This window comes from Paraburkholderia sp. BL10I2N1 (assembly GCF_004361815.1).
Lineage (GTDB): Bacteria > Pseudomonadota > Gammaproteobacteria > Burkholderiales > Burkholderiaceae > Paraburkholderia.
Genome location: NZ_SNWA01000002.1, coordinates 2,576,319 through 2,632,456, shown reverse-complemented (window position 1 = coordinate 2,632,456; position 56,138 = coordinate 2,576,319). Strand labels below are relative to the sequence as shown.

Here is a 56,138-nt window from a genome sequence, read left to right as displayed (position 1 = left end):
CAAACAGGATCACAGCATTCAGTGTCCCGTTGGCAAGCAGATGCGCGAGCGCCCAAAGCCCGACGCCAAACACCATCGGATGATGGAGCAGCGACTTGAAGTGGTTACCCGGACTATGAGCAGCAGGAAAGAGGATAAATGCGAACGCGGTAAGCGGCGCAGCGAGATGAGGAGCCCACACCGGCGGCGTCCATAGCAGCACCGGGTCACGCCGTGCCAGTCCATAGCCCCAGATGATCAGCACGAGCCCGATCGCGGAGACGATGGAAAAAATCCCCTTCCAGCCCTTCTCGCCAAGCCTCGCAATTTGCGCCTCGCGCCATGGCCCGGCGAAGATCCGCACTGAATGACTGCCCAGAAAGATCACCAACCCGACTATCAGCACAACCATGGTATGCACCTCGCGGCGAAGTTTGAAGATCGCCGCGATTGTCGCCCAGCTTGCCGCTTATGCCAATCAGGATATGCCGCTCCGCCTGGCAATCGCCCCGCCCGCCCTGCTGTTGGTGCCTAACTGCAGTAATCGGATCGCGATGTATCGATCAGCCGCAACGCGGCTTCCCACGCCAGTTGTGCAATGCCTTCCGAGTCGTCGCGCTGGAACTGGCTTGCGGTCAACCTGCACACGGCCTGCGGCGGCACATTCAGCTCCGCATTGCCGGCCAGCGCCTGAACCTGAATCTGGCAGGCGCGCTCCAGAAAATAGATTTCCTGAAACGCCGTCGCCGCGGATACGCCTCCGGCCAGCAAACCGTGATTGCGCAGGATCATCGCATTGCATGTGCCCAGATCGGCGACGAGCCGTTCCCGTTCGCCGAGATCCAGCGCAATGCCTTCATAGTCATGGTAAGCAAGGCACTCGTAGAACTTGAGCGCATGCTGGCTGATCGGCAGCAATCCCTGCTTTTGCGCGGAAACCGCCGAGCCCGCCGCAGTGTGCGTGTGAATCACGTAGCGCAGGTCGGGACGCGCCGTGTGCACGGCCGAATGAATCGTGAAACCCGCGGCATTCACGCGATAGCGCGCCGGATCTCCGTCCGCCTCCGCTTCGACGACTCGCCCATCGCGATCGATTTTCACCAGATCCGATGCGCGCATTTCGTCGAACAGCACGCCATAACGGTTAATGAGGAAGTGATGCTCGGGCCCCGGCACACGCGCGGTAATGTGCGTGTCGATCAGGTCGGTCATGCGGAAATGCGCGACCAGGCGATAAAGCGCAGCGAGGTCGCAGCGAGTCACCCATTCGTCCGGACTGAAGGCGTGCGCCGACGCCGGTTGTGTGATGGACATCGGATATCTCCCTGAAAGGCAGGTTGCCGCCTCACGAAGCAACGCGGTGCGCCGCGGCGGCGAACGCATCGCGGGACGCATGGCTTAGTCTGGAAAATACGGCTCGACATGCCGCGATCAGCACCGGAAGTGCTCGATATCCTGCCCTGCGTGAATGGCGCGGGTCAGCCAGTCGGGCCTGTCGCCCGTGCCATCCCACGTGTTGCCGTATGCGTCGCGATACTTCGGCGCCTGCAGCGCGGCGGCATCGGCTTCGATGGCGGCCGCCAGATCGTCCAGCGTAATGCCGTACTCTTCCATGCGGCGGCGTATCCACACGAGCAGTCGTTCGCGCGCTTCTCCGTCGGGATCGAACATCCGTTGTTCCTCTCGCTTGACCATGGTGCACCATTTTCCTTGCAGAAAATGCATGCCTGAAAAGACAAAGGCTTCGCAATTGCCAGCGAAGCCTTTTTTTTGATGTTGACAGCGGCGCAGGTGAATCAGCGACTCACACTGCCGTCCCGGAGGTAAATGAAGACTCCGAAAACGACGCCCGGCATATCAACATATTAGAAAAAATCCGTTCCGCAAACCGGCCGAATATTACTCCGTGCCGCGATTGTAAATCAAGCGGCGGCCTGCCGTTCCGGTTTGCCATTACCGGGTGGTGGCGTTTCTGCATCCGCTTCGCGAAATCCGGGCCGGCGCGCCTCCGCGTTGAGCAGTCGAAGCATCCGCACGTTTCGATCGGACGCCCAAAGTGGTCGCTTACCAGCGGTTCCGCGGCGCCATTTCCCCTTGCTCAACCCGCCATCGGACAGCAGGCAGGCGGCAATGCTAGCGCCGCCGCTCTTCCAGCTTCCGGGCGACGTACCCGCGCGCTGCCCGCGCCATCTGTCCATAGCGCCAGCCTGGCACGGCAAACAGCACGAGCGCGCACAGGGCAAGCAGACCGCAGAACACGAAGGTGCCGCGATAGCTGAACGCCTGCACCAGCAAACCGGACAGCACGCCCGACAGGATCGATCCCACCCGCGCCGCGTTGAAGAACAGGGCCGTCGCCCGGCCCGGCGACGCGGGCATCAGATCCTGCACGTAGGTCATGCCGAGGCACGATGTGACGGAAACGACGAACGCATTGAGGATCTGCATCGGAATCAGCACGTTCACGTGGCCCGCGACCGACATGCCGACAAAATACACCGCATGCACCGCGGCGCACGCGGCCAGCCAGTTCGGCTTGTGCAGCGACGACGACCGCGCACCGAGCGCAAGCATCATCGGAATTTCGGTCAGCGCGCCGAGCCCCAGCATGATCGATACATCGAGCCGCGAGCCGTTGAGGCCATGCACGATGTATAACGGCAGCACGATCATCGTCGCGTTGGCGGCGAGGCCGATCAGCGTCAACGCCACCACGGCCCGCATGATGTCATTCGCCGATGCGGCCGCGCCGCCCGCTGCATGGCCGCCTTCGGAGGGCGAGCGCAGCGGTGGCACCGTGATCGACGAGGTCGGCTCGGACGCCGTGTCCTCGACGGTGTGATCGCCGAGATGCCCCTGCGGCTCTCTCATCCGCGCGACGATCGTCGCGCACGCCGCAAAGCTCGCCGCAGCGAACAGGAACAGCCCGTAGAAGCCGGTTGCCGCGAGCACCAGCGCGCCCACCGCCGGGCCGAATACCCACGCGCCCGAGAGGATCGTGCGCAGCGACGCGCTCGCAAACGCGCGTTCGTCGTCGTCTTTCACCGGTAATGCGGCGCGGCTGAACGAGAAGACCAGCGACAGCGCCGAGCCGCCCGCCCCGATGAAGGCCACGCCCACTACCAGCAGAAGCCGGTAGTCGCGCACCACGCACAGGCACAGATAACCCAGCGTCGCCGCCACGAGCGATGCAAGCAGCAAGGGCCGGTGACGCCCGCTCCTGTCGCTCCAGCGGCCGGCCAGCGTGCTGGCCAGCACGCCGCTGGCAGCGATCAGCGTCATGAAAAGGCCGAGCCTGAACGGCGTCATCCCCGCACGTTCGACGCCGAAGAGCGATAGATAGGGGGCAGTAAACGACATCGCCACACCGAGCATCAGGGTCGCGCCCGCGAGCGGCTTGAAGCCGGGAATGCGCAGCAGATCGAAAAAGCGTGAGGTCTTCAGCACGGGGCAACGATGGATGGAGGATGGCGACCCGGTGCACCCCAACCAGCCGTGATGCGTGTGGATCGACCGGCCATTATCAGGGCCAGGAACACTGACCGTAAAGCTGGAGATCGTCATCCCACATTCACGGGTGATCGGTGTTATGCGCAACGAATCATCTGCGGTCGCCGGTATTCCGGTGACGCCGCGCAAGTCCGCGCCTCGCCGCCTTCGGGCAGGCGGCGTCTGCCGGTTCGCTGGAAGAACAGGCTGAGCAGTGGCGCCACGCAGTTGCGACCTTCAGAATCGCGCGGATCGAACGCGCTGGCAGCCAACGCGTCATAATCCGCAGATTCGTTGCGCCAACCCCGAGGTGGCCTGGCGGGCGCAGATTCTGCGTGCGAGGCCGTTTCCCCGATCCTTTCGAGGGCTACTGTCATGCCAACTTCTTCTGTCAGCCGCCGTGCTGCCTTTCGCCGCAGCGTCAGTGAACGCCGGGGCCTGCTCGTGCCCGGCGCGTTCAACGCGATGAGCGCACGCGTCATCGAGGACGCCGGGTTCGAAGCGCTCTACCTGACGGGCGCGGGCGTCACGAACATGTCGCTCGGGCTGCCCGACCTCGGCTTCATCGGCCTGAACGAAATCGCCGAACACACTGCGCGCGTGCGCGATGCGGTCGAGCTGCCGCTTATCGTCGACGCGGACACCGGTTTCGGCAACGCGCTCAACGTACGGCATACGGTTCGCACGCTGGAGCGTTGCGGCGCCGATGCGATCCAGTTCGAAGACCAGGTGATGCCGAAGAAATGCGGCCATTTCGCGGGCAAGGAAGTGGTCTCGACCGGCGAGATGGTCGGCAAGATCCACGCGGCGGTCGACGCCCGGGAGGACGGCCACCTGCAGATCATTGCGCGCACCGACGCGGCCGCGGTGGAAGGCATCGAGGCGGCGATCGAACGCGGTCAGCGCTTCGTCGAGGCCGGCGCCGATATCCTCTTTATCGAAGCCACCGAATCCCTCGCTGATATTGAGCGTCTGCCAGGCCTCTTCCCGACCGCACCGCAGCTCATCAATATCGTGATCGGCGGCAAGACTCCCGTGCAGTCGCGCGACGCGCTCGCCAGCCTCGGCTACGGACTCGTCCTGTATGCGAACGCGGCCCTGCAGGGCGCGGTGCGCGGTATGCAGCAGGCGCTCGGCGCGCTGAAAGACAACGGACGCCTCGACGAAGACCCATCGCTAGTGGTGCCGTTCAGCGAGCGTCAGCGCCTCGTGAACAAGCCGCTGTACGACCAGCTCGACAAGCAATATGCCGCGCACGAGAAGTAGGCGCTCTAGCAGGCGCTTTGCCACTGCCTCGAAGGCCGCGCGCTTCGCCTGGCGGAAAAGTCAGCTGCCTTACGAGGCGTTTTGAGGCCCGCGGATACCTGAAATCTCGCCGGCACATCTTGAGGCATGGGGCGGTTCTTCAACCGCCCGCGGACTTCCCCGTGCCAGCATCAGGTTTTCACCCATACAGCCATTGCATGGACAGCCACCAACATGACAGAAAGCAGCGGCAGCCGCTCTCTCACGCCTGCCCGCTCAAAGCACCCGCCGAAGGCCATGCCATGACCGCGCGCCTGCCGGATCCCTCGCACGTTCGCTGGTTGCCGTATATCGTCGCGGCGACCTTCTTCATGGAGTATCTCGACACCACTGTCGTCGCGACGGCGCTGCCGCAGATGGCTCGCTCGTTCGGTGTCGGCCCGAACAGCCTCAGCCTCGGGATGACGGCCTACATGCTGGCGCTCGCGATCTTCATTCCGGTGAGCGGCTGGGTTGCCGACCGCTGCGGATCGCGCACGGTGTTCTTCGGCGCAATCGTCGTGTTCACGTTGGCGTCGGTGCTATGCGGCGTGTCGCAAAACGAGGTGGAGTTCACGGCGGCTCGCGTGTTGCAGGGCGTCGGCGGCGCGATGATGGTGCCCGTCGGCCGCCTGATCGTCGTGCGCAGCACGGAGAAAAGCCGCCTGATGCAGGCCATCTCCACCATCACGTGGCCGGCGATCGTCGCGCCTGTGGTTGGACCGCCGATCGGCGGCTTCATCACGACATACGCCTCGTGGCGCTGGATCTTTCTGCTGAATGTGCCAGTCGGCATTGCGGTGCTGGCAGTGGTTGCGGCGCTCGTGCCCAATCTGCGTGGCACTGACCGGCGTCCGCTTGATGTCGTCGGCCTCGTGCTGAGCGGCGCCACGCTGACCTCGACTCTTTACGGCGCCGAACTGGCCAGCCAGCCGGGCACGAAGCCGTGGGGCGCGTTGGGCTTCGTGGCCGCAGGTCTTGTCTTCGGGTTCATTGCGTTTCGACACGCGAGGCACCATCCGCATCCGCTCATCGACGTGTCGACACTGAAAGTCCCGACGTTCTCCGTCACCGTGGTGACGGGCTCGCTAACGCGCATCGGGATCGGCGCGGTGCCCTACCTGATGCCGCTGTTGTTCCAGATCGGCTTCGGGCTCTCCGCGTTCAAGTCCGGCCTGTTGCTGCTCGCGAGCGCGCTCGGCAATCTCGGGATGAAAGCGCTCACCACGCGCATCCTGCGGCGCTTCGGCTTCAGGATGGTCTCGATCGTCGACGTCGCCGTGGCCGGCGTCTTTATCATCGCCTGCGGGCTGTTGACGCCCGCCGCGCCGCTCGCGCTCGTGCTGATCGTCGTGTTTGTCTATGGCGTCGCGCGCTCCATGCAGTTTTCGTTGCTCGCCACGCTCGCCTATGCCGACGTGCCGCAGCCGCAGATGAATGCGGCGAGCACGCTCTGGAGCGCGGCCGCTCAGATGACCATCGGCCTCGGCATCGCCTTTGGCGCGGTGTCGCTGCGGTTGGGCGCCCTGGTCCACGGCGAGGAAGCAGGACGCCCCTTCACACTCGACGACTTCCGGCTGGCCTTCCTGTTTGCCGGCCTGCTGACCTTCGTTTCCGTTCTGGGCTACATGCGCATGGCACATGATGCGGGCCAGAGCGTCGGAGGCGGAGCACGCCGGCAGAACGCTTCCTGAACTACTGCGCCTGAACCTGAACCGGCGCACCCGGCTTGCCTGCCACTGACGGCGCAATCACCAGATAGCGGCGCTGGTCCTTCGCCGCTGCATCGCCCGTCGTCACCACCTGGCGGATCTGTCCAATCGCGTTGACGATGGCCGAGCCCGCCGGGTTCGTCATGAAGTTCGCCAGCGGCTCGACGTTGCCGCTGCCATCCGGCGCATCGGTGAGACCCAGCACGTAGGGCTGTTTGGGCTCGAGGCCGGTCACCGACGCCTGCAGCACCTGCAGCAGCCCCTGATCGAAAAGCGTCACGCTCGTCGGGGCATTTGCCGGGGCATTCGTCGTGCTGCCGGCTTTCGCCGCACCGGCAGGCACGAACACCAGATGCGCGGCCTGCCCTGCCACGCCAAGCGGCTGCAGGTTCTGCGTCCCGTCGCCTTCGGGCACGGCGTTCGGCACATAGGCGACCGCCTGCGGCGCCTGACCGATCGGCACCGTCGCGACGACCTTGTTGGTCAGCGTGTCGATCGCGGTCAATGCATCGGCGTTCTCGAGGCCCACGTAGACGCGGCTGCCATCGCCCGATGGCCAGATACCGTGCGGCAGACTGCCGACCGGAATGGCCGCGACCTGCGAGTAGTCATCGGTGCGGAATACCTTCACCATGTTCGAACCACCTACCGTCACATACGCGAACATGCCTTTGGCGTTGCGCACGATGTTCACGTGATTCGTGATCGGACCGGTGTCGATTGTCTTGAGCAACGCGAACGGCGGGCGGGCGTCGAAAACCTGCGTCTTGCCGACATCCTTGAGCGTGAACCACACCTGCTTGCCATCCGGCGTCGCGGCAATGTTCGGGCAGAAAGGACTCGCCTGCTTCACCTTGCCGACGATCTGATGGTCAGCCACGGAAATCACGTCGACTTCCGGATTGAACGACGAACACACGTAACCGTACTTGCCGTCAGGCGAGAATATCTGCATGCCCGGACCGGCCGGCACGATGATGCGCGTCTTCTCCTCGAAGGTCTTGCCGTCGATCACCGATAGGTAGTTTTCGCCACGCACGGTCACCCACACTTCGCTGCCGTCAGGCGTGAAGAAGGCCTCGTGCGGCGAACGGCCTACATACGTCGTATGTTTGACGGCGTTGGTCTGCGTATCGATGAACGTCACCGAGTTCGAGCCGATCGACACCACTGCAAGCGTGCGGTGATCCGGTGAAAAGCCCATGCCGTGCACGAGCACCTGGCCGCGATAGAGCGGGCTGAAGTTGCCCGGCGACGGATCGCCAAGACGAATGACACCGACGAGCCTGTTGTCGGCCGGATCGGTCACCGACACCGTGTTCGAAAACTGCTCGGCTGCGTAGACGCGATCGTGGTGACTCATCGGCACGTCGGGATCGGACGATGCGCCCGGCGCCTGGCCGGCCCATGCGAACTGCGCGACGGCCATCGCTGTAATCGACAGCATCGTGGCGAGAGTAGACATGTGTTTCATTGGGACTCCTTGGGCGGGTTCATGTTCATGTGCATGCTGTTCATGCCATGACCGGACATCGAAGGTGCGGCTTGAGACGCAGGGTGTGCCGCAGACGGCTGATCGGGTGCAGGTGCGGCCGGTGGCAACGGTTGACCCAGCGCCACGCGCATCGCGACGATTTCCTGTTGCTGTTCGACGATGATTTCCTGCGCGATGCGGCGCAGCTGTTCGTTGTGTCCGTAACGCAGTTCGGCCTTCGCCATGTCGATGGCGCCCTGGTGATGCGGCTCCATCATCGCGACGAAGTCCTTGTCGATGTCACCGGTCGGCTTGATGGACATGTCATCCATCATCTTCGTCATCGCGCGGTCGTTCTCCGATAGATAGGCCGCTTCGTCAGGGCTCGCCGCATGCGATCCGGCTGCAAACGCGGCCTGGCCGAGCGGGCCCGACATAGCACACGCAACCACGATGCTGACTATCGGGTGCATGCATGAACTCAGTGGGGATCGCATAAGACTCTTCTCCTCGATCTGAAGCGTCGGTGTCAGAGAGGTGAACACAGCTTCGAAGAGATTATTCCGCACTTCGGTTGCGTTTTCATGCCCGTTTAAGCCGGCTGTGCCGCTGGAAAACCGTTCAGTACACTCGAACGCTATACTCGAGAGAGCATGTATCGCGCTCAATGAATGCCGTGAGGTCATGAGTCGTAGAGGCATGGACTTCGCGCGCGATAGCATGGCAACCACTTGATCTGCGGCAAAGGCGACACCGATGGCTTTCGACGAACGCATGTTGAACGGAATGGGTGTATTGACGGCGATCGTCGACAGCGGCAGTTTCGTCGCGGCCGGAGAAGCGCTGGACATGTCGCAGTCAGGCGTAAGCCGGTCTGTTGCCCGGCTCGAAGCGCGGCTCGGCATCCGGCTTTTCGACCGGACCACGCGGTCGGTCACCCTCACCGACGAAGGCCGGCGCTTCTATGAGCAGATCCTGCCGCTACTGAGCGGCCTTGAAGAAGCGGCTGCGTCGGCAGCGGAAGGCCGCACTGCCGTACGCGGACGGCTTCGCGTCAATGTCGATATGTTCTTCTCGCGCATCTTTCTCGGGCCGCGTCTCGGCGCATTCGTGGAGGCTTATCCCGATCTTCAGCTCGATGTCGTCACACGCGATCACCTCGGCGACATGGTGGCGGATGGCTTCGATCTGGCCGTGCGTTTCGGCGAGCCGCGCGCCTCGACGCTGATCGCACGCAAGCTGCTCGACACACGCGTCATCACCGTCGCTTCACCCGCGTACATCAAGCGATCTGGACGCCCGCTCGCACCCACGGACCTCGAACGCGAGCCGCACGTGTGCCTCGATTTCCGCGAACCGGAGACGGGACGTGCCTATCCGTGGGAATTTCATCGGGGAAGGAAGAAGATCGTCATCAAGGCGCGCAGCCGCCTGATGGTCAATGACGTCGGCACGATGTACGCACAGTGTCTCGGTGGCCATGGCATCGCACAGATTCTCTCCCCTGGAGCCGAACAATGGCTCACGAGCGGCAAGCTGGTCGACCTCTTTCCCGACTGGCCCGACGAACGGTTTCCTCTCTACGCGCTCTACCCGTCGCGGCATCATCCGCCCGCCAAGGTCCGCGCTTTCTTCGATTTCGTCGTGCAGCTGACCGGCAGCCCTGTGCGCGATAGCGAGTCTTGAGCGCCTGGCGCACCGCTGAAACGCCTGCTTCAGCGGTGCGCTCTCCCTACGCGTACAGGTTCACCTGAGGATATTTCAATCCGTGGTCTTCGGCGTGGCGGAATCTGCCGGCACGGCGCCCTCCGCGGTCAACTGTGCATAGACATCGTGTGCGAGTTCGAGCAGCACCTTGCGGTCGATACCGCCCGACACCGCATACCCGAAATCGCCGTCGATCCAGTAGAACACGTTCACGGGACCGTCCTCATACAACTTGAACGCGGTCGTATCCGAACTCACCTTGCGGTGGGAGATGCACAGCGTGATGCGTTCGCCCTTCTCGTTGTGATACATGAACTGGGCGACCGGACCGTCGTCGCCCGGCAGCAGCCGACCGCCCATCAGTTCGAAGCCTGTGCGCGTGAGGATGGGCGGCCGGACGTTGGTGCCAAGACGGTTCGATACCCACTTCACGAGTTCCTGTTCCCTGTCCGCGCCCACTTCGACAGGCCGTGTCACTTCCGGCGCGTACATCACATGCGCGATCGCCGACTGTCGGGCGAACACCTCGGCGGCGTCCGCACTCACCCGACGGGCAGATACATCGCCGCCCGTGCCCGCGAACGTCGCATGGCGGCCCATGCCCATGTTGGTGCCGAAACCGATGCCGATGCCGAGTATCAGCGCCGCCGCCATTCCGGCGAACTGCGGCCAGTTCGCCGCGTCGAGCCAGCGCCTGCGCGCCGGCGGACGCAGACGGGGTGGCACCGGTTCGCTGAGGATCCGGTCGTAGCGTTCATGAAACATATTGTTCAGCGAGAAATAGTCGCTGACGCGCGCCGCCAGTTCGGGGTTGCTTTCCAGCAGCCGGTCGATTTCGTCGCGACGGTGCGCAGCCAGCGAACCGTCAACGTAGGCGTGCAGTTCTTCCTCGCTAACCGGCGTGCCCGGGGTTCCTTGTTCGTTCATCGCACCACCTTTAATTTCGCGCCCGGCTGCGTGCCCGCCATCAATGCGCGCAGCCGCTCGCGGCCACGCGAAAGACGCGACATCACGGTGCCGATCGGCACACCCAGGGCAAGCGCCACATCGGCATAGCTCATTTCTTCGAGGCCGACGAGCAGCACCACTTCACGCTGGTCATCAGGCAAACGCTGCAACGCGTAGTCGAGATCGCGCACTTCCAGCGATTGCGACTGGTTACCCGCCACGGCCCACTCGCCTTCCGGCAGGCCTTCGTCGTCGACTGACACGTGGACCGCGCGCGAACCGGCCTTGCGAACCTGATTGACGAACACGTTGTGCATGAGGGTGAACAGCCAGGCGCGAAGATCCGTCTCCGGCCTGAACTGTCCGGCATTGCGAAGCGCGCGCTCAAGGGTGTCCTGAACCAGGTCGTCTGCCAGGTCGCGGTTGTTGATCAGCGCGCGTGCGTAGCGCCGCAGCCGCGGCACGTGATCCATTAATCCGTCACGGACGTTCATCGTCCTTCCTTTCTCTGTCAGCCCCGGCGCCGCCTCACGCAGACGCATCATGAATAGATAGCGGGCAAACACCGTTTATGGCCGTTTATTCCCGCGTTCCGGATTTTTTGTTTCGCTTGGGTGCCGTGCTCAGTGCTGCGCCATCAGATCGGCACCGCGCATCAGCCCCCGCGTATCGGCACGGCCGGCGAGCACGAATCTGGTACGCACGGTGGTCCAGTTCAGCACCCGGGTTGCGCCGACCCGGCGCGCCTGCCAATGCGGTTGCACCGTCGCAGTCAGGTCCGGCACCGATAACAGGACCGCCAGCTCGCCGGCCGGATTGCGGTAGACGAATCCGCTGGCAAGCGCAAATGGACCGACCCTCTGCGAAATCGCGCCCATGGCGCGCAGACCGACACTGGAGAGATCCGGCGCGGCGGCAAGGGTGCGGCCATCTACACCGGGATCCGGCGGCGCTTTCATCGCCGTGGCGCGTTCGAGCGCCATGATCGCAGCCGCATCCAGTGCGTCGTCCGGGACGTGCGCCGCCCATACGAAGGCACCCGCCGCCAATAGCATCACCAGCAAGACCGCCGCGATGACCCGCGCACGGCGCCGCAGGCTGCCGGCCAACGACGCGCCATAGAGCCGGAGAGACGAGAACGGCGTACGCTCCTCATCGTCGGTATTTTGAAAGCTGGATTGCATCTGCCGGTTCAGCTTGCCATAGAAAGCGACGCGCCGTGCTTCGTCGGGCCGGTCGTGCAGATAGCGCCGCATCTGCGCGGCGCGCTCGGGCGCAAGCAGTCCGTCGACGAAAGCCTGAATGTCGGTTTCTGACAAGACGGATTCGGCGGTGGAGCGGGAAGGTCGCATGTCTGCTTTGCTGAAAAAATTGCTGTCACCCTGTGAACACGACGCGGGTCGATTTATTCCATTCCGCCGACATATTCTCGCGTTGATTTCCGTGCACGCGCAGTGCTTTACGACGCTCGCCCATCGTGGATGGTTGACTCAGGATCGCAGAGCTTTATTCCCGCTTATTCAAACTTACTTCGATATCCTCTTTAAATCAAATGCGCAATCGATCCCGTTTAATTCTTCATCCTTGAAACGGGAATTTATGGCGCTGAAGTCGTGTTCTACGGGTTGCATACCGCACAACACGCTCAGGAGCTGGAAATGAAGACTCTCGCCATGCTTACCCTTTCGCTCGCCGTTCTCGCCTCGTCAAGTGCATTTGCCCAGGGCAAGACGCGCGCACAGGTCTATCAGGAATTGATCGAAGCGCAACAGAACGGCCTCAACTACGTGACCGATACCTCCTATCCCGACGTGAACCCGATCTATGCACCGCTGGTTGCGCGGATGAAAGCGGAGCGCCTCGCCCAGCAGAACGCGGCCGCGCCCGCGAAAAGCGGTGCGGCGTCCGCGGGAAGCCACTGAGCTTGCGTGTCGGACTGGCCTGCGCCGCGGGCAGGCCAGTTCTTCCTTCGGTTGATTGTGCCGCTTGCGAGGGCAAGCAATCCGGATCGTATTATGGTCTGAAAGAAGCCCGACTATTACACCGTGGAAAGCGCGGCGTATTGAGGTGAGATGTCGAAGTTCCTTCTACAGCCGGCGGGCGTCAGTGTTTTCCGCCGGAGCCGTTGCGGAGATTTTCGCGTACGCGTTTAGCGACGAGCACATGGAGATAGTCACGTATCACAGCGCCCTCGTTGTACTGCGCCCATGTGTCGGCATACATTCTGGACACGGTTTCCTGAGGGGTATGGGTCTGTCGGGCAATTTCCTCTACGACTTCCTCAACGTTCGGCTTTGCCATGGGGCGCTCTCCGGGGGTTGGACAATCCAGGGAAACGACTGCGGATATTCATTAGAGGATGCGACACATCGGGATGCAAATTGAATCAAGCTATCAAGGGGCCGGTTGGAATATTCCTCAGGTTCTGAACGATTCGCGGCTGGAATTCGCAAGCTTCCCGCAAGCTTCCAGATTCCTCACATCTTTGCGGATTTCCAGACGCTAGTGGCTAGCGTGCTCGCGATCGTTCAGCACGTCTTTTGCCGCGAGGGCGGCGTTGATCGCACGAGGAAATCCGGCGTACGCAGCGATCTGCGTGACGATCTCGACCAGTTGTGCACGCGTGCCGCCGACGTTGAGGAAACCATGCATATGAACCTTGAGTTGCGGCGTAGCGCTACCCATAGCCGCCAGCGCGGCGACCGTTACCCGTTCGCGCGATACGAGGTCCAGAGCGGGACGCCGGTAAACTTCGCCGAAGCTGAATTCGATGATGAAACGTCCGAGGTCGGGCGCAATGTCCTTGAGCGACTCGATCACACGCTCGCCCACCGCGCCATCGATCGCACGCAGGCACGCAAGGCCGTCTGCGTACCGCGTTTGCCCCGAGGCGAACGGTTCTGCGCTTACCGTAACGCCCCGTTCGCCGAACACGGCCTTCGCGGCATACACGCCGTTCAGTGCTGCCGGAAAGCCCGCATACACGACAAGATGCGTCATCAGTTCGACGATTTCCTCAGGCGTACAGCCGACGTTCAACGCCCCGGCGATATGGAATTTCAGTTGCGGCTCAGCGCCGCCCATCGATGCGAGCGCGGCCACGGTTACCTGCTGACGTTCACGCAGATCGAGCCCCGGACGCGCATAGATCTCGCCATACGCGAAGCTGATGGCCATGCCGGCGAGATCCGGCGCAACGTCTTTCAGCGCGTCGACGATCGAAGGTTGATGGGTCTTTTCAATCGCAGCGAGATATTCGCGGCCGAGCGTCATGGTTGATTGAGCGTCGTTCATCGTGTCCTCTGGAAAGTCGTGCCGTGCGTCACTGCCGGCCCGTCGACAAGGAAGATAGCGATCCCGCCCAGGATGCGCCAATGCCTTCGGCGTGATACCTTTCGGGTATCAGATACTCCGCGGACACGTTCATGCAGGCTCGAGTCGAACTCTGGCAACTCAGGTATTTCGTCGCCGTCGCGGAGGAACTGAGTTTTCGCCGCGCCGCGGAGCGTCTTTCGATCACGCAGCCGCCTTTGACGCGACAGATCCAGGTCCTCGAAGAGATCGTCGGCGCACGGCTCTTCGATCGTGACCGGGCTCGCGTGTTGCTGACGTCGACGGGAACGCATCTTCTGAAGGAAGCCCGCCAGCTGCTCGGGGATGCCGACACGATGCTGGCGCGCGTGAGGCAGCGGGCGGAGCAGCGACTCGAACTCCGGCTCGGCATCACAACGGTTCTGGATCCGGCGTTGTTCACCTCGCTACAGCCCGCGCTGAAGGCGCGCGAGCCGTCGCTGCGACTGGTGCAGAAGCGTCAGTACTCGCAGGAGTCGGTCGCGGACATTCGCCGCGGCGCGCTCGACGCTGCGTTGATCGGCCTCCCAACCGAGACCGACGGCCTCATCGTCGAGCGTCTGCTCGTCGACCCGCTGGTCGTCGCACTCCCCGCGGATCATGCGTTGAGCAAACGCCGGCGCATCTCGCTCATGGAACTCGCCGGCGACACGCTATTCTGGCCGCAGCGACGCATCAATCCTGCTTACTTCGATCACTTCGAGAAGCTGTTTCAGGCGCGCGGCTTCAATCCGTCCCGCGTGGCCGAGCCCGCCGATCATCACGTGCTGCTCAGCCTGATCGCAGCCGGCGAAGGCGTTGCACTGATCCCTTCATCGCTGAAATCGATTGCGCGGGCGGGCGTCGTGTATTGCGAATTGAAGGAGCAGGCCGAACTGCGTATCGAGGTGGCGCTGGCGTGGCTGCCGGACACGACGAATCCCGCGCTTACTGTATTGCTTGATGTGCTGCGCACACAGCGCGGCATCGCAGAGACGCAGCGGCCACGCAGCAGGCGGGTCGGGTCGAAGGGATAAGCCGTTCAGGAACGCGGCGGCGGCCGTTGCGCAGCCGCCGCGCTCACTACCTAGCTCCCCTCCTTGCGTGACGCCTGATCCTGCGCAGCAGTCCCGCAATCGCCGGCAAGATCGATCGCGCTGCCGGAGCGCACCCGCGCACGCAACTCGAACTTCTGGATCTTCCCGGTCGATGTCTTCGGCAGCTCGCCGAAACACACCATCTTGGGCAGCTTGAAACCGGCCAGAAACAACCGGCAATGGGCAATGATTTCTTCGGCGGTCACCTGCGCACCGTCCCTCAGTTCGACGAAGGCGCACGGCACTTCGCCCCACTTCGGATCCGGCATCGCCACGACTGCCGCGACGGATACTGCCGGATGCCGGTACAGCGTGTCCTCCACTTCGATGCTGGAGATATTCTCGCCACCCGAAATAATGATGTCCTTGCTTCGATCCTTGATGCGGACGTAGTTATCCGGCATCAGCACACCGAGATCGCCCGTATGGAACCAGCCGCCGCGAAACGCTTCGCTGGTTGCCCGTTCATTCTTCAGGTAACCCTTCATACAGATGTTGCCGCGGAACATGATCTCGCCAAGCGTTTCGCCGTCGTTCGGCACCGGCTCGAGCGTATCGGGATCGAGCACCGCGACACCCGACTGCAGGTGATAGCGGACACCCTGACGGGCATTCAGCCGGGCGCGCTCGTCGTCGCCCAGTTCGTCCCAGCAGGCCTGTTTCGCGCATACGGCTGCGGGGCCGTAGACCTCGGTGAGCCCGTACACGTGCGTCAGGTCGAAGCCGATCTCCTTCATCTTGCCGATCACCGCAGGGGAAGGCGCGGCGCCCGCGACCATCGTGCGCACGACGTGGTCAATTCCTTCACGCCACTCGGCGGGCGCATTGGCAAGCGCGCTCTGCACGATCGGCGCACCGCAATAGTGGGTGACGCCTTCGCGGCGAATCAGCTCGAACACGTGCTTCGCATCGAACTTTCGCAGGCATACGTTGACGCCCGCACGGGCCGCGACGGTCCATGCAAAGCACCAGCCGTTGCAGTGAAAGAGCGGCAACGTCCAGAGGTACACGGCGTGCTTCGGCATGTCCCATTCGAGAATATTGCTAAGCGCATTCAGATACGCGCCTCGATGGTGATACACGACGCCCTTCGGGTCGCCCGTGGTGCCGGACGTGTAGTTGAGCGCGATCGCCTCCCATTCGTCCGCCGGCGGCGTCCAGCGAAAGGCCGCGTCACCCTTTGCGAGGAAGGCTTCGTAATCGGTTGCGCGAGCAAAGCGCTCGGGGTCGGCAGGCATCACGTCGCTCACGCTGATGATCGTGAGATCCGGAAAATCAAGCGATGCCCGATGCGCGAGTTCAGCGTACTCGGTGTCGACGATCAGCACCTTCGCCTCGCCGTGCCGCAACATGAACAACATCGACGAGACGTCGAGCCGCGTATTCAGCGCGTTCAGCACCGCGCCGAGCATGGGCACGCCGAAGTGCGCCTCGATCATCTGCGGGATGTTCGGCAGCAGGACGGCGACGGTGTCGCCACGCTGCACGCCCGCCTGACGCAACGCGTCGGCCAGCTGCCGCACGCGGTCGTACGTTTCGCCCCAGGTTCGGCGTACGTCCCCATGGACGACCGCGAGACGCTCACCATAAACTTCTGCGGCACGGGCGATGAAATCGACCGGCGTCAATGACACGTGGTTCGCCTCGCACTGCCCCAGTCCGTCCTCGAAAATATTCGGCATGACCTTGTCTCCGTTGATTTTGCGTACGCTCGTGTTTTTCGGGTATTTTATCTAGCGTAGCGACATCGCCGACGGCTGTCTGTCACCGCGATGACAGAGTCCCGTTGCTCCGCAGCATGCGGGCCTGTCCCGCGCCCACGTTGCTGCTACCCCCGGCACTGCTCCTGCGTTACCCTCGCAGTGCCGCAGCATTGCTGCCTGCAGTTTGCACCGGTCCGATAACCATGAACGATACAGACAACCCGCCCGTCTCAACCCGCGACGAGCCGGATGTGCCCGAGGAAACCGGACGGTTCAGCGTGGCCGCGCTGTTTGCTTCGTGCGCCTGGTTCCGCGCACTGGCTGCCGGGCATCAGGAACGGGTGCTTGCGACTTCGCATGCGGAGTATCGCGAAAGCGGCGCGTGGGTGGCACATCGCGGCGCGCCTTCCGACTACTGGATTGGGGTCCACTCCGGGCTTCTCAAACTGGCCATCTACAATACGTCGGGACGCAGCTGCACACTGTCCGGCGTGCCTCCGGGCGGCTGGTTCGGGGAAGGCAGCGTGATCAAGCGCGAACTCCGGAAATACGACGTCGTGGCCATCCAGCGCTCGCTTGTGATGTTCGTGCCGCTCGCGACATTCCATGAACTGCTTTCTACCAGTCTGCCCTTCACCGGCTTTGTCATTCATCAGCTCAACAACCGGATGGGCGAATTCATCGCGTCGATCCAGAACAGCCGCCTGCTCGATGTCGACGCGAGAGTGGCGCAGGCGCTCGCGCAACTCTTCAACCCGGATCTGTATCCCGAGACCGGCCGCGTCCTCGCGATCTCGCAGGAAGAAGTCGGACTGTTGGCCGGCGTATCGCGGCAACGGATCAATCAGGCGTTGCAGGGCCTCGAGAAAGCCGGTCTGGTCCGGCTTTCGTACAACCAGATTGAGGTGCTCGATCTAGCCGGACTGTCTGCGTATGGACGGGAGCAAATGTGACACGCGGCCGGATCCCTGACAGGAGCATGGCTGGCACAGCGCTGCTGCGGAGGCGCTGATGGAGCATGCCTATTTCAAACTGCTGCATCTTCTGGCCGCCAATCCGGGCTGGGCGTTCGTGGTCGTGTTTCTGGCGGCCTCCTTCGAATCCATCGCGTTCATCGGCACGTTCGTTCCCGGCAGCACCGCGATGTTCCTGGCGGGCGCGTTGGTCGGCGCGGGCGCACTGAATCTGGGATGGGTCATGGTCTGCGCCATCGTCGGCGCGGTGGCGGGCGATGCAGCCAGCTACTGGTTCGGCGCCCGTCACAGGGCAACCATCACGCAGTTGTGGCCATTTCGCACCCACCCGGGCCTGCTTTTCGCTGGGCAAAAGTACTTCGAAATGCATGGCGCCAAAAGCGTGGTGTTCGCGAGGTTTATAGCGCCTCTGCGAGCGATTATTCCTGTCGTGGCGGGGATGCTGGGCATGCGGCCGGCGCGCTTCCTTGCAGTCAATATCGCCTCGGCCCTGCTCTGGGCGCCGGTGCATATTCTTCCAGGCGTTGTGTTCGGCGCATCGATCGAACTGGCAGGCGCGGTGTCCTTCCGACTTGCGGTCGTAGTCGCGGTTGTCGTTGCAGCGGGATGGATAACGTTCAAGCTGGCCCGCCTTGGCCTGTCCCATGCGAAAGCCTGGACCTACTCTTCAAGGCAGCGCGTGCTCAACTGGGCACGCCGTAAGCCGGACTCACGGGCCCACCGGCTCGTGCTGCGCTTTCTCAACCCAGCCAATCCCGCCACCGGACTCATCGCAACGATTTCCGTGCTGCTACTCGTGTCTGGCGCCGTGTTCTTTGCGACGCTGCGGGACGTGACGCAGGGCAATCCGGTCGTCCAGATGGACATGTCGGTTTACCGGTTCCTGCAGTCGTTTCATTCGTCGTGGGGCGACGCGCTTTTGTCGGTAGTCTCAATGCTCGGCAGCGTACCCACGCTGGCGTCGCTGGTCGTTCTGGTCGTCGTCTGGATGGTGGTCGAGCGCCGCTGGCACACGGTTGCTTACTGGCTCATCGCCGTCGTGTTTTCCCAGTTGCTGGTTTTCTCGATCCAGGTTGCGCGCGAAGGCCCGCATCTGACAGCGTTCGGACCCGGCTTTCATACGTTTCCCAGCGACCATGTGGCCGCGACCGTGGTCATTTACGGCTTTCTCGCCTTTTTGCTTGTGCGGCGGGTAGGCCTCCTGACGGGCGTGCTGGTTGCAACCTCCACCGTCGCCATCGTGACCGGGGTGGCACTTGCCGGACTCTATAACGGGCGGTTTATGTTTACCGACGCGGTGGGCGGCGCGGCCCTCGCGGCTGTCTGGGTCTTCGCCGTCGCGCTGACCGCGGTCTGGCGCTTTCCGTCGAAACCCGTCGGGCGGCCGCTCATGCCGATGGCGGTTCTGGTCGTGATTTGCGCGAGCGTTGCAGCGCAGCCGGGAACGGGGCGACGCGAACAATCTGCCTCCGCGGAGACGCCGTCAGCCATTGTCGTGACGACCGCTCAATGGACCGATACGGTCTGGAAATTGTTCTCGTGCTATCGATCCAACATGGAGGGCGACCCGCGCGAACCTATCACCATCCAGTGGGCCGCGACTTCGACCCAGATAACGGCCAAACTGCTCGAGCGCGGCTGGACGCGAGGCGCGCCACTTTCCACGCGCAGCGTGCTGTCGCTCGTGTCGCCGAACGTCGCGGCCATCGACCTTCCCGCGCTGCCGAGGCTGAACAACGGCGAACCTTCCACGCTCGTGTTTGCGCGCGCGTACGCTACCGCCGACCAGCGCGATGTGCTACGGCTCTGGCCCACGGTGTACGCAGTCGAACAACCTGGCGGCCTGCCTCCGACACCCATCTGGCTCGGCTCGGTCGTGCATGAACGGCTACGGCGTCCATCGTGGCCGTTCAACGTGCTACGCCCGGATGAACGGGACAATCCGATGATGCTCGGGGACGGTAATACCATGCATTGGCGCGACCTGCAGGTTGCACGCAACGAGAGCTGCCAGGGCGTGACGGTGACGCTCATCGCGTCGAAGGGGGAATGATGCGCGGGTATGACTGCGGGGTAAACCGTGTCGCGATGCGTCAGTCGCGAGCGTACTGACACACCAGTTCCGGCGACTCGCCTGCGCTCAGTGCCTCTCGATGCGCCAGAGCAACGAGAACGTTATGGCATCCTCCGTTACGAAATCGGTGGATCGGCAGTTATCCGAAAGCGGATCGCAAAAGATGGTCAGAGACTGCTTGTCTGCGAACCTCATTTCCAACGTGGGGTTGCCGGGTGCGTGAGGCGTAACCGGGAGTACCCGGTAGGAAAACGCCACCGTCCTGGCTTCGGAATGCGTGCGGTCGCCGAGAATCACGAGCTTGCCCGTTGCAGACGGAGCAGGGTCGAAGCGCAACACGGCCGTGTCTCCCTCATGCGTGAGACCCGTCATGGAAAATGCCTGGTCGACGTGGGCAGCGAACGCAGGCCAGCACGTCAGAAGTGCAAACAGGGCGCAAAAACATCTGCGGAACATGTCGTTTGCCTCGAAAAAACGGAGGCGATCGTAGCATGAAAGCGCGCCCCGCACCTTTCAGTAGCCTGATGACCTGCGCGTTATTCATGGCCTGACCCGGCACGCCGAAGCGCGCGGTAACGCAACGGTCGAGCCGGGTTCAGATCGATTCGCAGCCGGGCATCTTTGGCACGGGCGAATGCTCAAAGCGAAGTGAGGACCCAGCCTTTATTCCGGTGTCCGTCGACGGAATGCTCGAACCCTGAATCGAATTTCCATTCCCACGCAGGAGACGGCATCTGCTCGCCGCCACTCGCCTTGCACGCCTCGATCTGCTTCAGCGTTTGCTCCTTGTCTGCCAGAAAGCGCATGCCTCCGAACACGACATTGAACAACGGCACGGCGCTGTCCAGCATGAAGATCTTTACCACGCGTCCCTTCGCGACCTCGTGAGCAGTTGATCCTCCAACGGAGGTCGGGAACGTGACTTCAGCTACTTTCATCATTAACGGCTTCCTGAGACGCGCCCGGATTGTGGGCATAGGTGCAATCGATGAAGCCGGGTATCGCAGGGAAAGGCAGTCGTCATCCGTGCAGATGCGAAGGTGGCAATCAACCTGCGCGCCTTCGATGATCGAAGCTTTGTTTCCCCACGCTATCTGGCCCAGTGCCGAACCGTCGGCGCTGTATCTCACGACACCTGCATTTACGGCCTGCGCGCACATTACTGAAGGTGTGCGAGCCGGTGATCGAGTATGGATGGCTGCACGATGCGTTTCGAGAGATTGTTCTGACGAAACGCTCCCGGCTACCTGCTATGCCGAATCGTGCCTCGGGCAGCAAAGGTCGATTCCGTCGATCGGGTCGAGTTCGCCCCTCTCGACCATGCGCGCGATGAAGACGAGCGCCTCTGCCTCTTCCTCGTTCAGGGAGGGCAGCCCGTGTATCTGCCTCGCCGCATCGGACAATGCGCCTGCCAACCCAGACCGGGCCGAGCTTGCGGCCATTTCACCCGCAACAGGATTGCCGGCAGATTCCATTAGTCTTCGCTCGAGATGCTTTTCCATGAAAGGATTATCGACAGGCGGCCGGAATTCTTTAGAACAGCGGCGGCCAGCCTGCCGGGGAAAAGTCGGTCGAACAACGTCAGCCCGTTGGGCTACTCATCCGGTAGATCGAGATGCCTTCCATCGGGTCGGGCGCGTCGCGCCACGGTGACTGCTGCAGAACGCGGGCCGTGTCTTCATAACCCGTGGCCCAGCGGCGCCTGATCCCACTCGACGTAAAATCGATGTCCTTGTTGAGGTCGTCGCCCTCGAATCTCGGCGCGTCGAGTTCCACCACCTGCATCGTCGTGCCGCAACCCCAACCCAGCAGTTCCTTAACCTCGGCGGATTCGCGCAGTGCTTCCGGCATGTGCCGGCCGAGTTCCCGAATCACATGGCGCAGCCGATGAATCTGCCTCTGCCGTTCGAGATGGCTTTCCGCGCGGCTCGAATACTGGATGTCACGCTGCCGGCTCATCACCTGCCAGATCGACGCGGGTTCCGGCCCGCTTGCCGGCCACAATTGCACCGCGAAAATCACCGAGCTGCGGCGAGGATGGTCATCGAGAACCGCTTCGAGCGGCGTATTGGAATAGATCCCGCCATCCCAGTACGGCTCATCTTCCAGTCGCACCGACGGAAAGCCGGGCGGAAACGCCGCGGATGCCATGACGTGATCGACATCCATGGGGTTGTCCCGATTCGTGAAATAGCGCATACGTCCGCTGCAGACATTGACGGCGCCCACTGTCAGCCGCGTATTTTTCTGATTCAGATAATCGAAATCGACAAGCGACGCCAACGTTTCGCGTAGCGGGTGGGTCGAATAGAACGCCGCCTGGTCTGCTCCGACAGGTGCGTGAAGGCCTGTCCACGACGCTGGCCTTGGCGCAAAAAATGACGGTATGCCTTGCGTCACGATTGCCAGATCGCGCATCCAGTTGTCGAAGCCCGGCAGCCAGCCCGCCGTCCCGCAATCGTGACGGGCGACGCCGTCCCAGAACTGGGACAGCCGCGCCAGCCGGTCCTGCGGCCGGTTGCCCGTAATGATCGCGCCGTTTATCGCGCCGATCGATGTGCCTATGACCCAGTCGGGCTCGACCTTCGCGTCGTGAAGCGCCTGGTAGACACCAGCCTGGTATGCACCCAGCGCTCCGCCTCCCTGAAAGACAAGTACGACCTGTCCGGGAATGTCAGGGCAGCCGGTTCGCTGATCAGGTGGCGGATCGTCACGCTCACTACGCGTCTTCTTGCCCATTGCTCGACTCCCTTGTGGACACTTCACTTCCCGTGATTCTGCCACTGGCACGGGTCGATATGACGTGATGCCGGTCGGGCTGTCGCCGACTGCTCGCAGCGGTTTTGTATGCGTATTTCCGGCCGGTTACGGTCGCTTGCCAGCGCCTGCAGCGCGTCGGCCGTCGCTTCATACTGCCCTATCTGATGTCCATGCGCAAAAAAGCGCGCCGAACGGGCGGCGTGGGATGGTGCATCACCGGCGTGGAGATCTCCGGGCTCACAACCCTGGCTGTTTCATATGACGTGAACCCGGTCATCATATAATCAGGATGACTGATTCTTTGGGCCGCGTAATCAACTTACACTGCCCCATCATTCATGCATCGGGCGATCGCCCCGTCAGAATCGACCACATGCATCCGCGCGATGATCTGTCGGCAATCAGACATCTCGCGCCTTCTGTACAAACCACCCTTCCGGCTTTCAACCGGAAGGGTGGCGTTCAGCGGATCAAGTACAACACGCTACGTCGACTGACCGTGCTGCCAGCTTTTCTTAACCGTGAACAACGGCCAGCGCCGCGTTCAGCGTCTTGCTCGGGCGCATCACAGCGTCGAGCTTCGCGAAGTCAGGCTTGTAGTAGCCGCCGATGTCTGCCGGGTTGCCCTGGACAGCCGACAGTTCCGCAACGATCGTCTGCTCATTTTCGGTCAGTTGCCTGGCGAGCGGTGCGAACTGTGCGGCAAGCGCTGCATCGTCGGTCTGCGCCGCCAGTTCCTGGGCCCAGTACATCGCCAGATAGAACTGGCTGCCACGGTTGTCCAGCTGACCGGTCTTCGGCGACGGGCTCTTGTTGTTGTCCAGCAGCTTGCCCGTGGCCGCATCCAGCGTTTTGGCGAGAATCTTGGCCTTCGCGTTTTCAGTCTTGAGACCCAGTTCTTCCAGCGACACGGCGAGCGCCAGGAACTCACCCAGCGAATCCCAGCGCAGGTGGTTTTCTTCCACCAGTTGCTTGACGTGCTTCGGAGCCGAGCCGCCCGCGCCCGTTTCGTACATGCCGCCGCCGGCCATCAACGGAACGATCGAGAGCATCTTCGCGCTGGTGCCTAGTTCCATGATCGGGAACAGGTCGGTCAGGTAGTCGCGCAGGATGTTGCCGGTAACCGAGATCGTATCCAGGCCGCGGATGACACGCTCCAGCGTGTAACGCATGGCACGCACCTGCGACATGATCTGGATGTCGAGGCCCGTGGTGTCGTAATCCTTCAGGTAGGTCTCGACCTTCCTGATCAGCTCGGCTTCGTGCGGACGGTACGGGTCCAGCCAGAAGACGGCCGGCATGCCCGAGTTGCGGGCACGCGCGACGGCCAGCTTGACCCAGTCGCGAATCGGCGCGTCCTTGACCTGGCACATGCGCCAGATGTCGCCTTCTTCCACGTTCTGCACCAGCAGCACTTCGCCCGTGGCGAGGTCGACGATACGGGCTTCGCCCGCTTCCGGCACTTCGAAGGTCTTGTCGTGCGAGCCGTATTCCTCAGCCTTCTGCGCCATCAGGCCGACGTTCGGCACGGTGCCCATCGTGACGGGATCGAAGTTGCCGTTGGTCTTGCAGAAGTTGATGATTTCCTGATAGATACGGGCGAACGTGCTCTCCGGGATCACGGCCTTGGTGTCCTTCGGACGGCCGTCCGCGCCCCACATCTTGCCGCCGATGCGGATCATTGCCGGCATCGACGCGTCCACGATCACGTCGTTCGGGGCGTGCAGGTTGGAGATGCCCTTGGCCGAGTCCACCATCGCCAGTTCGGGGCGATGTTCGTGACAGGCGTGCAGATCGCGGATGATTTCTTCACGCTTCGAGCTTGGCAGCGTTTCGAGCTTTTCATACAGGTTGACGAGACCGTTGTTGACGTTCACGCCGAGTTCATCGAACAGCTTGCCATGCTTCGCGAAGGCTTCCTTGTAGAAGATCTTGACCGCGTGGCCGAACACGATGGGGTGCGAGACCTTCATCATCGTGGCCTTCACGTGCAGCGACAGCATCACGCCGGTCTTGCGGGCGTCTTCCATCTGTTCTTCGTAGAAGTCGCACAGCGCCTTCTTGCTCATGAACATGCTGTCAATGATTTCGCCGTCCAGCAGCGCAACCTTCGGCTTAAGCACGATGGTCTTGCCGCTTTTCGTGACCAGTTCCATCTTTACGTCACGGGCGCGGTCCAGCGTCATGGACTTTTCGCCGTGATAGAAATCGCCGTGCTTCATGTGAGCGACGTGCGTGCGCGAAGCCATGCTCCACTCGCCCATGCTGTGCGGGTTCTTGCGGGCGTAGTTCTTGACTGCCGCCGGTGCGCGGCGGTCCGAGTTGCCTTCGCGCAGCACCGGGTTCACGGCGCTGCCGAGGCACTTCGAATAGCGCAGGCGGATGGCCTGCTCGGCGTCGGTCTTCGGGTCTTCCGGGAAATCCGGCACCTTGTAGCCCTTGGCCTGGAGTTCCTTGATCGCGCTCACCAGTTGGTGCACGGACGCACTGATATTGGGCAGCTTGATGATGTTGCTGTCGGGCAGAAGGGTCAAACGGCCGAGTTCGGCCAGGTTGTCCGGCACCCGTTGTTCTTCGGTCAGGAATTCGGGGAACTCGCCCAGGATACGGCCCGCCACCGAAATGTCGCTGGTGGTGACGTCGATGCCGGCCGGCGCGGTGAATGTGCGGATGATGGGCAGGAAGGCACTCGTGGCCAGCAGCGGGGCTTCGTCGGTCAGCGTGTAGATGATGGTAGGTTTCTGGCTGCTCATTGCTCGTCTCAAGATCAGAAAACAGGGTGGTGAACGCCACCGGCTGCGTCACAGGCCGGCAGCAATAACCGAATTTTGCCTGATTTTGAGTTTTGGCGGGCCAAACCAGACCAGTTTGCCGTCGTGCAATCCAATCTTGAAACGCAAATTCCCGAATGACTGGATCCAGCATAACATCACGTTATGCCAAATCTGCGCCGAAAATTACCCAGTGCGAACGCGTTGTTCGTTTTCGAAGCGGCCGCCCGCTGCGGAAATTTCACGCATGCCGCACGCGAGTTGTACGTCAGTCAACCTGCCGTGAGCCGGATGCTCGCGCGCATGGAAGACCACCTGGGCGTCCGGCTGTTCGAACGCGTACGCGGCGGCATCGAACTGACCGAGAACGGCAGCATCCTCTACCGCAAGATTTCCGAAGGGTTTGCCGGCATAGAGAGCGCGATCGCCGAGATCGAAGCACGTGAGACTGGCGTGGAAAGCGTGACGCTTTCGGTGTCCACGGCGTTCACGACCCACTGGCTGATGCCCCGCATGGACCGTCTCAATCGCGCGTTTCCGAACCTCGATCTGCGGTTTCAGCTGATTTCCGGCCGCATCGGCGGCCCGCTCGTCGATGTCGATCTTGGCATGCGTTTTCTTGCGGAGGACGAGATCGACGACACCGCCGCGCTCGTCATGCCCGAGGTGCTGTTGCCGGTGTGCAGCCGCAGGTATTGCGAACAGGCTGAGCAGAACCGCCACAACGGCCAGGGCGATACGTTCATCGTGATGGACGATGACGAACGCGGCTGGCAGGACCGGTTCAGGACGTTTCCTGAAAAGCGGCGGCGCAACGCAGCCACACTGCGCCTGAACGACTATGCGATCGTCGTACAGGCAGCGCTGCTCGGGCAAGGGATAGGGCTAGGCTGGCTCAACGTGGTCGCGCACTGGATCACCGAAGGCGTACTGCTGCCGGCAACCGAAGAGATTGTCGTCACGAGCCGCCGCTGCTGTCTAGTCGCGCCGCCGAACAGGCCAATGCGGCCGGCGGTGGCGCGTCTGCGCGACTGGATCATCGACGAAACGCGCGCGGACATCCGCGAAGTGGATCGTGCATGCCCCGCGCTCGGCATTCGCGAGGCCCTCAAACGCGCCGGACTCCCGCTCGGCTGACCCGCCTCAGGACATCGTTGCGCCCGATGCGTTCGGTTCTGCCGTCATCGCCTGCCGACAGGGCGGTGAGCCACGCATGGTCTTGCGCGCCGCTGCGCGCTCGACGAACATGCTGGGCGTCATGCCGCAACATCGCTTGAAATGCCGACCGAAATGGCTCTGATCGAAAAAGCCCACCTCGGTCGCCACCGCCGATCCTGGCACGCCCGCAAGAAGCAGCGACTGCGCATGCTGGATGCGCAATCTGCACAGGTAACGATATGGCGAAGAACCGAACCGTTGCCTGAACGCAGTCGCGAAGCGCGACACGCTCAGCGCCGACAGCGCCGCCAGTTGCGCGAGCGTGACGGGCTCGTTGAAATGCGCTTCGATGAACGCCCGTGCCTCTTCGAGTGGTTCGGAGTGTTTCATGACGTGCCACATCCAGAAGGAACAGCGGGTTGCGCTGCAAAGCGTGAAATCGAAAAGGCCTCGAGCGGAATAGACGTGCTGCCCGTATCGACGAGTTCCGCAAGCGTCTCTCCGACACCGGGGCCGATCTGGAAGCCCGACCCGCTAAAGCCGAATGCATAGAAGAGTCCCGGCTGCTTCGAGCTTGGCCCGATGACCGGCTCGCTGTCGGGGAGATAGCTTTCCACGCCGCTCCACACACGAATGACATGAAGCGGCGCGAGCGCCGGCACCAGTCTGCGGAACTGCGCAAGCTGTCGCACCGTGTTGAGCGGCAACACCGACGCGCGTTGCGTGTCGGCATCCGCCGGCCCGGCAGGACCGCCGCCGAGTACGATGTTGCCGCGTGGAATCTGGCGGAAATAAACACTCTCTTCCTTGATGGACGTATAGACGCCCATCGAAGAGCGGAACACATACGGCACGGGTTCGGTCACGGCCATCTGCGGACCGCGCGCGGCAAGCGGCACAGGCTCGCCGAACTGCGCACTCAACCGGTCCGCCCACGCGCCAGCGCAGATCACAAGCTGCGCTGCCCGATAGACGACGCCATCCGCGCTCTCGACCCGGAAACCACCGCCCTCCTTCTCGACTCGCACGATCTCCACGTTCTCGAGCACCTGTGCCCCCATCCTCGCCGCTGCGCGCCCGAAAGCTGGCGCAGCAAGGCGAGGATTCGCGTGACCATCGAGTGGAGAGACCGATGCGGCCAGCACCTCCCGCCCAAGAAACGGAAAGCGGCGAAACACCGCTTCGCCCTGAAATACTTCCAGTTCGAGGTCGAAGGCGCGCGCTTCTTTGGCGTAGGTCTCGAAGTACGCGGCGTCGTGCGGGTGATAGCACACTCGCGTATGCCCGGACGGCAGAAACTCGATGTCCTCGCCCAGCCATTCGGCCGCGTGCCGCCAGGTGGCAAGCGCGCGATTCGCCATCGCCAGTTGAGAGAGGGCGCGCCCTTGACGACGGATGCCGCCGAAGTTCACCCCACTCGCCTGCTGGCCCGTCTGGCCACGCTCGAGAAGCAGCACTGAGCGCCCGCGGCGGCTCAGAAAAAATGCCGTGGTGGCGCCCATGATGCCGCCGCCGATCACGATCACATCCGCTTCGCTCGCAGTCATTCGCAGGTGTCCTCGACAAGCGCCATCGGCAACGGTTTGACGGGCGCCTGGCCGCGTAGCCGCCCTACGGCGGAAAGCGGCACGCACGCCGCGGCCGCGATGATCTCGGCGCCGGCGTGCCCGCAATAGCGCCCCTGGCAACGCCCCATGCCGACCCGCGAAAATGCCTTGGCGCGGTTGGCTTCGCGCGCACCGGCTTCACGCACGACACGGCGCAATTCGCCTGCCGTGATGGCCTCGCAACGGCAGATGAGCGTGTCGTCCGGCACGGCTGCCGCCAGTTCCGCCGGCCACGGAAACGCGGTGCGCAAGCCGGCGGCAAAGCGCGTGAAGCGCTGCAGTTCCGCGCGTAGCGTATCGATACCCTCGACGGCCATGCCTGCGTCGCGCATCGCCGCAAGCGCGGCAAGGCGTCCGGAACGCTCAGCCGCATCGGCGCCGCGCACGCGCGCGCCGTCCCCCGCGAGATAGACGCCCTTGACGCTGCTTCGTCCGTCTTCGTCGGTGTGTGGCAGCCATTGCTGCGAGGCTTCGTCGAAGTGGAACTCGCACCCGGCCAGGTCGGCGAGCTGGGTCTCCGGGCGCAGGTGATAACCGAGCGCGACAGCGTCGCACGCACGCTCGAACAACGCGCCGTCCTGCAGCTTTACCGCGACGCCGGTCACGCCATCCTGAGGCGTTCCCTTGATCTCCACGGGCCGCACGCCTCGATGGACCGGCACCTTCGCTCGCCGCAGCACGCGCATCAGCGCGAGTCCCTTCCAGAGCGACGCGGGAATCGACAGCAGCGCTGGCAACGCGCGCAGCCGCTGCAGCGCGGTCGACGTATCCAGCACAGCGGAGACCTGCGCACCGGCCTTCACGTATTGCGCTGCCACGAGATACAGCAGAGGGCCGGTGCCCATCATCACCGTGCGCGCACCCACCGCGCACCCCTGCGACTTCAGCGCAACTTGCGCGCCGCCGAGCGTGTAAGTCCCCGCGTGTTGCCAGCCCTTCACCGGCATCAGCCGGTCGGTCGCCCCGCTACAGACGATGAGCGCATCGAACTTCAGCGTGTGATAGCGCGTGCCGCTGACGAGATGCACCATGCCGGGCGAGATATTCCAGACGAGCGTTTCCGGCAGATAGTCGATGCGAGACCTGAGCGCGTCGAACGTCGCGTGAACGGACGCGGCACGGGCGGCCTCGGTTCCGTACAGCGCATCGTAGGCACGCGAAAAGCCCTCGGGCTGCCGGCGATAGATCTGGCCGCCGTCGCGCCTGCCTTCGTCGATGACGGTGGGCCTGAGCCCCGCCCCGGCGAGTGCCTGCGCGGCGCGCACGCCGGCCGGACCGGCGCCGATCACGATTACCCGCGCGGCCATATGCCCTCTCCTTCGGTGAGCCGCGTCACGATCGACATGCCGGGCGTAGCCGGCGTGCTGCATGCACGCAGCCGCTCGCCGCCGGTGGTCCACACCCAGCAATCCTGACAGGCCCCCATCAGACAGAAGCCGGCGCGCCGTCCGTCGCCGAATTCGGAATCGCGCAACGCCGACACCGTGGTCAGCAGCGCAACGATCAGCGTGTCGCCTTCGGCGGCCTCGCACACCACGCCATCGATGGTCACCGGAAAGGTCTTGCGCCCGGTCTCCGCCACCCGAACGAATCGTGCGTTCATGCTGGAATCACCTCCAGACGCTGGAGACGGTCAAGCTCCTCGCTCGAATGGTGACAAAGAATCTCGGCGCCCGACTCGAGGCGCTTGAGTGACGGCGCCGTGGCGTTGCATTTTCCTTCGATGCGCACCGGACAACGCGCGCGGAAGCTGCACAGTTCCGGGCTGTCGCCGCTGGCACTCAGAGGTGGCAAAGCAGCGCTGCTGACGCTGCAGCGCGCGTCGAGCCAGCCAGGCCTGAGCGCCGGCACTGAGTTGACCAGCAAGCCCGTGTAAGGGTGATACGGCGGCGCGGCGAGCACATCGCGCTGTCCGGCCTCGACGCGATGCCCGGCGTACAGCACGATCACATCGTCGCAGATGGCGCGCACCGTGGAGATATCGTGGCTGATGAACATATATGACACGCCGAGTTCGCGGCGCAGTTCGCCCAGCAGGTCGAGAATCGCTGCGCCTACCACCGTATCGAGCGCTGACGTCACCTCATCGCAGAGAATCAGCGCGGGTTCCGCGGCCAGCGCCCGCGCGAAGTTGACCCGTTGCTTCTGGCCGCCCGACAGACCCGCCGGATTGCGTTCAGCGATCGAAGCCGGCAGCTTCACCAGATCGAGCAGTTCCAGCATGCGCTTTCTGGCTGCCGCCCCGCGCAGACGGTGATAGAACGCAAGCGGCCGGCCAAGGATGTCTGCAATCGTGTGACTGGGGTTCAGCGCGGTATCGGCGTTCTGGAACACGATCTGGATCTGCCGGTACTGCTCGTGCGTGCGCTGCGAAAGCTCTGCGGGCAGCGGTTCGCCGTTGAACAGCACCTCGCCTCTGGCGCGCCCGAGCAGCCCCGCGATCACGCGCGCAAGCGTGGTCTTGCCCGATCCCGACTCGCCGATCACGCCCAGCGTGCTGCCGCGAGGAATCGACAGGCTCACGTCGTCCAGGATGCGTGCGGCCGGCAGGCCGGTAGCCCGGTCGATCCGGCCATAGCCCGCCGACAGACCGCGGATTTCGAGCAGCGGCGGTACAGCAGCGCTACTGGCCGGGCGTGCATCGGCCGGGGCATCGGGATGGCGCGACGCAGCAAGCAGCTGGCGCGTGTACGCATCGACAGGCGCATCGAGCACCTGCGCGATCTCGCCGTTCTCTTTCACGAGCCCGCCGTTCAGCACGACGATACGGTCCGCCATCTGCGCCACGACGGCGAGATCGTGCGACACATAGACCGCTGTCGTGCCCAGCTCGCGGATGACACGCTTGAACGCGGCCAGCACTTCGATCTGGGTCGTGACGTCGAGCGCGGTGGTCGGCTCATCGAACACGACGACCGCCGGGTCCGTGATGAGCGCCATGGCGGCCATCAGCCGCTGCAGCTGACCACCCGAGACCTGATGCGGGTAGCGCTCGCCAATCGTTTCAGGGGTCGGCAGCGCGAGCGAACGGAACAGGGCGATTGCCTTCGTGCATGCCACATCGCGCGTCATCAGCCGATGCAGCAGCGCGGGCTCGACGACCTGGTCCATGATGGTTCGCGCGGGATTGAAGGCCGCCGACGCGCTCTGTGCGACATAGGCGACTGTGCGTGCGCGCAACGCCTGGCGGCCGGCCTGATCCAGCGACAGCACATCGATTTCGCCGATCCGTACGCTGCCGCCACTGATCGAGCAGCCTGCGCGGGCGTAGCCCAGCAGCGACAGCGCGATGGTCGTCTTGCCCGAACCCGACTCGCCGATGAGCGCCAGCACCTCGCCCTTCTTCACCGAGAAATCGACGCCCTTGACGATTTCGACAACCGGGTCGGGTGCCGCGCCCGCGACGACGCGCAGACCCCTTACTTCGATCATGTTGCCGGCATTCATTGCGCGCCTCCTTGTCCGCGACCGTGGCGGCGGCGCAGATTGTCGATCAGCAGATTCACACCAATGGTCAGCGACGCGATCGCCACCGCCGGCATCAGCACCGCCGGCGCGCCTTCCGACAGGCCACCGATGTTTTCCCGCACGAGCGAGCCCCAGTCCGCGTTCGGCGGCTGCACGCCCAGACCCAGAAAGCTCAGACCGCTCAGCAACAGCACGATAAAGACGAAGCGCAGGCCGAAGTCGGCCAGCATCGGATGGATCATGTTCGGCAGCAGCTCAACGCGCGCGATGTAAGGCAGCCGTTCGCCGCGAGCCCGCGCGACCTGCACGTACTCCAGCGTCATCAGGTTCACCGCGAGCGAGCGCGAAATGCGGAACGCGCCGGGAATATAGGCCAGCGCGGCGACTCCCATGAGCATCGGAATCGACGATCCGAACGCGGCAATCACGACGAGCGCGAGCACTTTGCTCGGGATGGAAATGAGCGCGTCGAACAGCCGGCTCAGCACTTCGTCGATCCAGCGGGCCGACAGCGCGGCGAGCAGCCCGAAGCAGGTGCCGATCAGGCTGGCCAGCACCGCCGCGACCAGTGCGAGGCCGACCGTGTAGCGCGTGCCGTAAAGAATCCGGCTCAGCATGTCGCGGCCGAGATAGTCGGTGCCGAGCAGATGCGCCACGCTATAGGTGCCGAAGATCTCCGTCGAGGTCAGCGCACCGCCCTTGTACGGCGCGACAAGCGGTCCGATGAACGCCACCGCGAGCCAGAACACGACGATCACGAGGCCGATCATTCCGAGCACCGAGAGGCGTCGCGCCAGCCGTTGCAACAGCCGGGGCGCGGCCGTCGCGGCTTCGGTTGCGGGCGCTTCGCCGAGGGGATCGTCGCGGGACACGTCGTAGATCTCCGTACCGGCGTGAGGAAGAGGGGGATTGACTGGACGGTTCATCGTTGACGCAGCCTCGGGTTAGACACGATTTGACAGAGGTCTGCGATCAGCACGAGCGCGAGATACGCCGCGCAGAAGACCATGACGCACCCCTGAACGAGCGGCATGTCGCGGTTCGTGACCGCATCCACCATCAGGCTGGCAAGGCCGGGATAGTTGAAGATCGACTCGACGATCACCACCCCGCCAAAGAGATAGGACAGGCTCAGCGCGACCGCATTGGAGATCGGGCCGATCGTGTTCGGCACGACGTGCCGCAACACGACGCGGGTCGGCGAAGCGCCCTTCAGCACCGCCATCTCGACGTACGACGAATTGAGCTGATCGAGCACGGCAGCGCGTGTCATGCGGGACATCTGCGCCACGATCACGCAGCACAGCGTCATCACGGGCATCGCATAGATGCGCAGCAGCCCGCCAAACGACGATACTTCCGACAGATAGGAGAGCGCCGGCAGCCAGCGCAGCTTCACGGCGAAGACCAGCACCGCGATGGTGGCAATCAGAAACTCCGGCACAGCGACCGCCGAAAGCGTGATCACATTGAGCGCACGATCGAGCAGCGAGCCGCGGAACATCGCCGACAGGATCCCGATGGCGAGCGCGACAGGAACCGACACCAGCGTCGTCAGCCCGGCAAGTACGAGCGAATTCGGCAGACGCGTCGCGATCAGCTGGCTGACCGGCATGCTGTTCGACAGCGATGTGCCGAAGTCGCCCCGCACGATATGCAGAAGCCATTCGACGTAGCGTTGCAGCGCGGGTTGATCGAGTCCGAACTGATGGCGCAGCGCCGCGACGGCTTCGGGTGTGGCGGCCTGGCCGAGCGCCTCCTGGGCGGCGTCGCCCGGCAGCAGGCCAGTAATGGCGAACACCAGCGCCGACACCAGCAGCAACGTAAGTAGCGCGAGGCCGAGCCGCGCGGCAATGAGTCGTTGCGCGTATGCTTTCATCGAAATTGCCTCCTGGGGTAAAACCGCTCGCTCATGGGATGGCAGCGTGCGCGTTGCTGCTGATCGACCGTGAGCCGGTTGCCGGCCTGAGATTCATTCAGGCCACGGCCACGGCAACAGCCGGCAGGTCAGGCTTCGAGCCAGACGTTCTCCGCAAACGTGAAGCCCATCAGGCCGGCCAGCGGAATCGAGCCAAGACCCTGCAGTTTCGTCGTGTGCGCATCGAGCGAGCTCAGGAACATCGGAATGCCGATACCGCCCGTTTCGTGCACGAGAACCTGCATGTCGCCGTAGATCTTCTTGCGCTTCGCATCGTCCGGTTCGCCACGTGCGGCGAGCAGCATCTGGTCGAACTTCGAACTCTTCCAGTTTGCTTCATTCCACGGGGCATCGGACTTGAAGAACTGGGTGAACAGCACATCCGCGCTCGGGCGCGCATTCACCGCGCCGTAGCCAAGCGGATGCTTCATCCAGTGATTCGACCAGTAGCCGTCAGCCGGCACGCGCGTGACCTGCAGGTTCAGGCCCGCCTGCGGCGCAGCCTGTTGCAGCAGCATCGCCATTTCGACGGAGCCGTCCGCTGCCGGCGACGCAAAGATCTGCACGGGCGCGCTGCCTACCTTCGCCTTCTGGAAGTAGAACTTCGCCTTGTCCGGGTCGAACGTGCGTTGCGGCAGACCTGCGAGGTAGTACTTGTTGGTCGGATCGATCGGCTGGTCATTGCCGATCGATCCGTACCCCTGGAACACCGCGCGGCGCATCTGCTCGCGGTCCTGCAGGTACATCATGCCCATGCGGAAATCCGCGTTGGCGGTAATGCCGCCTTCGTCGCGCACGATGAGGTCCGTGTATTGACCCGTCTTCGTCTCCAGCACGGTGAAGCCGCTGGTGCCTTTGATACGGCCCGTCGAGCGCGGACTCACGGCGTTGATGAGCTGGACGTCACCGGACAGCAGCGCATTCACGCGTGCCGATTCGTCGCCGATGCCGATCAGTTCGATTTCGTCGAGGTGCGGCAGACCGGGCTTCCAGTATTTCTCGTTCTTCACGCCGACCGTATGAACGCCGGGTGAGAACTCCTTGACCTTGTATGGGCCCGTGCCCACTGCCGTCTTGAAGTCCTTCGTGCCGTCCTTGATGATCAGGAAGTGCGAGGTGGCGAGAATCACCGGCAGGTCGGCGTTCGGGCCTTCAAGCGTGATCGTGACTTCGTTCGGGCCGGTCGCCTTGACTTCCTTGATCTGGTCGGCGAGCGTCTTCGCTTTCGAGGCGGTCGCCGGATCCTTGTGCCGCATGATCGAGTAGACGACGTCGGCGGGCGCGAGCGCCTTGCCGTCGTGGAACTGCACCCCTGTGCGCAGCTTCACGACCCACACCGTCGCGTCCTTCGTTTCGAGCGATTCAGCCAGCGCCATCTTCGCGCCGAGATGCGAATCGAGTTCGGTCAGACCGTTGTAGAACATGTTGCAGCGGACGTAGTCCGTGGCCAGCGCGCCCTTTGCCGGATCGAGCGTATCGGCGGCCGAAGCCGACTGAGTCGCCACCCGGATCTTGCCGCCCTGCTTCGGTTTCGCCTGGGCGAGGGCCGCGCCACTCGCCGCGAAAAGACCGGCACCCGTCATCGACATCATGCCCGCGGCCGCCATCGCGCGCAGCACCTCGCGCCGCGACGCGCCCTTCTTCGTCAGGCGCTCCAGTTCGGAACCGGGCTGAACAGCAGCAAATTGCGAGTCTTCCTTATTCATCGAACTTCTCCGCGAGTGTAAGCAGGGGTGGCTTTTTGTCAGCCAGTCATTGGAATCAATAAAAAACGTCTTTGATGCGGTAGTACGTGCCCACGATGGGAAGAAACCAGGGCTTGCCGGTGTGTCCCGGTATCGCCGGCCATTTGAGATCGCGCCATGGATTGGCGTCTTCCCGACCTTCGATCACGTCGGCCATCACCTGCCCCATGTGGGTCGACATCTGCGTCCCGTGCCCGCTGTAGCCCATCGAGAAATAGATGCCGTCATGCTGGCCAGCGCGTGGCAGCCGGTCGGCCGTCATGTCGACGAGCCCGCCCCAGCAATAGTCGATGCGCGCCGACGCGAGCGGCGGGAACAATGCAACCAGTCCTTCCTGCAGGATGCGTCCGCTCTTCGCGTCGGACGGCTGCTCCGACGCCGTGAAGCGTGCCCGGCCGCCGAACAGCAGGCGCGCATCCGGCGTCACGCGAAAGTAGTTGTGCATCAGACGCGTGGTCGTGTACGCGCGCCGGTTCGGAAACATGCGTGCGAGCAACGCCGCATCGAGCGGCTCGGTGACGACGATGAACGAGCCGACGGGCGCGAGCCGCCGGCGAAACCAGCCGAACGGTCCATGCCGCGACGGGCCGGTTGCGACGAACACCTGTTTGGCCTGCAACTCACCGCGCGCCGAAACGATGCGGTAACCGCCATGGCCGTTCCTGACGATCGCGGACACAGCCGCATGCTCGTAAAGTCTCGCGCCTTTGCGTGCGGCCGCTTCGGCGAGGCCGACCGCGAACCTGCCCATGTGCATCTGGCCGCCATGCCGTTGCAGCAGACCGCCGTGGAAGCTGTCGGACTGCACTTCGTCGCGAATGCGCTCGGGACCGATGAGGTCGATGTCGGGATCGACTTCACGGCGAATCAGCTCCGCGGTTTTCGCAAGGTGGTCGAAGTGATGCGGCTTCGACGCGAGCTTCAGCTTTCCCGACGCCAGATAGTTGCAGTCGATGCCCTCTTCGCGAATCAGCCGCTCGACGGTATCGACCGCCGCCGCATACGCGAGATAACAGCCTCGCGCACGTTCCAGTCCCAGTTGCCCAACGAGCGCCGCGAAATCCTGCGCGACGCCGGTATTGACCTGTCCGCCGTTGCGGCCGGAGGCGCCGCCGCCGATCCGTCCGGCATCGAGCACCGTCACGGAGGCGCCCCGGCTGGCCAGTGCCTGCGCCGCCGACAGGCCTGTGAAGCCGCCGCCGATCACGGCAACGTCGGTCTGGCCGTCGACCGGACCTTCACTCGCCGACAGCAGGGGCGGTGCGGTATCGAGCCAGTAGGAATCGAGCTTCATCCGATGCGTCCTGAGAGTGGGCGATGACGTATCCAGGGCCGCCGCCTGCGGCGACCCGTCGTGATTACAGGCCGAGTTCGGCCGCCAGATGCGGAATGTCGTTGACTTCGTAATACTGATAGTACGGCGTTGACGGTTCGTGGCCGCGATTGACGAAAGCCTTGTGTCTGATGCCGAGATCGTGCGCCGTCATCAGGTCGTAGCGCAGGCTCGACGAGACGTGCAGCACGTCTTCCGGATTGCAGTTGAGCTGGTCGAACATGTATTCGAAGCCCTGCATGCGCGGCTTGTACGACTGCGCCTGCTGCGCCGTGAACACGGCATGGAACGGTGCGCCGAGCTTGTCGACGTTGCTCTGGATCTGGTCGTTCGAGGCGTTCGACAGGATCACCAGCTTGTACTTCTTCGCCAGGCGCGACAAGCCTTCCGGCACGTCCGGATGCGGGCCCCACGTCGGCACTGCGGTATAGATCTTTTCGGCGCGTGCTTCGTCGAACTTCACGCCCACGCGCTTGCAGGCACGCTCGAATGCATTGACGACGACATCGCGATACGGTTTCCATGCACCGAGCACTTCGTCACGGCGATAGCCCGCGAAGAACGTGACCAGTTTTTCGAGGTCCTCGGTACTCAATTCGTCGCCGTACATTTCGCGCGTCATGTCCGCCATGCGGAATCTGGTGAGGGTGCCGTAGCAGTCGAAGGTAATGTATTTCGGCTCGAACTCGATCATGGTGGTCAGTCCTGTCGTGGTGGTGAATGGCTGATGCCATCCGGTTGCGTTGACAAAGGCGTGTGCCTGCAGAAGATTTAATCAGCGCAAAAACAAAGATGTCTCTGATTAGGGCGCCGCGAATAACACAAAGCACGCGTTTTGATGCCATCTGACAGCAGAGTCTGCGGCGCCCGGAACGGCTGTTCGCTGACGCGCCGCAACATCCTCGTCAGCCGTGAAGATCGATCAGTACGCTCTTGAAGCGCAGGTTCGCTTCGTAAGCCTGTTTGCCCAGGTCCTTGCCGATGCCGGAGCGCTTGTAGCCTCCCGTCGGGATCATGAAGTCGGCGCTGCGGCCGTAACGGTTGACCCACACCGTGCCGGCCTCCAGCCCGCGCACGAAGCGCAGCGCCCGGCCGAGATCCGATGTATGCACCCCGGCCGCAAGGCCGTATTCCGGATGCTGGGCGAGTTCGAGCGCTTCTTCTTCCGTGTCGAACGTCTGCAGGGTCAGGACAGGCCCGAACACTTCTTCGCGCACCGCCTCGGCTTCCCGCGTGACGCCGGCCAGCAAGGTCGGCATGTAGAAGGCGCCAGGGGTAGCGCCGTCGGCGCGCTGGCCGCCGTAGCGCAGCGTCGCGCCCGAATCGAGCGTGCGCCCGACGATCGCGTCGATGCGGGCCGCCTGGGTTTCGGAAATGATGGGTGGCAGCGTCGTGCCGGCCTGCCAGGTCGCTCCGGGCTTCAGCCCGGCAAAAATCCGCTCGATGCGCTCAGCGAGCGGCTCCGCGATACTGCGTTCCACCAGCAGGCGCGAGCCCGCCACGCACACCTGGCCCGCATTGGTCGTAATCGCCGCTGCGATGCGGCGAGCGACGTCGTCGAGGCGCGGGGCATCGGCGAACACGATCTGCGGACTCTTTCCGCCCAGCTCCAGCGTGACGGGTTTCGTTCCGGTCTGCGCGCAGGCGGCCATGATCGCCGCACCGGTTCGGGTCGACCCGGTGAAGGTGACCTTGCCGACCAACGGATGACGCACAAGCGCATCGCCGGTTGTGCGGCCATCGCCCTGCACGACGTTGAAGATGCCGGCCGGCACGCCCGCCTGCACCGCGAGTTCGGCGAGACGCAGCACGGAGAACGGGGTCATCTCCGACGGCTTGAGCACGATTGCGTTGCCCGCGGCCAGCGCGGGCGCAATCTTCCAGGACGCCATCACCAGCGGAAAATTCCACGGTGCAATCGCGCCGACCACGCCGTAAGGCTCGGCAATCGTCATACCGAGATGATCGTGATCGGTAGCAGTGACGTCGCCCCCCACCTTATCCGCGAATTCGGCGTAGAAGCGGATGCCTTCTGCGGTGAACGGCACGTCCCATGCAATGGCATCGCGCACGGGACGGGTCGAGCCGAGCGCCTCCAGCGGACCCAGCGTCGCCGCATCCGCGGCGACGAGATCGGCGAAACGGCGCAGGATCCTGGCCCGCTCGCGCGGCGCCATGCGCCCCCAGCCGCTCGTGCGGAACGCGTGCCACGCGTTGCCGACAGCCCGGTCGACCAGCGCGGCATCGCCGCACGGCACGGCCGCGTAGGCAACGCCGTCGGACGGGCGGAGGACATCGATACCGCCCCCGGATTCGTCGACATAGTCACCGCCGATGAAATGCCCACCTCGAACGACGATGTCGGCCGGATTGAAGCTGTCCATAAGAGAAGGTCCTCGCTGGCAGGCCGATCGGGAACGTGTACGGAAGCAACGTGATCGGCATGACAGGATCGTAGGACTGTTCACCCAGCATATTTCGCCGACAAAAATCCGCGTTCAGCACATCGCACGCGTCATGGGTGGCCCGAACAACACGTTTTGCATCGATTTCGCGTTTCCGGCCGCAGGTGACAGGCGATAGAAAGATCGTCCTAGTCACGCCGCGCGCCGGGTGACAGAGTGGAGCCGTTCCAGCCATCGAGGGGTCAGGCGTGTCCGCTCCAATAACCTACAGACGCTTCACCAGCGACGACCTTGCGGCCGCGCACGCGCTCACGGTCGAGCTCAAATGGCCGCATCGCGTGGATGACTGGCGCTTCGTCGCAGAGGCCGGCACCGGGTTCGTCGCTGAACAGGCGGGCAGCGTGATCGGCACTGCGCTGTGCTGGAAGTACGGTGACGAGACAGCGTCGCTCGGGATGGTCATCGTGTCCCCGGCGCACCAGGGGCAGGGCGTCGGCAAAAAGCTGATGGAAAGCCTGCTCGAAGAACTCGGCCCGCGCATCACCTTTCTGCACGCAACACCCGCCGGGCAGCCGCTCTATGAAAAGCTGGGCTTTCGAGCCGTCGGCACACTCGACCAGCATCAAGGCGCGGCCTTCCAGCCGCCGCTCGTCTCCCTGCCGCCGGGTGAGCGTCTCCGGCCGCTCGGCGCGAGCGACATGCCGCGTCTCATCGAACTGGCGTCGCGGGCAAGCGGGCTGGACCGCAGCGCGATCCTGCCCGCGCTGATGGAAACCGCCGACGGTATTGCGCTCGACCGCGATGGCGAACTCATCGGCTTCGCGGTGTTCCGCCGCTTCGGCCGCGGGCATGCCATTGGCCCTGTGGTGGCGCCGGCTTGCGCCGATGCGTCGCGTGCGAGGGCGCTGATCAGTCACTGGCTTGCATTGAACGCGGGCATGTTCGTCAGGATCGATGTGCCCGGCGATTGTGGCCTGACCGGCTGGCTCGAGGAACTCGGGCTGCTGCGCGTAGACACCGTCATCAAGATGGTACGCAACGGGTCCGAAACCCATCCCGACGATCCCGATTTCCGCCAGTACGGCATCATCAACCAGGCTATCTGCTGATCCCATGGCATTCCTCTACAAGGCCGATCCGGCGCGCGGCGAACAGTGGGCGAAACTGTTCGCGCAACGTGCGCCAGAACTGTCCTTCCGTCTCTGGCCGAATGTCGGCGACCCTGCCGAAATCCGCTATCTCGCCGCCTGGCAGCCGCCCGAGGACCCCGCGCGCACGCTGCCCAACCTCGAAGTGGTGTTTTCAGTCGGCGCAGGTGTCGATCAGTTCGATCTGTCGAGCGTCCCGTCGCACGTGCCGGTGGTGCGGATGATCGAACCGGGGATCGTCGAGGGCATGGTCGAATACGTCACACAGGCCGTCCTGACCGTGCACCGCGACCTGTTCGATTACCGTCTTCAGCAGCAGGACAAAACGTGGAAAGAGCTGCCCGTGCGCGCCGCATCCTCGCGGCGTGTCGGCGTGCTCGGGCTCGGCGTGCTCGGTACGGCCGTGCTCGAACGGCTGCGTCTGTTCAACTTCGCATGCGCGGGCTGGAGCCGCTCGCCGCGCGACATCGAAGGCGTCGAATGCCATGCAGGCATGGAGACCCTCGACGCGTTTCTCGCCCGCACCGACATCCTGATCTGCCTGCTGCCGCTCACGCCCGCCACGCGTGGCATCCTGAATGCGCAGCTGTTCGCCACGCTGCCGCGCGGCGCGTCGCTGATCCAGACCGGACGCGGTCCGCATCTGGATCATGCCGCCCTGCTCGGGGCGCTGCATAGTGGGCAATTGCAGAACGCGATTCTCGACGTGACCGATCCCGAACCACTGCCCGCCGACCATCCGCTGTGGACGCACCCGCGCGTGCGCATCACGCCCCACATCGCGAGTGCCACGCGCCCCGAAACGGCGGTCGAAGTCGTGCTCGACAATCTGCGCCGGCACCGCGCCGGACTGCCGATGCTGGGCCAGATCGACCGGAGTCAGGGCTACTGAAATGCGGTGGCAAGGTGCTTCAGGTCCCTGAGAAGCACCTGAAGCACGCGGCAGAAAATGCTGCGCGAGTGCAGCAAAACGCGTGGCATGCGCTTTTCAGCGGTTTTTTTAGCGCAACGTGTGAAGGCGATGGGTCGGTAGTATGAACCCGTCGACAGCCCACCCGCACGAGAAGCCACCATGCCGAACTCCTCACTCATCGAAGCCGATCGCCGGCACCTGATTCATCCCGTCATCAACTACCGCACGCACGAAGCGCGCGGCGTCACCGTTCTCGAATCCGCCTCCGGCTCGTTCCTGCGTGACGCAGACGGCAACGAAGTACTCGATGCTTTCTCGGGGCTCTGGTGCGTGAATGTCGGCTACGGCCAGCAGAGCATCGTCGAAGCCGCGACGGCACAAATGAACAGGTTGCCCTACGCGACAGGCTACTTTCACTTCGGCTCGGCACCGGCGATCGAACTCGCAGCGAAGCTGGTCGAGCTGTCGCCCGCTTCGTTGCAGCACGTGTACTTCACGCTCGGCGGCTCGGACGCCGTCGATTCCGCGTTGCGCTTCATCACACACTATTTCAATGCCACCGGCAGACCGTCGAAGAAGCATTTCATCGCGCTGCAGCGCGGCTATCACGGTTCGTCGGCGCTCGGCTCGGGGCTGACCGCGCTGCCCGCGTTTCATCACAATTTCGACGTGCCGCTGCCGACCCAGCATCACATCCCGTCGCCGTATGCATACCGCAGCGAGTTCGCGGACGACAGCGCGCTGATCGCCGCCTCGGTCGCCGCGCTCGAAGCAAAGGTCGCGGCGCTCGGTGCCGATAACGTGGCGGCGTTCTTTTGCGAGCCCATTCAGGGCTCGGGCGGCGTGATCGTGCCGCCGGTCGGCTGGTTGAAAGCCATGCGCGACGCGTGCCGAAAACTCGGCATCCTGTTCGTCGCCGACGAGGTCATCACGGGCTTCGGCCGCACGGGGCCGCTCTTCGCGTGCGCCGCGGAAAACGTCGAACCCGATCTGATGACGGTCGCCAAGGGGCTGACCTCCGGATACGCGCCGATGGGCGCCGTGCTGATGTCGCACGAGATCTACGAAGGCATCGCCGACGCCGATCCTGGCGCCATCGTCGGTCATGGCCACACGTACTCGGCTCATCCGGTCAGCGCGGCGATCGGCCTCGAAGTCATGCGGCTTTATCACGAAGGCGGCCTGCTCGCGAACGCTGCCGCGCTCGCACCGCGCTTCGCCCACGGACTCGATGCGCTGCTCGCGCATCCGCTCGTCGGCGACTCACGTCATCGCGGCCTGCTCGGCGCGCTCGAACTGGTGTCCGACAAGGACAGCAAGACGGGCTTCGATCCATCGCTGAAACTGTCCGACCGGATCGCCAGCGCGGCCTACCGCAACAAGCTCGTGTTCCGTGCATTCGGGGACAACATTCTCGGCTTTGCGCCTGCGTTGTCCTATACGGCGGCCGAGTTCGATCTGCTGTTCGAACGCCTCGAAAAGACCCTCGACGACGTCCTCGCAGCACCCGATGTAAGGGCCGCGCTGGACCGTAGAGCCGGTGTCATCGCATGCTAAAGTAGAGTTCACCTAGACACGAAGCGGCCGACGGCCCGAGCGACCACGTGACAATGAGCAGCGACTGCAAGCTTGACCGGATTGATCTGCGTATCCTTTCCCAACTTCAAAAGAAAGGCCGCATAACGAACGTCGAGCTTGCCGACGCGGTGGGGCTGTCGCCCAGCCCCTGCCTCATCCGCGTCAAGCGTCTGGAGAAAGCGGGCTATATCGTCGGATATGGCGCGCAGATCCAGTTGGAGAAGCTCGGCGACGTGCAAATCGTCTTCACGGAAGTCACGCTCGCGGACCATCGTCGCGAAGATTTCATCAAGTTCGTCGCCGCCATTCGCGACGTCGACGAGATCATTGAATGCCATCTCGCGAGCGGCGGCTACGACTACCTGCTCAAGTTCGTCACCCGCAGTGTGAGCCACTATCAGAGCGTGATCGAAGGTTTGCTCGAGCGCGATATCGGCATCGAAAAGTACTTCAGCTACGTGATCATCAAATCGCCGTTCGTGAAGAATCACTATCCGCTGGAAATCCTCTTTTCGCCGCACCAGGGCTAACGCGACGCATCCGCCTCGGCGCCCACGGCGAGACCCGTCTGCACGAACGCCTCGCACAGGAAGTCAACGCACACACGCACTTTCGCCGACTGGGCGAGGCGCGCCGGATACACCGCCCAGATGTTGGCGGGCTGCGTGACATCGGGCAGGACCTGCTGCAACTGCCCGCTTTCGAGCAACGGCCTGACATCCCACATCGAACGCAGGACGATGCCGCGTCCGGCGAGCGCCCATTGCACGGCCACTTCACCATGATTCGTGGACAAAGGCCCGGTCACCTTCACGGAAACCGGTTCGCCCCGCACATCGAGCCGCCACAGCCCGAACGGATGGTCGCGCTCCTTGATCGCGAGACACGAATGCGACGGCAGATCGGTGACCTGCTTCGGCGCGCCGTGACGCGCCAGATACTCCGGCGACGCGCACAGCACGCGATGGTTGAAAGCGAGCCGCCGTGCGATCAGATGCGAGGCAATCTCGTCGCCGATGCGGATGTCCAGATCGAAACCTTCGCCAGCCACGTCCACCAGCCGGTCGAACAGATCCAGCCGCACACTGATCTGCGGATAGCGGTCGGAGAACTGCGCGAGCGCGGGCGCAACGAAATGCCGGCCAAAGCCGAAGCTGCTGGACACACGCAGCGTGCCGCGCGGAATGCGGCGCGTCGTCGAGACGTCCTCGACGAGCTGGTCGACGTTGTCGAGAATTTTTTCGGCCCATGCGTAGACCCGCTCGCCGGCCTCGGTGATCGCCACGCGTCGCGTCGAGCGATGCAGGAGCCGCGTGCCGAGGCTCGCTTCCAGTACGCCCACGCGCTTGCTCACATACGCCGGCGATACCGCGAGCGCTTCCGCCGCCGCGCTAAAGCTGGATTTGCGTGCGACCATGCAGAACACGCGCAGGTCATCGAGTTCTGGCGTTCGAGGCGCGTTCATCGGCGGATATCTTTATGCACGAATCGTGCATGGTGGATTAACCAAAAGACTCATTTTAAGCCGTTTCCATGGGAATAAAATGGGCAGTGTTATTCGCATGTATTCAGGGAGAGAGGACGACATGACCAGCAAATACAGGATCGCAGTGATACCAGGCGATGGCATCGGCGTAGAAGTCATGCCAGAGGGTTTGCGCGTGCTCGACGCTGCGTGCAAACGCTTCGGCATCGAGCTCGATTACCGGCACATCGAGTGGGCCAGCTGCGACTACTACGAAAAGCATGGCCAGATGATGCCGGACGACTGGAAGGCGCAACTGTCAGACTGCGACGCCATTCTGTTCGGCGCCGCGGGCTGGCCTGCGAAGGTGCCGGATCACATCTCGCTGTGGGGCTCGCTCCTCAAATTCCGGCGCGAGTTCGACCAGTACATCAATCTGCGTCCGGCGCGTCTCTTTGAAGGCGTCCCCTCTCCGCTCGCCGGGCGCCGCGCTGGCGACATCGACTTCTGGATCGTGCGTGAGAACACCGAAGGCGAGTATTCGTCGGTCGGCGGCGTGATGTTCGAGGGCACCGAGCGGGAATTCGTCGTACAGGAATCCATCTTTACGCGCCATGGCAGCGAGCGCGTGCTGAAGTTCGCGTTCGATCTCGCCCAACGCCGGGACCGCAAGAAAATCACGGTCGCGACGAAGAGCAACGGCATCGCAATCAGCATGCCGTGGTGGGACAAGCGTGCGGAAGAAGTCGCGGCGCAGTATCCCCACGTCAGCTGGGACAAGCAGCACATCGACATTCTCTGCGCGCGCTTCGTGCTGAACCCCGACCGCTTCGATGTCGTCGTCGCCACCAATCTGTTCGGCGACATCCTGTCCGACCTCGGGCCTGCGTGTACGGGCACGATCGGTCTTGCGCCGTCGGCCAACCTGAATCCCGACCGCCGGTTTCCGTCGCTCTTCGAACCCGTGCACGGCTCGGCGCCCGACATCGCGGGCAAGAACATCGCCAATCCGATTGCGATGATCTGGTCGGCCGCGATGATGCTGGACTTCCTCGGCCACCACGAAGGCAGGGAGCGCGACGCGCACGATGCGATTCTCGCCGCCATCGAAGCGACGCTGAAAGAGGGGCCACGTACCGGCGATCTGGGCGGCCACGCCAGCACGACCCAGGTCGGCGAGGCGATTGCACAACGCCTCCTGTAACACCGGCAATACCAGTCACGCCAGCAATACCCGCCACGCCCGCAACAAAGGAGCGATGCAATGACACGCAGATTCGAACTGGACGAACTCATCCGTTCCGACAACTTCCTCGACGGCCGATGGACACCCGCCAGCAATGGCGAGCGCTTTGCGGTCACCGACCCGGCGACCGGCAAAACCATCGCCCAGGTCGCGGATAGCAGCGAGGCCGACGCCCGCGCCGCCACCGACGCCGCCGCCCGCGCCTTTCCCGGATGGCGCGACACGCTGCCGAAAGAGCGCGCGGCCATCCTGCGCCGCTGGCACGATCTGATGCTCGCGAATCAGGACACGCTGGGCGCGCTGATCTCGCTCGAACAGGGCAAGCCGCTTGCCGAAGGGCGTGGCGAAGTCGCGTACGGTGCGTCCTACGTCGCGTGGTTCGCGGAAGAAGCCACGCGCATCTATGGCGACATCATTCCGCAGCAACAGCGCGGCAAACGCATGATGGCCGTCAAGGAGCCGGTCGGTATCGTCGCTGCGATCACGCCATGGAATTTCCCGCTCGCCATGATCGCCCGCAAGATCGCGCCGGCTCTCGCGACGGGTTGCACGGTCGTCGCCAAGCCTGCCGAAGACACGCCGCTGACAGCGTCCGCGCTCGTCATGCTCGCGCACGAAGCGGGTGTGCCCGCGGGCGTGCTGAACCTGATTACGGCGTCACGCGAACATGCGGTCGCGACCGTCGCCGACTGGCTGCACGATGCGCGCGTGCGCAAGATCACCTTCACCGGTTCGACCGCGGTCGGCAAGTACCTCGCGCGCGAATCGGCGGATACGCTCAAGAAGCTGTCGCTGGAACTCGGCGGCAACGCGCCCTTCATCGTGTTCGACGACGCCGACCTCGATGCTGCCGTGACGGGCCTGCTCGCCTCCAAATTCCGCAACGGTGGGCAGACCTGCGTCTGTCCCAATCGGGTGTATGTTCAGGCCGGTGTCTACAAACGCTTTGCCGCGCTCCTGGGCGAACGCGTCGCCGCGCTGAAAGTGGCGCCCGCGACCGACCCGCACGCGCAGATCGGTCCGATGATCAACACGCGCGCGATCGACAAGATCGCCCGCCATGTGGATGACGCCCTCTCGCACGGCGCCCGTATCGTGACGGGTGGCAAGCGCCTCACGGAACTGGGCCCGAACTACTATGCGCCGACCGTGCTCGCCGATGCGAAGCCCAACATGCTATTGAACGCCGAGGAGACCTTCGGGCCGGTCGTGCCGCTCTTCCGCTTCGAAAGCGAAGCCGAAGCCGTCGCCGCGGCCAACAACACCTCGTTCGGGCTGGCGTCGTACTTCTACAGCGAAAACGCGAGGCGGATCGATCGGGTGTCGCGAGCGCTGGAAGCCGGCATCGTCGGCATCAACGAGGGCGCGGTAGCGAGCGAAGCCGCACCGTTCGGCGGTGTGAAAGACTCCGGCTATGGCCGCGAAGGATCCCGCTACGGCCTCGACGACTACCTGTCGATCAAGTACCTCTGTCAGGGGAATCTGGCATGACAGGCGACGCCTATCCCATCGAAGTCCGGTTCCCCGACATCTCCGCGCACGAGCAGTCCGACTGCGGCGTGCCCTATGTTCATACGTTCGACTCCGACGTGCGGGGGCCGCACGTGATGATCAATGCACTCACGCACGGCAACGAAGTGTGCGGCGCGATCGTGGTGGACGAACTGCTGCGCCATCGATTGCGGCCTCGTCGCGGCAAGCTCACGCTGTCCTTTGCCAATGTCGCCGCGTACTTGTCGTTCGATCCAGCGAAGCCCGACGCATCGCGTTTCGTCGATCAGGATTTCAACCGGGTCTGGACCGCCGCGATCCTCGACGATACCTCGCGCACGTCCTCCGAACTCAGCCGCGCGCGAGAGATGCGGCCCGTCATCGATACGGTTGATGCCCTCCTCGACCTGCACTCGATGCACGAGAAAAGCGCGCCGTTGATCGTCTCCGGTCCGTTGCAGAAAGGCATCGATCTGGCGTTGCGCCTCGGCACACCCGCTACGGTGATCTGCGACGAGGGCCATCCGGAAGGTCGCAGGATGCGCGATTACGAAGGGTTTGGCGCGGGCAGCAGCCCGAAGAACGCACTGCTCATCGAATGCGGACAACACTGGGAACAGCGTGCCGTCGATGTCGCAAGAGACGCGACTGCGCGCTTTCTGCTGCTGGCGGGCATCGTTGACGAGACAGATCTGCCGCAGGGCTGGATCGCCCCCTTGCCGCCCGCCATGCGGGTGGTGCGCGTGACCGAGCCCGTGGTTGCGACCAGCCTCGATTTCGCCTTTGCGCAGCCGTTCACAGGGCTCGAAACCATCGCCGAGGCTGGCACCGTCATCGGGTGGTCGAACGGACAACCTGTGCGCACGCCCTATGACAACTGCGTGCTCGTGATGCCTTCGCTCAGACAATTGCGCCCGGGCGTAACCGTGGTCCGGCTTGGCAAGATCGAACGCACGGTCGAAGCCGCCCCTCAAGGCGGATCCGCTAACCCTCCCCAGGGAACAGACTCGTGAAGGTCCAGCAAATCCAACAAAGCGTCAACCTGGAAGGTCTCGAAGACTGGGGCACGGCCGGCCTTCCGGGTGCACCCGCCGTCAAGGTGTCAGGGGTTCAGCGTGTGATCGAAGGCCGCGAGGGGATCGATACCGGTATCTTCCAATGCAGCGCCGGCACCTATCGGCGCTCTGTCAAGCAGGCCGAAGTCATGCACTTTCTGGCTGGCTCCGGCCGCTTCACGCCCGATGGCGAAAAGACGGTTCACTTTTCGGCCGGCGATACCTTGTTCTTCGAAGCCAACACGGAAGGACTGTGGGAAGTGGATGCCGCCATGCGCAAGGTGTATGTGATCCTCTGATGCAGGCGACATTCGCGCGCGCAGGTCAATACCTGCGCGCCGAACCTGACATCAAATCAGTTCCCCTGAGCCTGCGAAGCCATCCGCGCGGGCGCGTTGAGCGCACCGTAGGCGTCGTACTCGTTCACGCGCTGAACGACCTCGAAGAACAGACCGTCGTCGACACTTTCCGTGTAGATATGGAAATAATCGCCGTTCGCAGTGCGGTCGAACAGCACGCCCGCGTGGCGTAGACGCGCGAGCAGATCATCGTCGATGTCGAAGCGCGTGACCAGGTCGTCGTAGTAGTTCCCCGAAATCGGCACGAAACGCACGCCGTTGGACTTCAGGCGCGCGACCGCCTCGAAGATGTCGTCGCAGCTGAGCGCAATGTGATGCACCGTCACTCCGCCACCGGCGCTCACGGTGCGCGCCGTGCGTGTCCTCTGGCTCAAGGAGACGTTGAGCACCAGACGCACGCTCCGGTCCGCGTTGGACACGCCGCGGCTACGGACAAGGCCAAACGGGTCAGCCAGCTCGAGGCTCTCGCCCGGCTCGAGGCCAAGCACCGCGCGAGCAAACAGGACCCAGGTATCCAGCTGATCGACAGCGAGGCCGAGCGCCACATGATCGATGCGCTTCAGCCCTGCGCTCGCTGCGGCACCGTTGGGCTCGTCCTCCAGCACAAAGTCGGCTTCGTACAGGCCATCCGCTCCGAGCGCGGACGACACGAAGCTGATCAAACTGCCGCCGGGTGAGATGATCGCGGGGACCTGCTGTTCATGCGGCCCGAGCGGTCCGTCATACCGCTTCGCATGCATCGCGTTGGCGCGGCCCACCGCGCGTGCCGGATCGGTCGTGTGCACTGCGAGCGCACATACCGACAGGCCGTGTTCTTCGAAGCGCCGTCGCGCAAACGAGTTCGCTTGCGCGTTGACAATCAGGTTGATGTCACCCTGCCGGTACAGCACGACGGCCTTCGAGCGATGCTTGCCGGCGCGACGAAAGCCGAGTCGACGCAACAGCATGCCAAACGTTTCGGCAGACGCTTCGTCCGCGGCGAACTCGATGTAGGACAGTCCCGCGATATCGGGCACGGGCGGCGGACTCGACAGTTCGACGCGTTGCAGCACGCGCTCGCACCGCGTCGCGAATTCCGTATTCTTCTGCTCCTGCGCCGGCCGCTGCAACTTCAGGCGCACCTGGCTTTCCAGATACAGCAGCGAGCGCATCGCATCCACCGCGATGCGCCGATTGGGCGTCTCGCGAAATACATCGTTGAAGATCTCCAGCGACAGCGGCCCGGTATAACCCGCCAGCAGCACCTTCTCGAAGAAGTTTTCCAGATCGAACTGACCCTGGCCTGGAAAAGACCGGTAGTGTCTCGCCCACTGCAGCACGTCCATCGACAATAGCGGCGCGTCGGCCATCTGCAGGTAGAAGATCTTGTCCCCCGGGATGTCCGCGATACCCGACGGGTCATCGTTCAACGATAGCGTGTGGAAGCTGTCGAGAATCAACCCAAGGTGCGGATGCCCGGCGCGCCGCACAATCTCCCACGCTTCGCCGTAGAGGTTGGTCGCACGCCCCCACGCCAGCGCTTCGAACCCTACCCTGAGATTGCGCTTTGCCGCGCGCTCGGCAAGCTCGTGCAACTGTGCGGCCGCAAGCTCCCTGTCGTCGATGACGAGCGGCGACGTGTTCGAGCAACACAGCATCATCGGCACGTCCAGTTCCTGCATGAGGTCGAACTTGCGCTCGGCCCGCTCGAGCGAGCGCCGGAACTGCGCATCGGGCATCCCTTCGAAATCGCGGAATGGCTGATACAGGTCGATGGTCAGGCCGAGGTCGGCCACCATGGCCCGCACGTCCGCCGCGGAGCCCTTGTAATTGATGAAGTCGTTTTCGAACAGTTCGATTCCGTCGAAACGCGCGGCCGCAATGGCCTCCAGCTTTTCGGGCAGCGTCCCGCTAAGCGATACGGTTGCAATGGTTCGGCGCATGATTGTGGTTCCGTCTTACGTTATCGAAGCCCCGCATGATGTCTGCGTGCCCGCCGCCGCGCGGGCACGGTTCACTCCAGCCGCCGCGCCCGGGTCGCGCCGCTGCGGCAACCCGTCGCGTCATAAAGGCAGCAGACCCAGGATCTCGCGTGCCCTGGCCGCGCTTGCCACCTCCCGCCCATACTCGCCGCACAATGATGCGACCCGCGAGACCAGTTGCGCGTTGCTCTTCGCCAGCGTGTCCTTGTCCCAGCGCACATTGTCCTCGAGCCCCGTGCGGCAGTGGCCGCCCATCTGGAGCGTCCAGTGATTCACTTCAAGCTGATGCCGCCCGATGCCTGCGGCAGTCCAGCTTGCATCCGGCAACAGGGCGTTGAGTTGCTGCACTTCGAATTCGAGAATCTCGCGCCGCGCCGGAAGCGCGTTCTTCACGCCCATGACGAACTGGACGTGCACGGGCGATTTAAGCAACCCTTGCTGCACGAGGTCCACCGTGCTGTACAGCATCGCAAGATCGAAGATTTCGATTTCCGGCTTGACGTCGAAATCGAGCATCATCTTCGCGAGCGAGCGCACGAAGTCTGGCGGATTCTCATAGACGGTAGTCGGGAAATTGACCGAGCCCGTGGCAAGCGACGCCATATCCGGGCGCAGGTCGAGCATGGCGCCGCGCTGCTCGAACGAGCGACCTCGGCCGCCGGTCGAAAACTGGATGATGATGTCGGGGCAATGCTTGCGGATGCCCTCCTGAAGCGCCGCAAAGCTCGACCGGTCGGAACTGGAGTTCTCCTGTTCGTCACGCACATGCAGGTGAACGAGCGATGCGCCGGCCTCGTACGCCTCGTGCGTGCTTTCGACCTGTTCGGAAATGGTGATCGGCACGGCCGGGTTGTCTTTCTTGCGGGGCACCGAACCGGTAATAGCGACCGAGATAATGCAGGGTTGGATCATGAGTGACACTCCTCGAACATCGTTCCATCCGGTCTGTCCGCCAGCCGACTTGCCGACTTGCCGGCGCGCCGGGCTTGAGGGCGCCCAGCGTTCGTCTACAAAGTCTAGTCAGTTCAGATGCGCCGCGCACCGGGAACGCGCAGCGCGTCGCAGCGCCGGAAATACAGGTTGCAACCGTCTGGTTGCAGACCCTTCGGATGCGGCCAGCGCGACCGCATCCCCGATTGCGTCCGTGCTAGAACGTGAACGCCATACCCACCATGCCGACGAACTGCCCGTTCGTCGACGAAGGCGTCGAGTTCTGCGAGTCGCCGACTGCCGGGGCGGCATTGATGATGTTGCCCGCGCCCTTGATGCCAAGCGTCTGGCCGCTGGCGTGCTGGTACGCCTGCAGCGCGTAGAGCGTGGTGCGCTTCGAGAGGTGGTAGGCCTCCTTCAGCGAGTACTGCTGGTAATGCGCCGCGTCGTTGATGCCGTTCGCCTTCGAGGCCAGCGTGTAGGCGAACGCGCCGGCCACATCGAAGGCCGGCGTGAAGCGGTACACCGCCAGCGCCGCATACGTGTTGAAGACCGCCGTATTGGTGAAGATCGAGCGGGCATTCGGCACGTATTTGACGTTCGAATAGTTCAGGCCCAGCATCAGGTCGCCCAGCGTGTAGTTGCCGGCCACCGACGCGTGCTCGACCGACGCCGCGGTCAGGTAGCCGTTGTTCAGCGCCGAAGCGCCGAAGCTGCCCGTCGAGGCCGGGTCGAACGCCGCCGTGGCGGTCGGCGCCAGCGGCAGGTTGGTCTGCGCGTTGTCCAGCTTCAGGTAGCCCGCGGCCACACCGAGCGGACCGTTCGAGTAGCGCAGCGCGCCGCTGATCGTCTGGCCTGCGCCGGTGCGCCCGGCAATGCCGCCGAGCGCGTACATCGCGCTGGCCTGGAGGCCGTTCCAGATCGGCGTCGAGTAGACCATCGCGTTGTTGATCCGGATCGTCGTATCAAGGCCGTCGATATCGCCCGGGTGTGCGCCGGTCGCGCCGGTCAGCCAGTTGCTCGAGGCCAGCGGCCCGACGAACTGGTAGTACGGCGTGTACTGGCGGCCCGCCGTGAACGTGCCGTAGGTGTTGTTCTGCACACCGACGTAGGCCTGGCGGTTGAAGATCTGCGTGGACGACGACAGCGCGCCGGTATTCAGGTCGAAGCCGTTCTGCAGGTCGAAGATGACCTTGGTGCCGCCGCCGATGTCCTCGGCGCCGCGCAGGCCCCACTTCGACGCGTACAGGTTGCCCTGACGCAGATACCAGTTCGCATGGCCCTTCTGGTTATTCACGTAGACCAGCGCATCGTCGACCATGCCGTACAGCGTGACGCTGCTTTGCGCGAAAGCCGACACGCCGTTGATCGCGATGCCCGCCAACATCAGACTCTTGAGCTGCTTACTCCACTTCATTTAACGCCTCCAGACCTGAATAGTTGTTTTCATTGCATTTATTGGCCGCGTTTCCGTCTGCTAGTTGATTGCAGCGACCGCGGCTCTCAAACCAAGCAGATAGCTGTCGACGCCAAAGCCGCAAATCTGCCCCTTGACGATCTCGGCAAACACGGACTGATGACGGAAAGCCTCACGCGCATGAATGTTCGACATGTGTATCTCGACGACAGGCACGGTCAGGATCGCCAGCGCGTCGCGGATACCGTAGCTGTAGTGAGTCCAGGCACCGGCATTGATGAGCACGGCATCGACGTTGTCGGTGAAGGCCTGGTGAATGCGTAGACACATGTCGCCTTCGCTGTTGGTCTGGTACGACTCCACTTCGACCCCCAGCTCCTTGCCAAGCGACTGCAACTGGCCATCGATCTCGGCCAGCGTCACGGTGCCGTACTGGGCCGGGTCACGCTTGCCGAACATGTTGTGATTGATGCCATGCAGCATCAGGATCTTTTTCACGAGTGCTCCGTTTATCGAAAGGATTGAACTCCGATGGAATCAGACCGGGGCAGCATCAACGATCGATCCGCTTCGAGCGGCCTCGACGATGGCTTCCGTGATACGCAGGTTCTGCAGGCTGTCCCGTACACGGACGATGGGCGCGGCCTCCCTCCGCACGACCCGGTCGAAGTGTTCGATGTACTGCGCCAGCGGATCGTCGCGCGCCACCTGAGCGACGCCGACGTCGAACGGTCTCCACCAGGAGCGCTCTTCCGCTCTGGCGCAGGTCTCTAAACGCATGGTCGGCACGGACAACGAGCCGAAGGTCTCCGCCACCGCAATCCGTGTCGTCCGCATGCCGTGCCCTGGAGGGCCTAGGCCGCCTTGGCGTGCGCATTGGCAAGCGTCTGCGCACGAATCCGCTTGTAGTCCTGCTTGTCGACCGGCACCGAGCCTCGTTCGCCGAGGTCGTTAAGGTGAAGGCGATACGTCTCCCGGACGCTGTAGGCCGCAATCGCCGAGACGATCGTGATGCCGAGGGCCATCGCCCCGATTGTCGTCGGAATGCCGGTCGATCCCGGCGGCGCCACGGCGGCGAAGAGCGCCGGAAGCAAGGCGGTAATGGTGGTGCCGATATTCTGCGAGATGGCCATTGCCGAGACACGGGAACGTGTCGGGAAGAGCTCCGGATAAAAGCTCGGGAAAATCGCGTTGTAGCCCTGATAGACGATGCCCCACATCAGCACGGACATCAGGATAGCCATCGGCACGTTACTGATGCTGATGGCGTAGAGATAGCCGAACGACAGCAGCCCGGACCCGAGCGCACCGCCGATGACGAGCGGCCGCCGGCCGATCTTGTCCGACAGGTTGCCCACAAACGGAATGACGACGACCGCCACGATGTTGCCGATCACCGGGATCCATAGATAGACGCTCTTGTGGAAGCCGATGCCATACGATGGCTGAACCGCGTATGCCGCGCCGAAAATGGTGGTCACGACAGGAATGACGTTCATCAGGGCCATGCAGACGACGGCAATCATTTCCTTCCAGCTGTACTGGAAGGCTTCGACGATCGGCGACTTCGGGACCGCGCCCTCTGTCTCGAACGCAGGCGTTTCCCTGACCTCACGACGAATGATGTAGCCGGCAAGGAGGACGAAGGCGCTAAGCAGGAATGGGATACGCCAGCCCCACGAGTTGAACGCGTCCTCGGGCATGTAATGTGCGAGCGGCAGGAAAACCGCGGCGGCAAGGATCTGTCCGGCCTGCACTCCCTGAAGCGTAAAGCTCGAGTAATAGCCCCGCCGCCCAAATGGTGCGTGCTCGAGGATCATCGAACTGGCGCCGGAGATCTCCCCTGCCACCGCGAAGCCCTGAATCAGACGCAGGACGACGAGCAGTACCGGCGCAAGCAGGCCGACCTGGTGGTACGTCGGCAGCAGGCCTACGGCCATCGTCGAAAAACCCATCAGGAACATGCACAGCAGCAGCACTGTCTTGCGGCCCTTGGTGTCGCCCCAGTGCCCAAGCACGAAAGCCCCGATAGGCCGCGCGACGTATCCCACGCCGTAGGTCGCCAGCGAGGCAATGATGGCGATCCTGGGGTTGCCGGAGGGAAAGAACAGTTGAGGAAAAATCAGCGACGCGGCCGTGGCGTAAATGAAGAAGTCGTAATACTCCAGCGCCGAGCCGATCCATCCGCTGGCGGTCGCCTTCTTCGTCTGATGTATGCCGTGTGGCTCGTGATCCGTCAGGGTAGCCATTTTCCGTCTCCAAGATTGACAATGAATTGCGGTGGGTGTCTCCCCACACGTCAGCGAAAAGCGATGCGGTGCAACTGCGCCTGCTTCACCGATCCTGCAGGTACGTTCGATCTGTTTCAGTAATAGTGGATATGCATGCCGCCATCGACCTGGATAGCAGTTCCAGTAGTAAATGGCAGGTCGCCCGCGGCCATCGTCGCTACCGCGCGACCCACGTCCTGCGGCGTGCCCCAGCGGTTGATCGGGGTAAAGCCGTCGGCGAGCAGGCGTTCGAAGCGTTCCTGCGCGACCTCGGTCATGGGCGTCTTGATGAGGCCAGGGCGGACTTCATAGACGGCAATGCCGTGCGCCGCGAGCCGGACTGCGTAAAGCTTCGACATCATCGCAACAGCCGCCTTCGACATCGCGTATTCGCCGCGCTCGGGCGCCGCGATAGCCGCATTCGACGAGGACACGAAGATGACCGAGCGCGCACTCTCCACACCGTCTGGCTCGTCGGCCAGCATGCGGCGGCACACGGCCTGCGTGAGAAAGAATGCGCCTCGGGTGTTCACGCTGAAGTTCAGGTCGTAGCTCTCTGGCGAGACATCCAGCAGATCGCCCCGCGACAGCACCGAGACGCCCGCGTTATTGACCAGCACATCGACACGGCCGAACGCCTCGAAAGCGTCCGCGACGAAGCGCGGATGATCGTCGAGCCTGGCGAGGTCGCCTTCGACAAAAGCCACACGCGCCGGCGCCGGAATCTGCGCGCGTAGTTCGTCGGCGCGCGCCGCATCGATCTGCCGATCCGCCACCACCACATCGAAGCCTCGTGCTGCGAGCGCCAGCGCGGTACCCCGGCCGATTCCGCCCATTCCGCCGGTCACGAGCGCAACGCGGGAAGTCGAGTCCAAAGTATTCATCATGCGCAATTAGCAGAACACACTAGATAGTTGTCCGGTGGTCGAAACACTCGGTAAGACCCAAACCTGCGCCAATGCCGCGTGACAGGAAGGCATGTGCAGAAAGTACGCGATAGCTTGATCTTGAACAACGGCTCTCAACATGGAATGAGCGCTATTCGCGCACGGCGCGCGAATTTCGCCCTGAAGGCGGGTTTATACGGAGCGAGAACATGAACGGGAAAGACCGGATTGCCGCCACAACGAAGGCGCTGGCGATCATCGAGGCCTTCGACGAGAATCACCTCCGTGCCTGACGATTTAGTTGAATACAATTCCACAATAAAATTTTATTACGAGCACTCCAATTTTTGTGCAAAACTGTCGACCTGGCTGAACTCGCCGTGCCGCAATCGCTCCGCGGCTGCAAGGAGGCACTACACCTTGTCACGCTCTCCGATCGACACAGCATCAGCCCCTGTTCCGCTTCATGCGACTCAGCAACC

General features: G+C 63.3%; 53 protein-coding genes (1 of these 53 only partly in view). 17 read left to right on the top strand and 36 right to left on the bottom strand.

Going from position 1 to position 56,138, the window contains the following annotated elements; genetic code table 11:
* From B0G77_RS34165 to B0G77_RS34150, 4 genes are all read right to left on the bottom strand, one after another.
* On the bottom strand, positions 1-391 hold the 5' portion of the coding sequence (locus B0G77_RS34165) for an NnrU family protein (protein WP_133666218.1). It extends 188 nt beyond the left edge of the window; the window shows 391 of its 579 coding nt (coding positions 1-391); the start codon lies at positions 389-391; its stop codon lies off the left edge, out of view.
* A 119-nt stretch (positions 392-510) separates the two neighbouring features.
* Positions 511-1,293 carry a class II aldolase/adducin family protein gene (locus tag B0G77_RS34160; RefSeq protein ID WP_133666217.1) on the bottom strand — a complete coding sequence of 261 codons (783 nt, stop codon included), beginning with the start codon at positions 1,291-1,293 and terminating at the stop codon, positions 511-513.
* A 117-nt stretch (positions 1,294-1,410) separates the two neighbouring features.
* Positions 1,411-1,674, bottom strand: coding sequence for an H-NS family nucleoid-associated regulatory protein (locus B0G77_RS34155; protein ID WP_133666216.1), 264 nt, complete (start codon positions 1,672-1,674; stop codon positions 1,411-1,413).
* Positions 1,675-2,112: 438 nt separating this feature from the next.
* Entirely contained in the window at positions 2,113-3,426 is a 1,314-nt protein-coding gene (locus B0G77_RS34150) for a sugar efflux transporter (protein ID WP_133666215.1), read from the bottom strand.
* Positions 3,427-3,843: 417 nt separating this feature from the next.
* On the opposite strand from B0G77_RS34150, the gene B0G77_RS34145 reads away from it, so the two are divergent.
* Both B0G77_RS34145 and B0G77_RS34140 read left to right on the top strand, forming a co-directional pair.
* Positions 3,844-4,734, top strand: a complete 891-nt coding sequence (locus B0G77_RS34145; protein WP_133666214.1) for an oxaloacetate decarboxylase — start codon at positions 3,844-3,846, stop codon at positions 4,732-4,734.
* A gap of 281 nt (positions 4,735-5,015) precedes the next feature.
* Entirely contained in the window at positions 5,016-6,446 is a 1,431-nt protein-coding gene (locus tag B0G77_RS34140) for an MFS transporter (protein ID WP_133666213.1), read from the top strand.
* A 1-nt stretch (position 6,447) separates the two neighbouring features.
* Here the strand turns inward: B0G77_RS34140 and B0G77_RS34135 are convergent, their stop codons facing one another.
* Positions 6,448-7,938: a beta-propeller fold lactonase family protein gene (locus tag B0G77_RS34135; RefSeq protein ID WP_133666212.1), complete on the bottom strand. Its 1,491-nt coding sequence runs from the start codon at positions 7,936-7,938 to the stop codon at positions 6,448-6,450.
* Positions 7,935-8,411 carry a DUF305 domain-containing protein gene (locus tag B0G77_RS34130; protein WP_243751331.1) on the bottom strand — a complete coding sequence of 159 codons (477 nt, stop codon included), beginning with the start codon at positions 8,409-8,411 and terminating at the stop codon, positions 7,935-7,937. Before B0G77_RS34130 ends, B0G77_RS34135 begins: the two co-directional genes overlap by 4 nt.
* Before the next feature lie 283 nt (positions 8,412-8,694).
* Here B0G77_RS34130 and B0G77_RS34125 point away from each other — a divergent pair, with 283 nt between their 5' ends.
* Positions 8,695-9,624 (top strand): LysR family transcriptional regulator, encoded by a 930-nt coding sequence (locus B0G77_RS34125; RefSeq protein WP_133666210.1) that lies wholly within the window; start codon positions 8,695-8,697, stop codon positions 9,622-9,624.
* 75 nt (positions 9,625-9,699) lie between these two features.
* Here the strand turns inward: B0G77_RS34125 and B0G77_RS34120 are convergent, their stop codons facing one another.
* From B0G77_RS34120 to B0G77_RS34110, 3 genes are all read right to left on the bottom strand, one after another.
* Positions 9,700-10,572: an anti-sigma factor gene (locus B0G77_RS34120; protein ID WP_133666209.1), complete on the bottom strand. Its 873-nt coding sequence runs from the start codon at positions 10,570-10,572 to the stop codon at positions 9,700-9,702.
* On the bottom strand, positions 10,569-11,087 hold the full coding sequence (locus tag B0G77_RS34115) for an RNA polymerase sigma factor (RefSeq protein ID WP_133666208.1): 519 nt from the start codon (positions 11,085-11,087) through the stop codon (positions 10,569-10,571). The genes B0G77_RS34120 and B0G77_RS34115 overlap by 4 nt, the downstream gene beginning before the upstream one ends.
* A gap of 129 nt (positions 11,088-11,216) precedes the next feature.
* Positions 11,217-11,912: a transcriptional regulator gene (locus B0G77_RS34110; protein ID WP_133666207.1), complete on the bottom strand. Its 696-nt coding sequence runs from the start codon at positions 11,910-11,912 to the stop codon at positions 11,217-11,219.
* Here B0G77_RS34110 and B0G77_RS34105 point away from each other — a divergent pair.
* Together B0G77_RS34105 and B0G77_RS34100 are read left to right on the top strand one after the other, a co-directional pair.
* A complete protein-coding gene (locus tag B0G77_RS34105) occupies positions 11,896-12,255 on the top strand; it encodes a hypothetical protein (protein ID WP_133666206.1) in 360 nt (119 codons plus the stop codon). The genes B0G77_RS34110 and B0G77_RS34105 overlap by 17 nt on opposite strands.
* A complete protein-coding gene (locus tag B0G77_RS34100; protein WP_133666205.1) occupies positions 12,252-12,515 on the top strand; it encodes a DUF4148 domain-containing protein in 264 nt (87 codons plus the stop codon). Before B0G77_RS34105 ends, B0G77_RS34100 begins: the two co-directional genes overlap by 4 nt.
* 181 nt (positions 12,516-12,696) lie before the next feature.
* Here the strand turns inward: B0G77_RS34100 and B0G77_RS34095 are convergent, their stop codons facing one another.
* Together B0G77_RS34095 and B0G77_RS34090 are read right to left on the bottom strand one after the other, a co-directional pair.
* A complete protein-coding gene (locus tag B0G77_RS34095; protein ID WP_133666204.1) occupies positions 12,697-12,894 on the bottom strand; it encodes a DUF3562 domain-containing protein in 198 nt (65 codons plus the stop codon).
* Between the two features lie 201 nt (positions 12,895-13,095).
* The gene (locus B0G77_RS34090; RefSeq protein WP_133666203.1) at positions 13,096-13,887 is read right to left on the bottom strand and encodes a carboxymuconolactone decarboxylase family protein; all 792 of its coding nucleotides are present in this window, start codon (positions 13,885-13,887) and stop codon (positions 13,096-13,098) included.
* A gap of 131 nt (positions 13,888-14,018) precedes the next feature.
* Here B0G77_RS34090 and B0G77_RS34085 point away from each other — a divergent pair, with 131 nt between their 5' ends.
* Positions 14,019-14,960 (top strand): LysR family transcriptional regulator, encoded by a 942-nt coding sequence (locus tag B0G77_RS34085; RefSeq protein ID WP_133666202.1) that lies wholly within the window; start codon positions 14,019-14,021, stop codon positions 14,958-14,960.
* A 50-nt stretch (positions 14,961-15,010) separates the two neighbouring features.
* Here the strand turns inward: B0G77_RS34085 and B0G77_RS34080 are convergent, their stop codons facing one another.
* Positions 15,011-16,702 carry an acyl-CoA synthetase gene (locus B0G77_RS34080; RefSeq protein WP_133666201.1) on the bottom strand — a complete coding sequence of 564 codons (1,692 nt, stop codon included), beginning with the start codon at positions 16,700-16,702 and terminating at the stop codon, positions 15,011-15,013.
* A 224-nt stretch (positions 16,703-16,926) separates the two neighbouring features.
* On the opposite strand from B0G77_RS34080, the gene B0G77_RS34075 reads away from it, so the two are divergent.
* Both B0G77_RS34075 and B0G77_RS34070 read left to right on the top strand, forming a co-directional pair.
* The gene (locus B0G77_RS34075) at positions 16,927-17,676 is read left to right on the top strand and encodes a Crp/Fnr family transcriptional regulator (protein WP_133666200.1); all 750 of its coding nucleotides are present in this window, start codon (positions 16,927-16,929) and stop codon (positions 17,674-17,676) included.
* A gap of 58 nt (positions 17,677-17,734) precedes the next feature.
* A complete protein-coding gene (locus B0G77_RS34070; protein WP_133666199.1) occupies positions 17,735-19,750 on the top strand; it encodes a VTT domain-containing protein in 2,016 nt (671 codons plus the stop codon).
* A gap of 87 nt (positions 19,751-19,837) precedes the next feature.
* Here the strand turns inward: B0G77_RS34070 and B0G77_RS34065 are convergent, their stop codons facing one another.
* The 5 genes from B0G77_RS34065 to B0G77_RS34045 form a co-directional block, all read right to left on the bottom strand.
* A complete protein-coding gene (locus B0G77_RS34065) occupies positions 19,838-20,143 on the bottom strand; it encodes a hypothetical protein (protein ID WP_133666198.1) in 306 nt (101 codons plus the stop codon).
* 266 nt (positions 20,144-20,409) lie between these two features.
* A complete protein-coding gene (locus B0G77_RS34060; protein ID WP_133666197.1) occupies positions 20,410-20,712 on the bottom strand; it encodes a hypothetical protein in 303 nt (100 codons plus the stop codon).
* A gap of 309 nt (positions 20,713-21,021) precedes the next feature.
* A complete protein-coding gene (locus tag B0G77_RS34055) occupies positions 21,022-21,273 on the bottom strand; it encodes a hypothetical protein (protein ID WP_133666196.1) in 252 nt (83 codons plus the stop codon).
* A 79-nt stretch (positions 21,274-21,352) separates the two neighbouring features.
* Positions 21,353-22,510: a patatin-like phospholipase family protein gene (locus B0G77_RS34050; RefSeq protein ID WP_133666195.1), complete on the bottom strand. Its 1,158-nt coding sequence runs from the start codon at positions 22,508-22,510 to the stop codon at positions 21,353-21,355.
* 536 nt (positions 22,511-23,046) lie between these two features.
* The gene (locus B0G77_RS34045) at positions 23,047-25,284 is read right to left on the bottom strand and encodes an NADP-dependent isocitrate dehydrogenase (protein ID WP_133666194.1); all 2,238 of its coding nucleotides are present in this window, start codon (positions 25,282-25,284) and stop codon (positions 23,047-23,049) included.
* A gap of 183 nt (positions 25,285-25,467) precedes the next feature.
* Here B0G77_RS34045 and B0G77_RS34040 point away from each other — a divergent pair, with 183 nt between their 5' ends.
* Positions 25,468-26,439, top strand: coding sequence for a LysR family transcriptional regulator (locus B0G77_RS34040; RefSeq protein ID WP_133666193.1), 972 nt, complete (start codon positions 25,468-25,470; stop codon positions 26,437-26,439).
* A 6-nt stretch (positions 26,440-26,445) separates the two neighbouring features.
* On the opposite strand, the gene B0G77_RS34035 is transcribed toward B0G77_RS34040, so the two are convergent.
* The 11 genes from B0G77_RS34035 to B0G77_RS33985 all read right to left on the bottom strand — a co-directional run bounded on the left by B0G77_RS34035 (position 26,446) and on the right by B0G77_RS33985 (position 38,915).
* Positions 26,446-26,850 carry an AraC family transcriptional regulator gene (locus B0G77_RS34035; protein WP_133666192.1) on the bottom strand — a complete coding sequence of 135 codons (405 nt, stop codon included), beginning with the start codon at positions 26,848-26,850 and terminating at the stop codon, positions 26,446-26,448.
* The gene (locus tag B0G77_RS34030) at positions 26,847-28,007 is read right to left on the bottom strand and encodes an FAD-binding oxidoreductase (RefSeq protein WP_133666191.1); all 1,161 of its coding nucleotides are present in this window, start codon (positions 28,005-28,007) and stop codon (positions 26,847-26,849) included. The genes B0G77_RS34035 and B0G77_RS34030 overlap by 4 nt, the downstream gene beginning before the upstream one ends.
* The gene (locus B0G77_RS34025; protein WP_133666190.1) at positions 28,004-29,374 is read right to left on the bottom strand and encodes an NAD(P)/FAD-dependent oxidoreductase; all 1,371 of its coding nucleotides are present in this window, start codon (positions 29,372-29,374) and stop codon (positions 28,004-28,006) included. The genes B0G77_RS34030 and B0G77_RS34025 overlap by 4 nt, the downstream gene beginning before the upstream one ends.
* Positions 29,359-29,670 carry a (2Fe-2S)-binding protein gene (locus B0G77_RS34020; RefSeq protein WP_133666189.1) on the bottom strand — a complete coding sequence of 104 codons (312 nt, stop codon included), beginning with the start codon at positions 29,668-29,670 and terminating at the stop codon, positions 29,359-29,361. Before B0G77_RS34020 ends, B0G77_RS34025 begins: the two co-directional genes overlap by 16 nt.
* On the bottom strand, positions 29,667-31,514 hold the full coding sequence (locus B0G77_RS34015) for an ABC transporter ATP-binding protein (RefSeq protein WP_133666188.1): 1,848 nt from the start codon (positions 31,512-31,514) through the stop codon (positions 29,667-29,669). The genes B0G77_RS34020 and B0G77_RS34015 overlap by 4 nt, the downstream gene beginning before the upstream one ends.
* The gene (locus B0G77_RS34010) at positions 31,511-32,461 is read right to left on the bottom strand and encodes an ABC transporter permease (RefSeq protein ID WP_133666187.1); all 951 of its coding nucleotides are present in this window, start codon (positions 32,459-32,461) and stop codon (positions 31,511-31,513) included. Before B0G77_RS34010 ends, B0G77_RS34015 begins: the two co-directional genes overlap by 4 nt.
* Positions 32,458-33,414 (bottom strand): ABC transporter permease, encoded by a 957-nt coding sequence (locus B0G77_RS34005; protein ID WP_133666186.1) that lies wholly within the window; start codon positions 33,412-33,414, stop codon positions 32,458-32,460. The genes B0G77_RS34010 and B0G77_RS34005 overlap by 4 nt, the downstream gene beginning before the upstream one ends.
* A 128-nt stretch (positions 33,415-33,542) precedes the next feature.
* Positions 33,543-35,159 (bottom strand): ABC transporter substrate-binding protein, encoded by a 1,617-nt coding sequence (locus B0G77_RS34000; RefSeq protein ID WP_133666185.1) that lies wholly within the window; start codon positions 35,157-35,159, stop codon positions 33,543-33,545.
* A 55-nt stretch (positions 35,160-35,214) separates the two neighbouring features.
* The gene (locus tag B0G77_RS33995; protein ID WP_133666184.1) at positions 35,215-36,492 is read right to left on the bottom strand and encodes an FAD-binding oxidoreductase; all 1,278 of its coding nucleotides are present in this window, start codon (positions 36,490-36,492) and stop codon (positions 35,215-35,217) included.
* A gap of 64 nt (positions 36,493-36,556) precedes the next feature.
* The gene (locus tag B0G77_RS33990) at positions 36,557-37,225 is read right to left on the bottom strand and encodes a haloacid dehalogenase type II (RefSeq protein ID WP_133666183.1); all 669 of its coding nucleotides are present in this window, start codon (positions 37,223-37,225) and stop codon (positions 36,557-36,559) included.
* A 211-nt stretch (positions 37,226-37,436) separates the two neighbouring features.
* Positions 37,437-38,915, bottom strand: coding sequence for an aldehyde dehydrogenase family protein (locus B0G77_RS33985; RefSeq protein WP_133666182.1), 1,479 nt, complete (start codon positions 38,913-38,915; stop codon positions 37,437-37,439).
* Between the two features lie 269 nt (positions 38,916-39,184).
* On the opposite strand from B0G77_RS33985, the gene B0G77_RS33980 reads away from it, so the two are divergent.
* The 4 genes from B0G77_RS33980 (at position 39,185) to B0G77_RS33965 (ending at position 43,105) form a co-directional block, all read left to right on the top strand.
* Positions 39,185-40,045, top strand: a complete 861-nt coding sequence (locus B0G77_RS33980) for a GNAT family N-acetyltransferase (protein ID WP_133666181.1) — start codon at positions 39,185-39,187, stop codon at positions 40,043-40,045.
* Positions 40,046-40,049: 4 nt separating this feature from the next.
* Positions 40,050-40,976 carry a glyoxylate/hydroxypyruvate reductase A gene (locus tag B0G77_RS33975; RefSeq protein ID WP_133666180.1) on the top strand — a complete coding sequence of 309 codons (927 nt, stop codon included), beginning with the start codon at positions 40,050-40,052 and terminating at the stop codon, positions 40,974-40,976.
* Positions 40,977-41,156: 180 nt separating this feature from the next.
* On the top strand, positions 41,157-42,554 hold the full coding sequence (locus B0G77_RS33970) for an aspartate aminotransferase family protein (protein ID WP_133666179.1): 1,398 nt from the start codon (positions 41,157-41,159) through the stop codon (positions 42,552-42,554).
* A 53-nt stretch (positions 42,555-42,607) separates the two neighbouring features.
* Positions 42,608-43,105 carry a winged helix-turn-helix transcriptional regulator gene (locus tag B0G77_RS33965; protein ID WP_133666997.1) on the top strand — a complete coding sequence of 166 codons (498 nt, stop codon included), beginning with the start codon at positions 42,608-42,610 and terminating at the stop codon, positions 43,103-43,105.
* Here the strand turns inward: B0G77_RS33965 and B0G77_RS33960 are convergent.
* Positions 43,102-44,040, bottom strand: a complete 939-nt coding sequence (locus tag B0G77_RS33960; RefSeq protein WP_133666178.1) for a LysR substrate-binding domain-containing protein — start codon at positions 44,038-44,040, stop codon at positions 43,102-43,104. The two genes, B0G77_RS33965 and B0G77_RS33960, sit on opposite strands and share 4 nt — an antisense overlap.
* Positions 44,041-44,161: 121 nt before the next feature.
* Here B0G77_RS33960 and B0G77_RS33955 point away from each other — a divergent pair, with 121 nt between their 5' ends.
* Genes B0G77_RS33955 through B0G77_RS33940 form a run of 4 tightly spaced genes read left to right on the top strand, consistent with a single transcriptional unit; the run spans position 44,162 to position 48,131 of the window.
* On the top strand, positions 44,162-45,244 hold the full coding sequence (locus tag B0G77_RS33955) for a tartrate dehydrogenase (protein WP_133666177.1): 1,083 nt from the start codon (positions 44,162-44,164) through the stop codon (positions 45,242-45,244).
* A gap of 60 nt (positions 45,245-45,304) precedes the next feature.
* On the top strand, positions 45,305-46,777 hold the full coding sequence (locus tag B0G77_RS33950) for an NAD-dependent succinate-semialdehyde dehydrogenase (RefSeq protein ID WP_133666176.1): 1,473 nt from the start codon (positions 45,305-45,307) through the stop codon (positions 46,775-46,777).
* Positions 46,774-47,790, top strand: a complete 1,017-nt coding sequence (locus B0G77_RS33945) for a M14 family metallopeptidase (protein ID WP_133666175.1) — start codon at positions 46,774-46,776, stop codon at positions 47,788-47,790. The genes B0G77_RS33950 and B0G77_RS33945 overlap by 4 nt, the downstream gene beginning before the upstream one ends.
* A complete protein-coding gene (locus tag B0G77_RS33940; RefSeq protein ID WP_133666174.1) occupies positions 47,787-48,131 on the top strand; it encodes a cupin domain-containing protein in 345 nt (114 codons plus the stop codon). The genes B0G77_RS33945 and B0G77_RS33940 overlap by 4 nt, the downstream gene beginning before the upstream one ends.
* A gap of 56 nt (positions 48,132-48,187) precedes the next feature.
* Here the strand turns inward: B0G77_RS33940 and B0G77_RS33935 are convergent, their stop codons facing one another.
* From B0G77_RS33935 to B0G77_RS33905, 7 genes are all read right to left on the bottom strand, one after another.
* The gene (locus B0G77_RS33935) at positions 48,188-50,113 is read right to left on the bottom strand and encodes a sugar phosphate isomerase/epimerase and 4-hydroxyphenylpyruvate domain-containing protein (protein ID WP_133666173.1); all 1,926 of its coding nucleotides are present in this window, start codon (positions 50,111-50,113) and stop codon (positions 48,188-48,190) included.
* A gap of 120 nt (positions 50,114-50,233) precedes the next feature.
* On the bottom strand, positions 50,234-51,064 hold the full coding sequence (locus B0G77_RS33930) for a 3-keto-5-aminohexanoate cleavage protein (protein WP_133666172.1): 831 nt from the start codon (positions 51,062-51,064) through the stop codon (positions 50,234-50,236).
* A 235-nt stretch (positions 51,065-51,299) separates the two neighbouring features.
* Positions 51,300-52,499, bottom strand: coding sequence for a porin (locus B0G77_RS33925; RefSeq protein ID WP_133666171.1), 1,200 nt, complete (start codon positions 52,497-52,499; stop codon positions 51,300-51,302).
* Positions 52,500-52,559: 60 nt separating this feature from the next.
* On the bottom strand, positions 52,560-52,997 hold the full coding sequence (gene aroQ, locus B0G77_RS33920; RefSeq protein ID WP_133666170.1) for a type II 3-dehydroquinate dehydratase: 438 nt from the start codon (positions 52,995-52,997) through the stop codon (positions 52,560-52,562).
* Positions 52,998-53,036: 39 nt separating this feature from the next.
* Positions 53,037-53,336, bottom strand: coding sequence for a hypothetical protein (locus tag B0G77_RS33915; protein ID WP_133666169.1), 300 nt, complete (start codon positions 53,334-53,336; stop codon positions 53,037-53,039).
* A gap of 17 nt (positions 53,337-53,353) precedes the next feature.
* Positions 53,354-54,748 carry an MFS transporter gene (locus B0G77_RS33910; RefSeq protein WP_133666168.1) on the bottom strand — a complete coding sequence of 465 codons (1,395 nt, stop codon included), beginning with the start codon at positions 54,746-54,748 and terminating at the stop codon, positions 53,354-53,356.
* 116 nt (positions 54,749-54,864) lie between these two features.
* Positions 54,865-55,656: a 3-ketoacyl-ACP reductase gene (locus tag B0G77_RS33905; protein WP_243751330.1), complete on the bottom strand. Its 792-nt coding sequence runs from the start codon at positions 55,654-55,656 to the stop codon at positions 54,865-54,867.
* Between the last annotated feature and the right edge of the window lie 482 nt (positions 55,657-56,138).

What these genes read in the sequence shown, in the direction of transcription:
- B0G77_RS34035 (WP_133666192.1), bottom strand. Translation starts at nt 26,850, where the DNA reads ATGAAACACTCCGAACCACTCGAAGAGGCACGGGCGTTCATCGAAGCG.
- B0G77_RS33910 (WP_133666168.1), bottom strand. Translation starts at nt 54,748, where the DNA reads ATGGCTACCCTGACGGATCACGAGCCACACGGCATACATCAGACGAAG.
- B0G77_RS33925 (WP_133666171.1), bottom strand. Translation starts at nt 52,499, where the DNA reads ATGAAGTGGAGTAAGCAGCTCAAGAGTCTGATGTTGGCGGGCATCGCG.
- B0G77_RS34025 (WP_133666190.1), bottom strand. Translation starts at nt 29,374, where the DNA reads ATGGCCGCGCGGGTAATCGTGATCGGCGCCGGTCCGGCCGGCGTGCGC.
- B0G77_RS34055 (WP_133666196.1), bottom strand. Translation starts at nt 21,273, where the DNA reads ATGGAAAAGCATCTCGAGCGAAGACTAATGGAATCTGCCGGCAATCCT.
- B0G77_RS33950 (WP_133666176.1), top strand. Translation starts at nt 45,305, where the DNA reads ATGACACGCAGATTCGAACTGGACGAACTCATCCGTTCCGACAACTTC.
- B0G77_RS34070 (WP_133666199.1), top strand. Translation starts at nt 17,735, where the DNA reads ATGGAGCATGCCTATTTCAAACTGCTGCATCTTCTGGCCGCCAATCCG.
- B0G77_RS34000 (WP_133666185.1), bottom strand. Translation starts at nt 35,159, where the DNA reads ATGAATAAGGAAGACTCGCAATTTGCTGCTGTTCAGCCCGGTTCCGAA.
- B0G77_RS33990 (WP_133666183.1), bottom strand. Translation starts at nt 37,225, where the DNA reads ATGATCGAGTTCGAGCCGAAATACATTACCTTCGACTGCTACGGCACC.
- B0G77_RS34065 (WP_133666198.1), bottom strand. Translation starts at nt 20,143, where the DNA reads ATGACGGGTCTCACGCATGAGGGAGACACGGCCGTGTTGCGCTTCGAC.
- B0G77_RS34105 (WP_133666206.1), top strand. Translation starts at nt 11,896, where the DNA reads ATGTCGGTTTCTGACAAGACGGATTCGGCGGTGGAGCGGGAAGGTCGC.
- B0G77_RS34140 (WP_133666213.1), top strand. Translation starts at nt 5,016, where the DNA reads ATGACCGCGCGCCTGCCGGATCCCTCGCACGTTCGCTGGTTGCCGTAT.
- B0G77_RS34040 (WP_133666193.1), top strand. Translation starts at nt 25,468, where the DNA reads ATGCCAAATCTGCGCCGAAAATTACCCAGTGCGAACGCGTTGTTCGTT.
- B0G77_RS33935 (WP_133666173.1), bottom strand. Translation starts at nt 50,113, where the DNA reads ATGCGCCGAACCATTGCAACCGTATCGCTTAGCGGGACGCTGCCCGAA.
- B0G77_RS33955 (WP_133666177.1), top strand. Translation starts at nt 44,162, where the DNA reads ATGACCAGCAAATACAGGATCGCAGTGATACCAGGCGATGGCATCGGC.
- B0G77_RS34160 (WP_133666217.1), bottom strand. Translation starts at nt 1,293, where the DNA reads ATGTCCATCACACAACCGGCGTCGGCGCACGCCTTCAGTCCGGACGAA.
- B0G77_RS34010 (WP_133666187.1), bottom strand. Translation starts at nt 32,461, where the DNA reads ATGAACCGTCCAGTCAATCCCCCTCTTCCTCACGCCGGTACGGAGATC.
- B0G77_RS34050 (WP_133666195.1), bottom strand. Translation starts at nt 22,510, where the DNA reads ATGGGCAAGAAGACGCGTAGTGAGCGTGACGATCCGCCACCTGATCAG.
- B0G77_RS34015 (WP_133666188.1), bottom strand. Translation starts at nt 31,514, where the DNA reads ATGAATGCCGGCAACATGATCGAAGTAAGGGGTCTGCGCGTCGTCGCG.
- B0G77_RS33985 (WP_133666182.1), bottom strand. Translation starts at nt 38,915, where the DNA reads ATGGACAGCTTCAATCCGGCCGACATCGTCGTTCGAGGTGGGCATTTC.
- B0G77_RS34130 (WP_243751331.1), bottom strand. Translation starts at nt 8,411, where the DNA reads ATGCACCCGATAGTCAGCATCGTGGTTGCGTGTGCTATGTCGGGCCCG.
- B0G77_RS34030 (WP_133666191.1), bottom strand. Translation starts at nt 28,007, where the DNA reads ATGACTGCGAGCGAAGCGGATGTGATCGTGATCGGCGGCGGCATCATG.
- B0G77_RS34100 (WP_133666205.1), top strand. Translation starts at nt 12,252, where the DNA reads ATGAAGACTCTCGCCATGCTTACCCTTTCGCTCGCCGTTCTCGCCTCG.
- B0G77_RS34135 (WP_133666212.1), bottom strand. Translation starts at nt 7,938, where the DNA reads ATGAAACACATGTCTACTCTCGCCACGATGCTGTCGATTACAGCGATG.
- B0G77_RS34145 (WP_133666214.1), top strand. Translation starts at nt 3,844, where the DNA reads ATGCCAACTTCTTCTGTCAGCCGCCGTGCTGCCTTTCGCCGCAGCGTC.
- B0G77_RS34095 (WP_133666204.1), bottom strand. Translation starts at nt 12,894, where the DNA reads ATGGCAAAGCCGAACGTTGAGGAAGTCGTAGAGGAAATTGCCCGACAG.
- B0G77_RS34155 (WP_133666216.1), bottom strand. Translation starts at nt 1,674, where the DNA reads ATGGTCAAGCGAGAGGAACAACGGATGTTCGATCCCGACGGAGAAGCG.
- B0G77_RS33970 (WP_133666179.1), top strand. Translation starts at nt 41,157, where the DNA reads ATGCCGAACTCCTCACTCATCGAAGCCGATCGCCGGCACCTGATTCAT.
- B0G77_RS34020 (WP_133666189.1), bottom strand. Translation starts at nt 29,670, where the DNA reads ATGAACGCACGATTCGTTCGGGTGGCGGAGACCGGGCGCAAGACCTTT.
- B0G77_RS34125 (WP_133666210.1), top strand. Translation starts at nt 8,695, where the DNA reads ATGGCTTTCGACGAACGCATGTTGAACGGAATGGGTGTATTGACGGCG.
- B0G77_RS33930 (WP_133666172.1), bottom strand. Translation starts at nt 51,064, where the DNA reads ATGATCCAACCCTGCATTATCTCGGTCGCTATTACCGGTTCGGTGCCC.
- B0G77_RS34005 (WP_133666186.1), bottom strand. Translation starts at nt 33,414, where the DNA reads ATGAAAGCATACGCGCAACGACTCATTGCCGCGCGGCTCGGCCTCGCG.
- B0G77_RS33960 (WP_133666178.1), bottom strand. Translation starts at nt 44,040, where the DNA reads ATGAACGCGCCTCGAACGCCAGAACTCGATGACCTGCGCGTGTTCTGC.
- B0G77_RS33905 (WP_243751330.1), bottom strand. Translation starts at nt 55,656, where the DNA reads ATGATGAATACTTTGGACTCGACTTCCCGCGTTGCGCTCGTGACCGGC.
- B0G77_RS34085 (WP_133666202.1), top strand. Translation starts at nt 14,019, where the DNA reads ATGCAGGCTCGAGTCGAACTCTGGCAACTCAGGTATTTCGTCGCCGTC.
- B0G77_RS34120 (WP_133666209.1), bottom strand. Translation starts at nt 10,572, where the DNA reads ATGAACGAACAAGGAACCCCGGGCACGCCGGTTAGCGAGGAAGAACTG.
- B0G77_RS33975 (WP_133666180.1), top strand. Translation starts at nt 40,050, where the DNA reads ATGGCATTCCTCTACAAGGCCGATCCGGCGCGCGGCGAACAGTGGGCG.
- B0G77_RS34075 (WP_133666200.1), top strand. Translation starts at nt 16,927, where the DNA reads ATGAACGATACAGACAACCCGCCCGTCTCAACCCGCGACGAGCCGGAT.
- B0G77_RS34080 (WP_133666201.1), bottom strand. Translation starts at nt 16,702, where the DNA reads ATGCCGAATATTTTCGAGGACGGACTGGGGCAGTGCGAGGCGAACCAC.
- B0G77_RS33995 (WP_133666184.1), bottom strand. Translation starts at nt 36,492, where the DNA reads ATGAAGCTCGATTCCTACTGGCTCGATACCGCACCGCCCCTGCTGTCG.
- B0G77_RS34060 (WP_133666197.1), bottom strand. Translation starts at nt 20,712, where the DNA reads ATGATGAAAGTAGCTGAAGTCACGTTCCCGACCTCCGTTGGAGGATCA.
- B0G77_RS33965 (WP_133666997.1), top strand. Translation starts at nt 42,608, where the DNA reads ATGAGCAGCGACTGCAAGCTTGACCGGATTGATCTGCGTATCCTTTCC.
- B0G77_RS33945 (WP_133666175.1), top strand. Translation starts at nt 46,774, where the DNA reads ATGACAGGCGACGCCTATCCCATCGAAGTCCGGTTCCCCGACATCTCC.
- B0G77_RS34115 (WP_133666208.1), bottom strand. Translation starts at nt 11,087, where the DNA reads ATGAACGTCCGTGACGGATTAATGGATCACGTGCCGCGGCTGCGGCGC.
- B0G77_RS34090 (WP_133666203.1), bottom strand. Translation starts at nt 13,887, where the DNA reads ATGAACGACGCTCAATCAACCATGACGCTCGGCCGCGAATATCTCGCT.
- B0G77_RS34045 (WP_133666194.1), bottom strand. Translation starts at nt 25,284, where the DNA reads ATGAGCAGCCAGAAACCTACCATCATCTACACGCTGACCGACGAAGCC.
- B0G77_RS33915 (WP_133666169.1), bottom strand. Translation starts at nt 53,336, where the DNA reads ATGCGGACGACACGGATTGCGGTGGCGGAGACCTTCGGCTCGTTGTCC.